This is a genomic window from Bacillus sp. AF23, from assembly GCF_020861455.1.
Taxonomy (GTDB): Bacteria; Bacillota; Bacilli; order Bacillales; family Bacillaceae; genus Bacillus; species Bacillus halotolerans.
Map to the genome: position 1 here is coordinate 1 of NZ_JAJHVY010000031.1, position 57,671 is coordinate 57,671.

Annotated in this window: 55 protein-coding genes and 1 other RNA gene; 13 read left to right on the forward strand and 43 right to left on the reverse strand. The window is 44.5% G+C overall.

Annotation, left to right across the window (positions count from 1 at the left end; translation table 11 throughout):
• Positions 1 to 79: 79 nt before the first annotated feature.
• The 4 genes from LNN34_RS17120 to helD all read right to left on the reverse strand — a co-directional run bounded on the left by LNN34_RS17120 (position 80) and on the right by helD (position 8,405).
• Complete coding sequence (locus LNN34_RS17120) at positions 80 to 2,092, reverse strand: Na+/H+ antiporter (RefSeq protein WP_044160335.1); 2,013 nt, start codon at positions 2,090 to 2,092, stop codon at positions 80 to 82.
• A gap of 252 nt (positions 2,093 to 2,344) precedes the next feature.
• The gene (gene cysI / locus LNN34_RS17125; protein WP_229043927.1) at positions 2,345 to 4,066 is read right to left on the reverse strand and encodes an assimilatory sulfite reductase (NADPH) hemoprotein subunit; all 1,722 of its coding nucleotides are present in this window, start codon (positions 4,064 to 4,066) and stop codon (positions 2,345 to 2,347) included.
• 25 nt (positions 4,067 to 4,091) lie between these two features.
• Positions 4,092 to 5,906, reverse strand: a complete 1,815-nt coding sequence (locus tag LNN34_RS17130; RefSeq protein WP_229043929.1) for an assimilatory sulfite reductase (NADPH) flavoprotein subunit — start codon at positions 5,904 to 5,906, stop codon at positions 4,092 to 4,094.
• A 174-nt stretch (positions 5,907 to 6,080) separates the two neighbouring features.
• Positions 6,081 to 8,405 (reverse strand): RNA polymerase recycling motor HelD, encoded by a 2,325-nt coding sequence (gene helD, locus LNN34_RS17135; RefSeq protein ID WP_229043931.1) that lies wholly within the window; start codon positions 8,403 to 8,405, stop codon positions 6,081 to 6,083.
• A 587-nt stretch (positions 8,406 to 8,992) separates the two neighbouring features.
• Between helD and LNN34_RS17140 the strand changes: the two genes are divergently transcribed.
• Entirely contained in the window at positions 8,993 to 9,427 is a 435-nt protein-coding gene (locus LNN34_RS17140) for a hypothetical protein (RefSeq protein WP_059353548.1), read from the forward strand.
• A gap of 100 nt (positions 9,428 to 9,527) precedes the next feature.
• On the opposite strand, the gene LNN34_RS17145 is transcribed toward LNN34_RS17140, so the two are convergent.
• From LNN34_RS17145 to csoR, 7 genes are all read right to left on the reverse strand, one after another.
• A complete protein-coding gene (locus tag LNN34_RS17145) occupies positions 9,528 to 10,139 on the reverse strand; it encodes a trimeric intracellular cation channel family protein (protein WP_044159108.1) in 612 nt (203 codons plus the stop codon).
• 208 nt (positions 10,140 to 10,347) lie between these two features.
• Entirely contained in the window at positions 10,348 to 10,764 is a 417-nt protein-coding gene (locus tag LNN34_RS17150; RefSeq protein WP_024122840.1) for a disulfide oxidoreductase, read from the reverse strand.
• Positions 10,765 to 10,768: 4 nt separating this feature from the next.
• The gene (locus LNN34_RS17155) at positions 10,769 to 11,437 is read right to left on the reverse strand and encodes a DsbA family protein (protein WP_059292554.1); all 669 of its coding nucleotides are present in this window, start codon (positions 11,435 to 11,437) and stop codon (positions 10,769 to 10,771) included.
• Positions 11,438 to 11,554: 117 nt separating this feature from the next.
• Positions 11,555 to 13,666 carry a heavy metal translocating P-type ATPase gene (locus tag LNN34_RS17160; RefSeq protein WP_229043933.1) on the reverse strand — a complete coding sequence of 704 codons (2,112 nt, stop codon included), beginning with the start codon at positions 13,664 to 13,666 and terminating at the stop codon, positions 11,555 to 11,557.
• A gap of 168 nt (positions 13,667 to 13,834) precedes the next feature.
• On the reverse strand, positions 13,835 to 16,246 hold the full coding sequence (gene copA / locus LNN34_RS17165; protein ID WP_229043935.1) for a copper-exporting P-type ATPase CopA: 2,412 nt from the start codon (positions 16,244 to 16,246) through the stop codon (positions 13,835 to 13,837).
• A gap of 83 nt (positions 16,247 to 16,329) precedes the next feature.
• A complete protein-coding gene (gene copZ, locus LNN34_RS17170) occupies positions 16,330 to 16,539 on the reverse strand; it encodes a copper chaperone CopZ (protein WP_229043937.1) in 210 nt (69 codons plus the stop codon).
• A 75-nt stretch (positions 16,540 to 16,614) separates the two neighbouring features.
• Positions 16,615 to 16,917 (reverse strand): copper-sensing transcriptional repressor CsoR, encoded by a 303-nt coding sequence (gene csoR, locus LNN34_RS17175; protein WP_229043939.1) that lies wholly within the window; start codon positions 16,915 to 16,917, stop codon positions 16,615 to 16,617.
• Positions 16,918 to 17,074: 157 nt separating this feature from the next.
• On the opposite strand from csoR, the gene LNN34_RS17180 reads away from it, so the two are divergent.
• Positions 17,075 to 18,121 (forward strand): oxidoreductase, encoded by a 1,047-nt coding sequence (locus LNN34_RS17180; RefSeq protein WP_229043941.1) that lies wholly within the window; start codon positions 17,075 to 17,077, stop codon positions 18,119 to 18,121.
• A gap of 34 nt (positions 18,122 to 18,155) precedes the next feature.
• Here LNN34_RS17180 and azoRB read toward each other — a convergent pair whose 3' ends face one another.
• The 8 genes from azoRB to LNN34_RS17220 form a co-directional block, all read right to left on the reverse strand.
• Complete coding sequence (azoRB, locus tag LNN34_RS17185) at positions 18,156 to 18,782, reverse strand: FMN-dependent NADH-azoreductase AzoRB (RefSeq protein WP_044160338.1); 627 nt, start codon at positions 18,780 to 18,782, stop codon at positions 18,156 to 18,158.
• Positions 18,783 to 18,943: 161 nt separating this feature from the next.
• Positions 18,944 to 20,842 (reverse strand): FUSC family protein, encoded by a 1,899-nt coding sequence (locus LNN34_RS17190; RefSeq protein WP_229043943.1) that lies wholly within the window; start codon positions 20,840 to 20,842, stop codon positions 18,944 to 18,946.
• A 135-nt stretch (positions 20,843 to 20,977) separates the two neighbouring features.
• Positions 20,978 to 21,634, reverse strand: coding sequence for a GntR family transcriptional regulator (locus LNN34_RS22020; protein WP_059334899.1), 657 nt, complete (start codon positions 21,632 to 21,634; stop codon positions 20,978 to 20,980).
• Between the two features lie 6 nt (positions 21,635 to 21,640).
• Positions 21,641 to 22,588: an EamA family transporter gene (locus LNN34_RS17200; protein WP_229043946.1), complete on the reverse strand. Its 948-nt coding sequence runs from the start codon at positions 22,586 to 22,588 to the stop codon at positions 21,641 to 21,643.
• A gap of 93 nt (positions 22,589 to 22,681) precedes the next feature.
• A complete protein-coding gene (locus tag LNN34_RS17205) occupies positions 22,682 to 23,071 on the reverse strand; it encodes a YvaD family protein (protein WP_044159117.1) in 390 nt (129 codons plus the stop codon).
• 1 nt (position 23,072) lies between these two features.
• A complete protein-coding gene (locus tag LNN34_RS17210) occupies positions 23,073 to 23,426 on the reverse strand; it encodes a DMT family transporter (protein WP_024122852.1) in 354 nt (117 codons plus the stop codon).
• 15 nt (positions 23,427 to 23,441) lie between these two features.
• Positions 23,442 to 23,996 carry a TetR/AcrR family transcriptional regulator gene (locus LNN34_RS17215; RefSeq protein WP_193659722.1) on the reverse strand — a complete coding sequence of 185 codons (555 nt, stop codon included), beginning with the start codon at positions 23,994 to 23,996 and terminating at the stop codon, positions 23,442 to 23,444.
• 112 nt (positions 23,997 to 24,108) lie between these two features.
• Positions 24,109 to 24,903 carry an SDR family NAD(P)-dependent oxidoreductase gene (locus LNN34_RS17220; RefSeq protein WP_229043948.1) on the reverse strand — a complete coding sequence of 265 codons (795 nt, stop codon included), beginning with the start codon at positions 24,901 to 24,903 and terminating at the stop codon, positions 24,109 to 24,111.
• A 473-nt stretch (positions 24,904 to 25,376) separates the two neighbouring features.
• Here LNN34_RS17220 and LNN34_RS17225 point away from each other — a divergent pair, with 473 nt between their 5' ends.
• A complete protein-coding gene (locus LNN34_RS17225; RefSeq protein ID WP_044159121.1) occupies positions 25,377 to 25,577 on the forward strand; it encodes a hypothetical protein in 201 nt (66 codons plus the stop codon).
• A gap of 1,030 nt (positions 25,578 to 26,607) precedes the next feature.
• Here the strand turns inward: LNN34_RS17225 and ssrA are convergent.
• From ssrA to secG, 5 genes are all read right to left on the reverse strand, one after another.
• Positions 26,608 to 26,970, reverse strand: a transfer-messenger RNA (tmRNA) gene (gene ssrA, locus LNN34_RS17230).
• A gap of 174 nt (positions 26,971 to 27,144) precedes the next feature.
• Positions 27,145 to 27,615: an SsrA-binding protein gene (smpB, locus tag LNN34_RS17235; RefSeq protein ID WP_010331890.1), complete on the reverse strand. Its 471-nt coding sequence runs from the start codon at positions 27,613 to 27,615 to the stop codon at positions 27,145 to 27,147.
• A 143-nt stretch (positions 27,616 to 27,758) separates the two neighbouring features.
• Positions 27,759 to 30,095, reverse strand: coding sequence for a ribonuclease R (gene rnr, locus LNN34_RS17240; RefSeq protein ID WP_229043949.1), 2,337 nt, complete (start codon positions 30,093 to 30,095; stop codon positions 27,759 to 27,761).
• 18 nt (positions 30,096 to 30,113) lie between these two features.
• Positions 30,114 to 30,854: an alpha/beta hydrolase gene (locus tag LNN34_RS17245; protein ID WP_229043950.1), complete on the reverse strand. Its 741-nt coding sequence runs from the start codon at positions 30,852 to 30,854 to the stop codon at positions 30,114 to 30,116.
• Between the two features lie 131 nt (positions 30,855 to 30,985).
• Complete coding sequence (secG, locus tag LNN34_RS17250) at positions 30,986 to 31,216, reverse strand: preprotein translocase subunit SecG (protein WP_003220028.1); 231 nt, start codon at positions 31,214 to 31,216, stop codon at positions 30,986 to 30,988.
• Positions 31,217 to 31,368: 152 nt separating this feature from the next.
• On the opposite strand from secG, the gene LNN34_RS17255 reads away from it, so the two are divergent.
• Positions 31,369 to 32,133 carry an alpha/beta fold hydrolase gene (locus LNN34_RS17255; RefSeq protein WP_229043952.1) on the forward strand — a complete coding sequence of 255 codons (765 nt, stop codon included), beginning with the start codon at positions 31,369 to 31,371 and terminating at the stop codon, positions 32,131 to 32,133.
• Between the two features lie 43 nt (positions 32,134 to 32,176).
• On the opposite strand, the gene LNN34_RS17260 is transcribed toward LNN34_RS17255, so the two are convergent.
• A complete protein-coding gene (locus LNN34_RS17260) occupies positions 32,177 to 32,410 on the reverse strand; it encodes a helix-turn-helix domain-containing protein (protein ID WP_024122859.1) in 234 nt (77 codons plus the stop codon).
• A 151-nt stretch (positions 32,411 to 32,561) separates the two neighbouring features.
• Here LNN34_RS17260 and rghR point away from each other — a divergent pair, with 151 nt between their 5' ends.
• The 4 genes from rghR to LNN34_RS17280 all read left to right on the forward strand — a co-directional run bounded on the left by rghR (position 32,562) and on the right by LNN34_RS17280 (position 35,661).
• Positions 32,562 to 32,969, forward strand: a complete 408-nt coding sequence (rghR, locus tag LNN34_RS17265; RefSeq protein WP_044159126.1) for a transcriptional repressor RghR — start codon at positions 32,562 to 32,564, stop codon at positions 32,967 to 32,969.
• A gap of 28 nt (positions 32,970 to 32,997) precedes the next feature.
• Positions 32,998 to 33,417, forward strand: a complete 420-nt coding sequence (locus LNN34_RS17270; protein WP_024122861.1) for a helix-turn-helix domain-containing protein — start codon at positions 32,998 to 33,000, stop codon at positions 33,415 to 33,417.
• A gap of 91 nt (positions 33,418 to 33,508) precedes the next feature.
• Positions 33,509 to 33,835, forward strand: coding sequence for a catDE operon transcriptional regulator CatR (gene catR, locus LNN34_RS17275; RefSeq protein ID WP_010331897.1), 327 nt, complete (start codon positions 33,509 to 33,511; stop codon positions 33,833 to 33,835).
• Between the two features lie 125 nt (positions 33,836 to 33,960).
• Positions 33,961 to 35,661, forward strand: a complete 1,701-nt coding sequence (locus LNN34_RS17280) for a methyl-accepting chemotaxis protein (RefSeq protein WP_229043954.1) — start codon at positions 33,961 to 33,963, stop codon at positions 35,659 to 35,661.
• Positions 35,662 to 35,706: 45 nt separating this feature from the next.
• On the opposite strand, the gene LNN34_RS17285 is transcribed toward LNN34_RS17280, so the two are convergent.
• From LNN34_RS17285 to opuBA, 4 genes are read right to left on the reverse strand one after another with little or no spacing between them, the layout of a single operon-like run.
• Entirely contained in the window at positions 35,707 to 36,387 is a 681-nt protein-coding gene (locus LNN34_RS17285) for an ABC transporter permease (RefSeq protein ID WP_059292539.1), read from the reverse strand.
• Between the two features lie 15 nt (positions 36,388 to 36,402).
• Positions 36,403 to 37,323 (reverse strand): choline ABC transporter substrate-binding lipoprotein OpuBC, encoded by a 921-nt coding sequence (opuBC, locus tag LNN34_RS17290; RefSeq protein ID WP_044159129.1) that lies wholly within the window; start codon positions 37,321 to 37,323, stop codon positions 36,403 to 36,405.
• 11 nt (positions 37,324 to 37,334) lie between these two features.
• Positions 37,335 to 37,988, reverse strand: a complete 654-nt coding sequence (locus tag LNN34_RS17295; RefSeq protein WP_044159130.1) for an ABC transporter permease — start codon at positions 37,986 to 37,988, stop codon at positions 37,335 to 37,337.
• A 14-nt stretch (positions 37,989 to 38,002) separates the two neighbouring features.
• Complete coding sequence (gene opuBA / locus LNN34_RS17300) at positions 38,003 to 39,148, reverse strand: choline ABC transporter ATP-binding protein OpuBA (RefSeq protein WP_059292538.1); 1,146 nt, start codon at positions 39,146 to 39,148, stop codon at positions 38,003 to 38,005.
• Positions 39,149 to 39,432: 284 nt separating this feature from the next.
• On the opposite strand from opuBA, the gene LNN34_RS17305 reads away from it, so the two are divergent.
• Complete coding sequence (locus LNN34_RS17305; protein WP_229043956.1) at positions 39,433 to 39,966, forward strand: GbsR/MarR family transcriptional regulator; 534 nt, start codon at positions 39,433 to 39,435, stop codon at positions 39,964 to 39,966.
• Between the two features lie 33 nt (positions 39,967 to 39,999).
• On the opposite strand, the gene opuCD is transcribed toward LNN34_RS17305, so the two are convergent.
• The 4 genes from opuCD to opuCA form a co-directional block, all read right to left on the reverse strand.
• Entirely contained in the window at positions 40,000 to 40,671 is a 672-nt protein-coding gene (gene opuCD / locus LNN34_RS17310; RefSeq protein ID WP_044159134.1) for a glycine betaine/carnitine/choline/choline sulfate ABC transporter permease OpuCD, read from the reverse strand.
• Positions 40,672 to 40,688: 17 nt separating this feature from the next.
• Entirely contained in the window at positions 40,689 to 41,555 is an 867-nt protein-coding gene (gene opuCC / locus LNN34_RS17315) for an osmoprotectant ABC transporter substrate-binding lipoprotein OpuCC (RefSeq protein ID WP_083244514.1), read from the reverse strand.
• A gap of 64 nt (positions 41,556 to 41,619) precedes the next feature.
• Positions 41,620 to 42,273: a glycine betaine/carnitine/choline/choline sulfate ABC transporter permease OpuCB gene (gene opuCB / locus LNN34_RS17320; protein WP_229043958.1), complete on the reverse strand. Its 654-nt coding sequence runs from the start codon at positions 42,271 to 42,273 to the stop codon at positions 41,620 to 41,622.
• 21 nt (positions 42,274 to 42,294) lie between these two features.
• Entirely contained in the window at positions 42,295 to 43,434 is a 1,140-nt protein-coding gene (gene opuCA, locus LNN34_RS17325; RefSeq protein WP_024122876.1) for an osmoprotectant ABC transporter ATP-binding protein OpuCA, read from the reverse strand.
• A gap of 263 nt (positions 43,435 to 43,697) precedes the next feature.
• Between opuCA and opcR the strand changes: the two genes are divergently transcribed.
• The 3 genes from opcR to LNN34_RS17340 all read left to right on the forward strand — a co-directional run bounded on the left by opcR (position 43,698) and on the right by LNN34_RS17340 (position 45,914).
• Positions 43,698 to 44,255, forward strand: a complete 558-nt coding sequence (opcR, locus tag LNN34_RS17330) for an opuC operon transcriptional regulator OpcR (RefSeq protein WP_044159138.1) — start codon at positions 43,698 to 43,700, stop codon at positions 44,253 to 44,255.
• Between the two features lie 181 nt (positions 44,256 to 44,436).
• On the forward strand, positions 44,437 to 45,051 hold the full coding sequence (locus LNN34_RS17335) for a PH domain-containing protein (RefSeq protein WP_024122878.1): 615 nt from the start codon (positions 44,437 to 44,439) through the stop codon (positions 45,049 to 45,051).
• A gap of 161 nt (positions 45,052 to 45,212) precedes the next feature.
• The gene (locus LNN34_RS17340; protein ID WP_024122879.1) at positions 45,213 to 45,914 is read left to right on the forward strand and encodes a zinc ribbon domain-containing protein; all 702 of its coding nucleotides are present in this window, start codon (positions 45,213 to 45,215) and stop codon (positions 45,912 to 45,914) included.
• A 39-nt stretch (positions 45,915 to 45,953) separates the two neighbouring features.
• Here LNN34_RS17340 and LNN34_RS17345 read toward each other — a convergent pair whose 3' ends face one another.
• Positions 45,954 to 47,771: a zinc ribbon domain-containing protein gene (locus LNN34_RS17345; protein ID WP_229043960.1), complete on the reverse strand. Its 1,818-nt coding sequence runs from the start codon at positions 47,769 to 47,771 to the stop codon at positions 45,954 to 45,956.
• Between the two features lie 126 nt (positions 47,772 to 47,897).
• Between LNN34_RS17345 and LNN34_RS17350 the strand changes: the two genes are divergently transcribed.
• Positions 47,898 to 48,365, forward strand: coding sequence for a GNAT family N-acetyltransferase (locus tag LNN34_RS17350; protein ID WP_081638366.1), 468 nt, complete (start codon positions 47,898 to 47,900; stop codon positions 48,363 to 48,365).
• Positions 48,366 to 48,410: 45 nt separating this feature from the next.
• Here the strand turns inward: LNN34_RS17350 and LNN34_RS17355 are convergent, their stop codons facing one another.
• From LNN34_RS17355 to LNN34_RS17395, 9 genes are read right to left on the reverse strand one after another with little or no spacing between them, the layout of a single operon-like run.
• Entirely contained in the window at positions 48,411 to 49,643 is a 1,233-nt protein-coding gene (locus LNN34_RS17355) for an MFS transporter (protein ID WP_103671312.1), read from the reverse strand.
• Positions 49,621 to 50,538, reverse strand: a complete 918-nt coding sequence (locus LNN34_RS17360; protein WP_095713004.1) for a TIM barrel protein — start codon at positions 50,536 to 50,538, stop codon at positions 49,621 to 49,623. Before LNN34_RS17360 ends, LNN34_RS17355 begins: the two co-directional genes overlap by 23 nt.
• Positions 50,539 to 50,541: 3 nt before the next feature.
• Positions 50,542 to 51,219: a PIG-L deacetylase family protein gene (locus LNN34_RS17365; RefSeq protein ID WP_024122884.1), complete on the reverse strand. Its 678-nt coding sequence runs from the start codon at positions 51,217 to 51,219 to the stop codon at positions 50,542 to 50,544.
• Positions 51,182 to 51,940, reverse strand: a complete 759-nt coding sequence (locus LNN34_RS17370) for a WbqC family protein (RefSeq protein ID WP_101859935.1) — start codon at positions 51,938 to 51,940, stop codon at positions 51,182 to 51,184. Before LNN34_RS17370 ends, LNN34_RS17365 begins: the two co-directional genes overlap by 38 nt.
• Complete coding sequence (locus LNN34_RS17375) at positions 51,913 to 52,794, reverse strand: GNAT family N-acetyltransferase (protein WP_229043962.1); 882 nt, start codon at positions 52,792 to 52,794, stop codon at positions 51,913 to 51,915. Before LNN34_RS17375 ends, LNN34_RS17370 begins: the two co-directional genes overlap by 28 nt.
• 16 nt (positions 52,795 to 52,810) lie before the next feature.
• Positions 52,811 to 54,055, reverse strand: a complete 1,245-nt coding sequence (locus tag LNN34_RS17380; protein ID WP_229043964.1) for an aminotransferase class V-fold PLP-dependent enzyme — start codon at positions 54,053 to 54,055, stop codon at positions 52,811 to 52,813.
• A complete protein-coding gene (locus tag LNN34_RS17385) occupies positions 54,021 to 54,950 on the reverse strand; it encodes an NAD-dependent epimerase/dehydratase family protein (RefSeq protein ID WP_229043966.1) in 930 nt (309 codons plus the stop codon). Before LNN34_RS17385 ends, LNN34_RS17380 begins: the two co-directional genes overlap by 35 nt.
• On the reverse strand, positions 54,947 to 56,113 hold the full coding sequence (locus LNN34_RS17390; protein WP_125825419.1) for a DegT/DnrJ/EryC1/StrS family aminotransferase: 1,167 nt from the start codon (positions 56,111 to 56,113) through the stop codon (positions 54,947 to 54,949). The genes LNN34_RS17385 and LNN34_RS17390 overlap by 4 nt, the downstream gene beginning before the upstream one ends.
• 12 nt (positions 56,114 to 56,125) lie before the next feature.
• The gene (locus LNN34_RS17395) at positions 56,126 to 57,460 is read right to left on the reverse strand and encodes a nucleotide sugar dehydrogenase (protein WP_229043968.1); all 1,335 of its coding nucleotides are present in this window, start codon (positions 57,458 to 57,460) and stop codon (positions 56,126 to 56,128) included.
• Positions 57,461 to 57,671 lie beyond the last annotated feature (211 nt).

Sequence of the window (57,671 nt, forward strand, 5' to 3'; positions counted from 1 at the left end):
ATTGGCTGTATAAAAGGTGTTTTGATCCCTGTCTCAAAAACGGGGGTCAGTCCCCCGATGCCAGCTTTTTTTCTTGGAATTATTCGCCGCCTTCTAGCATTGCGGCTTCCACATCATTAATATATTGGCGAAGCTCATGAGAGATGTCCCGGGAAATTTCCCGCTCCTCAAAGAGCGTCTGAATCTCATTTCTGATCGCCTGCACAGCCTTCAGCTTCACTTCCAGCTTCTGATTTTCAAAATGGGCGTTCGATTTATGTTCGTGATGGCTGTGCTCCAATCTGAAAATTAATTGTTTATAAAACGAGATGACAGATAAAAATACTTCCTTATGTTCTTCCGGTATATGCTTTTCCAAATGTCCTATCGCAGCTTTAGCCGTTTTAACCCTAGTTGCTCTCATTAATCCCTCTTCGTTTAAAATCGACATCTCCGGCTTTTTATGTTCTCCGAAGAAAATCCAATACATCAGACGTTTCAGCCTTGATTTTGATAAACCGACTTTAAACGGGTTGGCATACAAAATTTCCAATTCATTAAACCGTTCTTGCAGAGCGTTTGCCGTTTCTTCCGGGATGTCTCCCCGCTCCAGCAGTTTCATCAGTTCTTCCTGCTCGGCTTTAATCCCTTGAGCACGGACTTTCCGTTCATACTTTTTTATGCGGGTTGACGTTGTATATTGCTGAAAACGAAGGTTTTTCATTTTCTCATTGTATTCGGCAATGACCGCAAGAGACGCCGTTTTATTTGTATCATTCATGTCTTCTTTAATCGTTTTGAGAGCCGTTTTAATCAGTTTGCGTCTCGCCGTCAGCAGCTTCTTATTTTTTTCTTCGTCATCTTCTTCTTTTTCTGTCAGAAGCGGAAGCACGAAGGTGGCAATAACAAGCGTGCATAAAATGACGCCTGCGGCTAAAAAGAGAATCAGATTTCTTTCCGGAAACGGTGTGCCATCCTCCAGGAAATATGGGATGGAGAATGAACCTGCAAGCGTAACCGCTCCCCGCACACCTGAAATGGAAATTAACAATGTAGAACGAAGTCCCGGCTTATAAATGGTTTGATCTTTATTAAAGAACCACTTGCCGTTCCAGAAGAACAGCACCCACAGAAATCTAAGAAGCATTAACGTAAATGTAATGACCAGAATATAGCCGATCACTTTCATGTTGCTGATCGCTGTATCGTTAAAAATCACCGAAATGACATCCGGAATCTGTGTGCCAAGGATGACAAAGACAAGACCGTTCAAAATAAATAAAATAATGTTCCACGTACTCGATGAGACAATTTGCAGCTTCACCATCGTCGATTCGAGACGGTCCTGTTCAACCGCATGCGTAATACCGCCCGCCACAACGGCTAAAATGCCGGAAACACCGATTTCCTCCGCTGCCAAATAAATCACAAAAGGCGTCAGAATTTGAATCAGCATGTGCATCGTGACATCCTGCATGCCAAGGCGGCGCAGGAATAGACGAAAGCGGATAATCAAGAACGAAATGACAACCCCGCACAAAAGGCCGCCAACAGAAATAAACACAAAGCTGACAGCTGCTTGCGCCAGTGAAAATGCCCCGGTAACCGCTGCGGCAATCGCAAATTTAAAGGCGACCAGACCTGATGCATCATTCATCAGCCCTTCCCCTTCAAGCAGGCGCAGAATTCCTTTCGGCATCTTCACCCTTCCTGATAATGCGCTGACAGCGACAACATCAGTCGGTGAAAGAATGGCTGCCAGCCCAAAGGCCGCTGCCAGCGGAATATCAGGAATCATCCAGTGGATCGTGTATCCTCCTACAATCACAGTCGCAAATACAAGGCCAAGTGCAAGCAATAAAATTGGAGCTCTTAAATTCCAAAGCTCCGCCCGAGGCGTCCTCTTTCCATCATTAAATAGAAGAGGCGCAATAAACAAGACGAAAAACAATTCCGTGTTTAATTCAAAATGAAGCCCCTGTGGAAATGAGGCGGCAATAATCCCAAGCGCCACCTGAATCAGAGGCACTGGAATAAGCGGGATAAACCGATTGACAATGTTAGAAATCGCAATAATAGCCAGTAAAACAAGGACGACTAAAAATATGTCCAAATGCATAACCTCCTTAATCTGCTGCATATCTGCATGATGAGTTGATAAATATTTGTCCGAAGAGGCTGAGGCTTGCAAAAGATAAAGGATGGCCTTACATCCAATACTGGATTCCGCAGGAGTCTCCTCCACACTAGTCTTCTTTTATAGTACCCTTTTTAGGGTATTTTTTCTCATGATATGCTCATGGTGAACTTTTTTGCCGCAAAGCAAAATCAAAAAGAGACAGGGGCAATCCCCCTGTCTCTCATCTCAATTATGAAAATTCATCCCGTCAGTTGTCGCTTTAATGATACCGGCGCGAATGACGAAATCACCGAAGTGCTCACCTTCCTCGCGTTCTTTCGCATAGCGGGAAAGCAGGACGCGCAGCTCGCTCAAAATGTCTTCTTCTCCGATATTTTCGCGGTACATTTTGCTTAAGCGGCTGCCGTCAAACGCAGCGCCTAGATACATATTATATTTGCCAGGCGCCTTTCCGATAAATCCGATCTCTCCGAGCGCATGGCGGGCGCAGCCGTTCGGGCAGCCTGTCATGCGAATGGTAATTTCCTCATCACGAAGACCGTTTTCGTCAATAATCTCATCCACTTTATCTAAAAGAGACGGCAAATAACGTTCTGCTTCAGCCATCGCCAATCCGCAGGTCGGAAGAGCAACACACGCCATAGAGCTGCGGCGGAGCGCTGTATAATGCTTTCCGTCAGTTAACCCGTATTGATCGATTAATGCGTTGATTTCATCCTTTTTCTCGCTTGGAACATTGCCGATAATCAAGTTCTGATTGGCTGTCAGACGGAAATCGCCTGTATGAACTTTAGCAATTTCACGCAAGCCTGTCATCAGCTTATAATCCTCGTAATCCGTCACACGGCCGCCTTCGACAAACAGCGTAAAATGCCATTTATCTTCAATGCCTTCCACCCATCCGTAGCGGTCGCCGTTATGATCAAAATGGTACGGCTTCGCTTCTTCCAGGCTCCAGCCGAGACGGTTTTCCAATTCCTCTTTCACTGTTTCCAAACCGAGGCGGTCAACTGTGTATTTGAAACGGGCATTTTTACGGACGGAACGGTTTCCGTAGTCACGCTGAATCGTAATTGTTTTTTCAGCAACGTCATACATTTGTTCAGGGCGGCAGAATCCAATTACCTTGGCTAACTGCGGATATGTCGCTTTGTCGCCGTGCGTCATTCCCATACCGCCGCCGATTGCCACGTTAAAACCGATGAGCTTGCCATCTTCCACAATCGCAATGAATCCGAGATCCTGTGAAAAGACGTCAATGTCATTTGACGGAGGAACCGCAATACCGATTTTGAATTTCCGCGGCAGGTAAAGCGGCCCGTACATCGGCTCGACTTCTCCTGCGTCAGGCGTGCCGGCCACTCTTTCCTCATCAAGCCAAATTTCATGATACGCTCTTGTTCGGGGCAGGAGATCATCACTTAATTTTTTGGACCATTCGTATACTTCAGAATGGATTTCAGACTGGTAAGGATTCGATGCGCACATCACATTCCGGTTTACGTCCCCGCAAGCCGCGATTGTATCCAGAAGAGCCGAATGGATCGTCTGAATGGTTTTTTTCATGTTCCATTTTAAAATCCCGTGCATTTGGAACGTTTCACGCGTCGTCAGCTTTAGGGTGCCATTACCGTATTTCTGCGAAAGATCATCCATCACGAGCCATTGCTCAGGCGTTGATACGCCGCCCGGCATACGGACACGCAGCATGAACTGATAAGCCGGTTCAAGCTTTTGCTTTTGGCGTTCATTGCGGAGGTCCCGGTCATCCTGCAAATAACTGCCGTGGTGTTTCATCAGGCGGTTATCATCATCCGGAATTCCCGCACTGATCCGATCCAGCATCACTTCTTTCAGTGTGCCGCGCAAATAATCGCTTTCTTCTTTAATGCGCTCGACGTCACTTGGAGGAGAGCCGTCCGGTGCTTTTAAGATTTTGGTCACCATGTTGAAAAACTCCTTTCAGGTCAAATCAGTATACATCACGCTGATAACGTTTTTGCTGCTGCATATCGGCAAGATAAACTTCCGCTTCTTCACGGGTCATATTGCCTTCTTTTTCTATAATTTCTAAGAGTGTGTTATGGACATCGTGTGCCATGTGCTTTTCATCTCCGCAAATGTAAACAGCCGCTCCTTCTTGAAGCCATTCAAACAGTTCTGCGCTCTGTTCAAGCATGCGGTGCTGCACATACACTTTTTCTTCCGTATCGCGTGAGAACGCTACGTCCATTTTTGTCAGCACGCCGTCTTTCAGCCAATTCTGCCACTCTGTCTGATATAGGAAATCTGTGACAAAATGCTGATCACCGAAGAACATCCATGCTTTTCCTTCAGCTCCCGTCTCCTCGCGCTCCTGCATAAAGGAACGGAACGGCGCAACGCCTGTCCCAGGGCCGACCATGATAATCGGTGTTTCAGGATCCTTCGGAAGCTTGAAGTTCTGATTATGCTGGACATAAACCGGCAGTGTGTCTCCCGGCTGCAGACGCTCCGCGCATAAAATCGAGCAGACGCCTTTTCGTTCGCGGCCATGCGCGTCGTACCGAACTGCACCAATCGTTAAATGCACTTCATCCGGGTTTGCGGATAAGCTGCTCGCAATTGAATAGAGGCGGGCCGGCATTTTTCGAAGAATGGATACAAACTCCTGCGCCGTTACACTAAACGGCCCATAATCCCGGATCAGATCAAGCAAATCGCGCCCTTCAATATACGCTTTCACTTTACCCTCATTTCCCGGTGCTAAAAGCTCTCTAAGCTCCTCGCTTCCCGTCAAATGAGCAGCCTGTTCAAGAAGCGGCTTTGTGAGAACAGTAATTTCATAATGAGAAATCAGCGCTTCTTTCAGCGGGCGGACATCGCCTTGCTTATTCAGCGTCACAATTTCTTCGGGGTCCCAATTCATTTCCTGAAGCAGCAAATCGACAAGTACCGGATCATTTTCCGGATAGACGCCGAGGCTGTCACCAGGTTCATACGTAAGGCCTGATCCTTCAAGAGACAACTCTACATGGCGTGTTTCTTTATTTGATCCGCGGCCGTTTAAATTTAAATTTTCTAACACTTCCGCCCGGAAAGGATTTGTTCTTGAATACGCAGATTCACCAGTTTGAGGCGCTGCGGCCGGCGCAGGCGCGGCGCTTCCGCCCTCAGCTTCACTTAAGCCCTCAAATACGCTTTCCAGCCATTCAGCAGCCGGCTCATCATAATCCAAATCACAGTCAACGCGCGGAGAAATTCGTTTCCCGCCAAGCTCTTCCAAGCGCTGATCAAATTCTTTTCCTGTCTGACAGAAGAATTCGTATGAACTGTCACCAAGCGCCAAAACAGAAAAGCGAAGATCATCAAGCTTAGGCGCCCGTCTTCCGTGCAAAAATTCGTGAAACGACAACGCGTTATCAGGCGGCTCACCTTCGCCATGCGTACTGACGACAATCAGAAGATTGTTAATTTTCTTGAGCTGGTTCGGCTTAAAGTCGCTCATGGATGAAACGGTGACTTGAAGGCCTCGCTCCTCAAGCTGCTTGCCGGCGTTCTCTGCAAGCCCTTGTGCGTTTCCCGTCTGTGAACCGTAAAGGACGGTGACTTCTTTTGAAATGGCCGGTGCCGTTACACCCGCAGACACAGCAGCCGGCGCCCCCGATGTTTCCAGGACGGAAACAGATTGCGCTGATAAATAGCCGCTCAGCCAGATTTTCTGAGATTCTGTCAAGGTTGGCAGAAGGCGGTTAAGGAGCTCTGCCTGCTCCTGATTAAACGGACTGTTCATTACCTGAAGTTGCAACGTATCCACCTCACAAAATTGTATAAACTGATCGAAATAGTATCTAATTGAACTTTACCGGAAGACACACCGCAAGTAAAATATATTTACATGATGATAACGATTAAGATTATTAATGATAAAACCCCTTTGTCTCATTTAAATGAAGTAAAAAGAGAAGGCCTCCCTTCTCTTTCAATCAGCATTCTTATATAAATGAGGGGGCACAGCACTCACAAACGGACTTGGTTCACCGATAGAAGAAACGGTCAGCCCGTGCATGGCCCGGGTGCAGGCAGTGTACAGCAGCCTGCGGTCGTGCTCTGTTCTATATTGTTCTTCTGAGGCATCATAGACAAGTACTGCGTCAAACTCAATTCCCTTCGCTAAATAAACCGGAATAACACAGACTCCCTTTTGAAACGTTTGGTTTTCTTTATGAATCAGCCGGATATCGGTATATTCGCTCATTTGAGCGTGTGCCTGTCTTGACTGCTGCGCCGTTTTGCAAATAACAGCAATGGTTTCATGCCCTTTCTTTCTAAGTCGCCCAATTTCTCGCGTAAGCTTTTGACAAAGATCCTCGCGGCCCTCGCTTTTTAACACGCAGGGCATTTCCCCATCTCTGTTAAAAGGCTCAATGTCCGCCCCATCCTGCAGCAGCGCTTTCGTCAATTCCACAATTTGTCTCGTTGATCTGTACGTTCTTTTTAAATGGACACATTCAGCCTGCTCTTTTTCAAAGCCGGCATCCATACGTGCTGCACCGTTTATCGCATGGGCGTAAATAGACTGATTGATATCACCGAGCACCGTTATGCTGGCAGACGGAAAAATACTCCTTATATACGCCATCTGGAATGGAGAATAATCTTGAGCTTCATCGATAAATAGATGTTTGATCTGCGTGTTTTTCTTTCTGCCTTCTAGCAAATCCTGCAAATATAGAAATGGAGACGCGTCCTCGTAAAGCAATTTATTTTCTCCAAATGCCGACCTTGTCAGCTCCCCTATTGCTGCCGTCGCCTCTGTTTGAGCTTTGCTTCCCCAGTCAGAAAACAATTGCAGATACAGCTGTTTGACATCAAGAAACGCCAGCTGCCTGACCGCCTGTTTAATTGGTTTGAAGGCCTTCTTTACAATCATGGCGGCAAGCAGCTGCTGTTCTCTCTGATGATCGTTAAATGTACTCTCACTAAACCGTTTTCTTGCCTGCAGCTTTTTGTACACTTCCAAATATTCCTCTTTGTCGAGAAGCTCGGCTTCCTGAACGACCCAATCCTTTCGCCGTTCCTTTTTCTCCAGCTTGTTAAGCTCACTCAGCAGCCAATTTGCCGTTTGTTCCATCCGGTTCGGAATGGACAGGCTTCGATCAAGCCAGTAAAAATACGCTTGGACTTGTTCCTTTGTGATCAGTTTTTGTCCGCGGAAAACGATATTTTTAAAGATCATACCTTCAGAAGACAGCCTGCTGGCGTATTCATCAATAAATTGCTGAAAAGATAAGCCTGCCTTCCACGTGATTCCGGCAAGCCTTGATTGAAAACTGCCATCTTTTGTTTTGGTCAGGCAATATTCCAGCTGATCAAAGGGGTTTTCACATTGAAACTTGCGGCCAAGCCGATGCTCGATATATTCCTGAAACGTCGCCTGTTCCATATTTTCTTCGCCTAATTCAGGCAAAACAGAGGAGACATAGCTGTTAAACAAAAAGTTTGGGGAAAATAAAACGATTTGTCCGGCATCAATTACACCGCGGTTCCTGTATAACAAATAAGCGACACGCTGGAGCGCTGCTGACGTTTTTCCGCTGCCTGCCGCACCCTGCACAATCAGAAATTTGCTTTTTTCATTTCGGATAATCTGATTTTGTTCTTTTTGAATCGTGGACACGATGTTTTTCATTTGTGTATCAGAGTGATGGCTTAATACCTCTTGCAGCATTTCATCGCCGATCGTCATATCAGTATTAAACATCGCTTTGAGAGCGCCGTTTTTAATGATAAACTGGCGCTTCAGCACCATTTCCCCTTCTATCGTTTCGCCGGGAACCTCGTATTCAGCTTTTCCTGGGGAATAATTATAGTAAAGGCTTGATATCGGTGCTCTCCAATCATAAATCAGAAAGTGTTCCTCCTGCTCATCCATACAGGATGCTAAACCGATATAGATCTGCTCCGCCTGTTTCTCGCCGTTTTCAATAAAATCAATCCGGCCGAAATAAGGCGATGCTTTTAATTGATGAATTCGTTTGAGCTGCTGATCCATATGCCGATGATTCCGTTCCCGATCAGACAGCAGCTCTGCCTGCTGCTTCATGCTTGCCATCGTTTCAACCGCTTCATGGACGTCATCAAAGTTAACCGTGACATCCTCCCAGAAGTTTTTTCGTAATCCGATAATATCATGCTTTAATCCGCCCGCGGACGTTTCGAGAAGCCGCTCTTTATTCTCGAGCTCCTGCAGTACATCATCTATTCTTGACTGCTCTTCTTTCCATTCCTTATCATGCTGATTCATGAACGGCACCTCCAGAAAATAGTTGACAAACGAAGAAGAAATAATGTAAAATAGAATTGGATATATATTTAATATATGATAAAAACAGGCAAATACAATTTATAATAGCACATTCACCCAACATCGTTCAAGGTTTGGGTTATTTATATGCATAAAAAAACCGATTTCAACTCGAAATCGGTTTTTTATTTTAAGATTTCACATTCTTCACTGTTGTACGTGCTTTTTTTAGGTTGCGAAGCTTCTCTTTCTTTAGTCTCGATTCCTTATTCCATTCAATCTTCGATATAATATATCTTTTTCATTTTAAAAACATACAGAGCTTTGCCGTGTTTGTCAGTTCATGTCACGTGAAGAGTGACTAAACTGGCTGTATTATCATCCATATAGCAACTAAAATCAATAGCCTTTCATCCTTGCTATCATACCTATAGACGCAGTAAAATAGTCATTTTTCATCCAATTTCGACATATTTCAATAAAATAAAGTTTCTAATTTGGGAGATTAGGACGATGTTACATTATTTCTCGCGATTTATGATAAGAACATGAAGAAAGAACCAGAATAATCTAGGAGGAAATACTCAGTGAAGAAAAAGCTATATATGATGTTGCTGGCTTTCGTTGTAGCCGTAACTAGTTTTACGGCTATTGACCTAGTAAACAACAAAGCGGAAGCTAAAGATTGGGTTAAAAGAGGTCAAATATGGAGTACTCATTACCATTCGGGCTCATTTAAAAACTATACTTACTCGCCAACTTTTCATATTTATTATCCAGGGCAAGGAACTTGGGCCAACATTACGGCAAACGGATCAGGCAGCGGGAAAATTACAGCAACTCTGCAACAAAAGACAAATAAAGGCTGGAAAAATGTGAAAACTTTTTATGCAAAGAAAAAAGGCTCTACAAATTTAAGTTACAAACAAGCTTCTAAAAGCTACAAAACAAATTACAGATTCAAATTCACTAACACAGGAACTAAAAAGACCATCAGCTATACATTTTGGGCTACTTATTAATTTCAAACAACTTTGCTCTGCTCGGTCAGCATTTGAAAGGACTTTGATCCAGCTGGCTGCAATAAAAAAACCTCTCCGACATGGATGAGGTTTCTTTTATTTACTGGCTATCTAAGCGAAAATAACGGTTTGGCAGCTTCCAATTAAACATATAAGAACAAACGCGGCATACGACAAGCACAAAAAACAGCGCGTATAAACCGATCGAGTTTCCGGTCCAGCCCAAGCCGACGATTAAACCGCCGAGCGCCGCCCATACCGCATAGATTTCCGCTTTCAGCACGAGCGGCTTGCGCCCGGCAAGCAGGTCGCGAATGATTCCTCCGCCGCTTCCCGTCAGCACCGCAGCCACGATAACGGCACTAAGCGGATGCCCCATTTTGACGGCGTACAGGGCGCCTTGAATAGCGAAAGCTGCAAGACCGATCGCATCCGATAAATTTCCCCATTTGTTCCAATGCTTCAGCAGCAGCTTCGGAAACAGGAAAACGATCGTGATGGATATCAGAGCGATTTGAAAGTACGCACCCTGCTCCCACAAAGCTGACACAGGAACACCGATCAGCAAATTGCGGATCGCTCCTCCTCCAAAAGCTGTGACAATCCCTAATATATAAACACCTAAAATATCATATTCTTCTTCCATCGCAACAATTGCGCCGCTGACCGCAAACGCAATGATGCCGATCACACTGAGCAGCTCCCAAGCCATTCTGATGACTCCCTTTATATTTGTTAAATTTTCTGACGACCTCTAGATTTTATAACCGCTTCAGCTTAAAATCAATAACATTTTTATGATAAAAAAAAGATAAATGTAGAGGGAAAACAGTAAACGCCGATCCGCATGAGTCTGCCGCTGGTAGTGCCTATCATGTGTACCGTAAAAAAAGCGCCCTGCATTCGCGGGCGCTTTTTTCTTATTCAGATTTTTCGCCTTTTAGAAGGCACATAAAAATGATGATCAGAATAAAAGCAATCAAGGCCAGAAACGGAATGGTCACAAAACCAAACCAGTTAATATATTGACCCGAGCAAGGCACACCGCTTACACATGGCTTGATGCCGCTAAAGCCCGGCACTTTTTGCTCCAGATAATGCATAATCGAAATAAATGCGCCGATAATCGCCATCGGCAGCACATATTTTTTCACGCGTGTGTCACCCTGAAAGGTTGCGATTCCTAAAATCAGAACGAGCGGATACATGAGAATACGCTGGTACCAGCACAGTTCACACGGGATGAACTTTCTGATTTCACTGAAATACAGGCTGCCCAGCATGGCGATAAGAGCAACAACCCAGGAAGCATATAAAAAAACAATTCTATTTTTCATTCGCTTACTTCCCTTTCAGCTCTTTTTCTATCGTTTCTTTAATTTCTTCATAATCCGAAAAATTACTGATCACTTTATCATTAACGTAAATCGTAGGCGTTGCTTTTATGTTCATTTTATGATTAAGGTCAGAATCCTTTTCCACTGCAGAAGCAAATGTTTCTTTATCAAGATTATCCTTCAGCGTATCAGGGTTTACCTTTGTCGTGCTTTTTGCGATATCACCGAGAACCGCTGGCGTTACCCATTCCTGTTCTGTGTCCGGCTGCTTGTCAAACAGCTTTTCATGAAATGCCCAGAAAGAATCAGGATCTTCTTTCCATACTTCCTCTGAGGCAAGAGCCGCTAACGTTGAGCCTTTTCCATGGAACATGACGTTCACGAAAGAAAATTTCACATCGCCCTTGTCAATAAAGTCTTTTTGGATTTTGGGGAAGATGTCGCTGTTAAACACCTTGCAAGACGGACATTTATAATCTCCGAATTCCACTACCGTTACCGGTGCATCATCTTTGCCAAGCACAGGCTGGCCTTTGATAGACGGCTGTCCTGACACTGCTTCGTTGCCTTGCTCCGTTTTGTTATTAATGATGACAATTGCTGCTAATAAGACAACAACGACAACCGTAAGGATGACCGCGAATTTCGCAGAAGACTGCTGTTTCTTTTTCACTCTGACACCTCATCGTTTTAAAATTAAAAAAGAAGCGGATCTCAATGACCCACTTCTTTATTTTAACAAGACAACCGTCTATAAGAAAAGCCCGAAATAGTGAATTCTCTCCGACAATTATCTCATTTTGAGGCGCATCACGCGCATAGCGTTTGCAACAGCAAGAAGCGTAACACCGACATCTGAGAAAACCGCCTCCCACATGGTCGCGAATCCAAACGCTCCGAGTAAGAGGAAAATGGCCTTAACACCTAAAGCAAAGCCGATGTTTTGCCACACGATTCGCCGAGTCCGTTTTGCAATCCGAATCGCTTCCGCTATTTTTGACGGCTGATCTGTCATCAGCACAACATCCGCGGCTTCTACAGCTGCATCTGATCCGAGTCCGCCCATCGCCGCTCCAATATCCGCGCGTGCAAGCACCGGAGTGTCATTAATTCCGTCTCCGACAAAAATGAGTTTTTCATTCGGGAGCAGCTTCGATTCCAATGCTTCTACCCGCTCCACTTTATCCTCCGGCAGCAGCTCCGCATAAACCTCGTCGAGGCCGAGCTGTTTTCCGACTGTTTCCCCTGTCTGTTTTGAATCGCCCGTCAGCATGACTGTCTGTTTGATACCGAGCGATTTCAAATCTGCGATCGCTTGTTTTGCGTCTTCCTTTACTTCATCTGCTATGATGATCGCCCCGGCATAGCTTTGATCAATAGCCACGTGAACAATTGTACCGGCGTTTTCATCCGGGACGTTCTCAATCTGCTCTCTTTCCATCAGCTTCTTGTTCCCCGCAAGGATTTCTTTTCCGTTCACCTTTGCGAAAATACCGTGCCCGGATATTTCCTCATATGACTCGATTGTGTCCGGGGAAAGCGGCTTTCCATAGGCTTTCCGCACAGATTCTGCAATCGGGTGCTGAGAGTGAAGCTCAGCGTATGCCGCGGCTTCGAGTAACGTCTCCTTCGAAAAACCTTCCGCAGGTTTGATCTCTGTCACTTCAAAGCTGCCTTTTGTCAGTGTGCCTGTTTTATCAAACACAGCGTATTTGACTTGATGTAAGGCTTCTAAGTAATTGCTTCCTTTCACAAGCACCCCGGCCTTCGAAGCTGCGCCGATTCCGCCGAAGAAACCGAGCGGAATGGAGACAACAAGGGCGCACGGGCATGAAATGACTAAGAAAATAAGCGCGCGGTACACCCAATCAGAAAGTAAAGCGCCAGGAATAAACAGCGGCGGGACAAATGCCAGCAGGGCGGCGATAATGACGACAGCCGGTGTATAATACTTGGCAAACTTCGTGATAAAGTTTTCAGTCCGCGCTTTGCGGCTGCTCGCATTTTGAACCAAATCTAATATTTTGGATACCGCGGAATCCTGATAGCCTTTTGTTACTTCGATATGCAGAACGCCGTTTTGATTGATAAAGCCGGACATGACTTCTTGTCCTTCTGCCGCTTTTCTTGGGACAGATTCTCCTGTCAGCGCTGATGTATCAACCATCGCCGATCCCTGCACAACCTTTCCGTCCAGCGGTATGCTTTCTCCCGGGTTGACGACAATGATGTCTCCTGTCTGCACGTCCTCCGGAGAAACGGCCTTGATGCCGTCTCCTATTTTTATATTGGCGTAATCCGGCCTGATATCCATTAATGCACTGATCGATTTTCTAGAACGGCTGACTGCAGCTCCTTGAAACAGCTCGCCGATTTGATAAAACAGCATGACAGCAACGCCTTCCGGGTATTGCTGAATCAAAAAAGCGCCGATTGTAGCAAGAGCCATTAAAAAATGTTCATCAAACACTTGTCCGCGGCTGATATTTTTGACCGCTCGAACGACAATGTCTCCTCCGATTATCAAGTAGGCGGCGAAAAATAATAAAAATTCAAGCATTGGGCCGGCATGAATCAAATATGCCGCCGCTCCGAGAAGGACCGCTGCTGCCATTCTGATCAGCATATTGATCATTCTTTTTCGATAACCGTCATCTGCTGATTTCTTTTTATGTTTCGGACGAACTGTTACATGAGGATCAATTGATTTTACTTTTTTCTCGACCTTATTGGTGACCCATTGTTCTTCTTTGCCATCGGCTGAGACAGTCAGTGTGCTTGCTGCAAAGTTAACCGCGCATCCGTCAACACCTTTGATGCCTTTGACGCCATTTTCGATTTTTTGTGCGCAGTTGCTGCAATCCAAACCGTCCAGAACATATTCCCGCGTCACTTGTTTCATTTGTCTCACCTTACCTTCCGATTTAGGGTTCCCTCATCAAAGCATATGAATGAGTGTGAGTATCAAAATTACATATATGAGCACATACTCATATAATAGTTACATCTATTATATGGTGTTTTCCAAGAAAGTGTCAATGAAAAATAAAAACCGGCAAATCACCGGTTTTTATTTTACTTTTTGCAGACGCAGCGCATTCAGAACAACAGATACAGAGCTAAAAGCCATTGCCGCCCCCGCTATCCATGGCGCTAAAAATCCAAGGGCCGCGACTGGTATGCCGAGACTGTTATAGCCAAGCGCCCAGAATAAGTTTTGTTTAATGTTTTTCATCGTAAGTCTGCTCATACGGATGGCGTCCGCAATACTGTTCAGATCGCCGCGAATGAGCGTTATGTCCGCTGTTTCCATCGCGATGTCGGTGCCTGTTCCAATTGCCATCCCGATATCCGCTGTGGCAAGCGCGGGTGCATCGTTGATTCCATCACCGACCATTGCCGTCTGGCGTCCTTCTTTTTGCAGGCGGGAGATTTCCGCTGCCTTTTGCTCAGGAAGGACCTCAGCAATGACGCTGTCAATTCCAGCTTCCTTTGCTATCGCTTCTGCCGTTCTGCGATTGTCCCCGGTCATCATGATGACATCCAGACCCATCTCTTTCAGACGGGTGACTGCCTCCCGCGACGTGTCTTTTATCGTGTCGGCAACCGCTACAAGCCCCGCTGCTGCTCCATCAATGGACACGAGCATCACCGTTTTTCCTTCTCCTTCAAGCTCCTCCATCCGAGGAAGAAAAGCCTCATGCTCAATCCGTTCGCTCTCCATTAACCGTCTTGTGCCGACGAGTATCGTTTTGCCTCCGGCTTCGGCTGAAATACCAGCGCCTACTTTCGCTACAAAATGGGTGAGTTTCGGTATCTCCAGCCCTTTATCTTTCACACCGGCAACGATCGCTTCGCCGAGCGGGTGTTCCGAGCCCGTCTCAGCTGCTGCTGCGAACCGGAGCAGCTCTGTTTCTTCAAAGCCATCGGCCGGAATGGCATCAGTCAGCTTCGGCTTTCCGTTTGTCACTGTTCCGGTTTTATCGAGAACAATGGTATCAAGGCGATGTGTTTTTTCTAAATGCTCTCCGCCTTTAAAAAGAATGCCGAATTCAGCCGCCCGTCCGGATCCTGCCATAATGCTTGTCGGGGTGGCAAGGCCCAGTGCACATGGACAGGCGATGACGAGAACCGCAATAAACTTGCTGATCGCTTCAGCAAAATCACCTGGAGACGCCCAAAGATACCAAATAAGGAACGTGAGGACGGCGATCCCCAATACAATTGGCACAAAAATACCGGAGATCTGGTCGGCGAGACGCTGGATCGGCGCTTTTGATCCTTGTGCTTCCTCCACAATTTTGATGATATGAGAAAGCGCTGTTTCTTTCCCGACGTTAACAGCCTTGATTTTCAGGAAACCGTTTGCGTTCACAGTCGCTCCTGTCACGCTGTCACCGGGAGATTTGTCAACGGGAAGACTTTCTCCTGTAATCATGGATTCATCTACAGCCGAGCGGCCTTCCAGCACCTCTCCATCGACAGGAATTCGTTCGCCTGGTTTGACATGAACAACATCACCAACAGCCACTTCATCTATCGGGATGATTTGCTCCTGTCCGTCTCTTACGACCGCAGCTGTTTTGGCTTGCAGCTTCATGAGCTTTTTAATGGCATCTGATGAGCGCCCTTTCGCCTTCGTTTCAAACAGCTTTCCTAACAAAATGAGCGTCAGCAAAATCGCGCTTGTTTCATAGTAAAGGCCGTCAGTATGCCCATGGGAACCGAGGCTTCGAATCGTAAGATAAAGACTGTAAGCATAAGCAGCCGTTGTTCCGAGTGCAACCAATACATCCATATTGGCGCTTTTATTTCTGAGCGCCTTATATGCTCCGACGTAAAACGGCCAGCCGATCAAAAACTGCACCGGGGTCGCAAGAGCAAATTGCATCCACGGATTGAGGAATAAATCCGGCACCCAAATGAATGAAGTAAATGTAAAATGGCTCACCATCGCCCACAGCAAAGGAAATGAAAGAATAGCTGAAAAGATCAGTCTCGCTGTTTGCTGCCGTTCTTCTTTCTTTTTAAAAGCAGCGGCTTCGCTATCCTCATCGCCTTTCAGCTTAAGTTGATATCCGAGCTTATCAACGGCTTCTTTAAAATCGCTGACAGCCGCTTCTTTTGGGTTGTATTCAACTGTTACAGTTTCTAACGCAAAGTTCACCGGAGCATTTGTAACGCCTTCTAATTTGCTAAGCCTCTTTTCAATCCGATTGGCGCATGCCGCACAGGTCATGCCCTCGATATCAAACTCAGCTTTTTCCGTTACGACGTGATAACCCAGTTTTTCTATTTTTTCTTGGATTGCTTCTGTTCCTGTTTCAGCAGGGTCATAGGTGACATTTGACGTTTCCGTCGCCAGATTCACATTGGCATCCGTGACACCAGGCATCCGCTTCAGGCCTTTTTCAATTCTTGCGGCACACGCCGCACAAGTCATACCAGATACTTGCATCGCAATTTCCTTTTGCTCACTCAATACACTCACTCCTTTATATACACCCGGGGGGTATATAAAAATGAAAGAAATATCGCGCCTTGATGAAGGCGCGATACCGTGAATCAGTTGGCTACATCATAGCCTTGGTCTTCTATCGCATCCGTAATGTCTTTGACTGACACTTTGCCGGCATCAAACGTGACATCAACTTTCCCCGCTTCAAGATTGATATGAACAGCACTAACTCCGTCAAGCTCTCCCACACTCGTTTCAACTGCTTTGACGCAGTGCTGACAAGACATGCCTTCAACTTGCAATGTTTTTTGTTCCATATGAATTCCTCCTGTTTATTCGATCCGTTTTCATCCTACCATACCCCCGTAGGGTATTACAATAATAAAACATCATTATTTCGCTAATTTTTTAAATACGTCTAATAGCTCAGAAATGGCTTGGTCCCCGTCTCCGCTTTTGATAGCGTCTGCTACGCAATGATGGGCGTGATCTTCAAGCAAGTGGAGAGCCACTTTTTGCATTGCCGCCTGAACAGCTGAAATCTGCACTAGAATGTCAACACAATATCGATCGTTTTCCACCATATTTTGAATACCTCTGACCTGGCCTTCTATCCGTTTCAATCGGTTTGTAAGTTGATCCTTTTCTTTCGAGCTTTTATGGTTTAATGCTTTATGTTCATTATGCTTCTCCATGCGCACACCTCTGTTTCATATATTAATTCTCATTATACTGATTGTCCAAACCGTTGTCTAAGCTTGCGGCGGCAAAAAAATCCACTATGCAGGTTTTACCATTTGAAGATAAGGGTATATACCTTTATCAAAGCACTTTTAAAAGGGGAGAAGAAAAGTGAATACGATACAGGTAGGGATATTAGGGTACGGACTGTCAGGCTCGGTCTTTCACGCGCCGCTGCTTGCCGTTCTGGACGAGTATCATATCAGCAAGGTGATGACATCGCGAACGGAAGAGGTGAAGCGTGATTTCCCTGATGCCGAAGTAGTGCATGAGCTTGAGGAGATGACAAATGATCCGGCAATTGAGCTTGTCATCGTCACCACTCCGAGCGGCCTCCACTACGAGCACGCATTGGCATGCATTCAGGCGGGCAAACATGTCGTTATTGAAAAACCGATGACAGCCACTGCTGAAGAAGGGGAGAAATTAAAAAAAGCGGCCGACGAACAAGGCGTCTTGTTAAGCGTATACCATAACAGGCGATGGGATAATGACTTTTTAACAATTAAGAAACTCATTGATGACGGGTCTCTAGAAGATATCAATACATATCAGGTCTCCTATGACCGATACAAACCTGAGATTCAAGCAAGATGGCGGGAAAAAGAAGGGGCTTCCACCGGTACGCTGTATGATCTCGGCTCTCATATCATAGACCAGGCCCTGCATTTATTCGGCATGCCTAAAGCTGTAACCGCAAAAGTCATGGCTCAAAGAGAACATGCTGAAACCGTTGATTATTTTCATCTGACAATGGATTACGGCAAGCTTCAAGCCATTCTATACGCCGGATCAATCGTCCCGGCAAACGGGCCGCGTTATCAAATTCACGGACAGCAATCAAGCTTTATCAAATACGGGATCGACGGACAGGAGGATGCCCTCAGAGCCGGGAAAAAACCGGAGGATGACAGCTGGGGTGCGGATGATCACGAGTCTTACGGTCAGCTGACAACTGTTCATGGCGAGAACAAAAAAACAGAAACCATTCCATCAGTTAACGGCTCTTACCTTACCTATTACCGCAAAATAGCGGACAGCATACGCGAAGGCGCGCCGCTGCCTGTCACAGCTGAAGAGGGAATTGATGTCATCCGGATCATTGAAGCGGCTGTGAAAAGCAGTGAAGAGAAACGGACCATTTCGTTAGAACAATAAATAAAGCCTCCCTTTATACGGGGAGGCTTTTTCATTAGAATGTTTTTCCTGCTTCTTTTGCACGGGCAATCGCATCTTCTTTGATTTGCTGTGCTTTGTCAGGCTCTGCATTATGACCCTCTACGAAAATGCCATCGAAGGATGGAACGCCGAAGAAGTTCATCATGATGCCAATGTAACGGTGGCCCATTTCCATTTCAGCCGCAGGGCCTTCTGAATAATAGCCGCCTCGCGCTTGAATGTGAATCGCTTTTTTATCAGTTAACAAGCCGATAGGACCTTGTTCAGTATATTTAAAAGATTTTCCTGCTACTGCAACTGAGTCAAGGTACGCTTTCATCACCGGCGGGAATGAGAAGTTCCATAATGGTGTGACGAACACATATTTATCAGCAGATGCAAATTGATCGCTAAGCTCTCCTAAACGGCCCACTTTCGCTTTTTCGTTCTCAGAAAGTGCATCGCCGGACTGGAGTTTGCCCCAGCCGCTGAATACATCAGCATCAATGTGAGGAATGTTTTCTTTGTACAAGTCGATATGTACAACTTCATCCTTTGGATTTGCTTCTTTGTATGATTCGATGAACGCTTTACCGGTTGCCATGCTGTAAGAAGTCGCTTCATCATGCGGGTGAGCAGTGATATACAATACTTTTGCCATTTTTACCAGCCCTTTCAATTTTAAAATTACACATCCGTTATTATCATTCAGACGCGTCATGATTATTCTTTATCTCTTAAACCTTATTATAGGTGCAATAAAAATTGCTTTCAAGTAAAATATCTCGAATTAAAGACTTTTTTCAAATCCGTACGAACAGCTTACTTTTCATAAGCTGTTCGCAAACCTGTATACAATGTGTAGAGCTCCCCGTTGATTCGCGGATAATACGGAAAACGCGGAACTTCTATAACAGCGGGCGGCAGTTTCATCAATACTGATTGCTCGGCCTGTTCAAAAAACGCTCTCAATTGGTTTATTTCTTCTTCAGAGACCGGAGAGGGCGGTCGGTGATGGGCTTGAGCCGAGAGCAAATAATAACCTAAGTGCTGTACTCCAGAGATCGCCGGCCACAGCGTATCCGCTTTTGATTTTGGAAAATCTCCAAGTGCTTTATCATATGCATCCCGAAGCCTGACTAAGCCCACTCTAAGCTGATGTCCGTCTATTTGCTGTCCGGCTAACAGTTTCTCCATAAACTCCCCTTCCAGCCTGATCACTTCCCTCATGTATTCAGGCAGGCGTTTTGCCAAAAAACGTCTCCACAAAAGCATCGTTCCCAATAGGCCAATTATGCTGCCGACAGCCACATCGGTCAGCCTCGCCGCTATAAAATAACCAGCCCCCAAGCCGCCATGCATGCTTTCTGTGATGACAAGCGCGTTTGCGGTCAGAAAAGGAACGGCCAAAGCATAATTGCGGACAATCAGCATTTCAAGAAGGAATTGAAGCATTGTGATGCATAAAGCGATATACACGCCGGATGGCTTAAAGAACAGGATCGCCCCTGCCAGCATCACGCCTATTACGGTTCCTGCCGAACGCTGAATGGCTCTTTGCAGCGTAAAGACAACAGTCGTGCCCAGCATCACCGCCGCTGCCGAGAGCGGAATCCAGTAAGAACGGTGAAAACCGAAGGCATTGGCAAACAAAGCCGCCGCAAACAGCACAATCCCATACTTTAATGCCCGATTCAAAACAGGTGACCCCCAGTCAAAGGCATTTCTCAGAAAGTAATAGGAGGATGGCAGCCGGCTTGGCTCCGCGTCCGATGGATCATCATTCCGCCCTGAAGCGATACTCAACACCTCGTTGATTTCTTCATACAGCTTCCGGGCTGGCTCCGCTTCATCCTCCTGAATAGGAAACGCATCGGAAACACGAGATTGCCCCAGCATGTCGGCAGTTTGGCGAAGTGCCTTTGCGATCTGCGCCTTATCTGCGTTTGGTGTTTCGGCAGAAAAATGAATGATCGAGATGAAGAGATCATCCGCTTTTTCCAGCAAGCGGATAAAACGTTCATCATGAGGCGATTTTCTCCATCTATTCCCTTTGCCGAGCACCGTTTGACGGGCTGTTCTCAGCATCAGCACGGTCTGATGCTGCGCGTTATGAAAATCAGGAGTTCCGACATCGGAAAGGCAGGATGCAAGCTGGCGGTATGTTCTTTTCAGCACTGTATTTTCCGGTCCATGCCTGTTATTGATCCAGCCAATCAAGGCGATTCCTGTGGCGAAAAGCCCGCCGGCAAATGTCAGTCCCGCTCTGAACGGAGCTTCTGAAGGATCTGCCGGCAAACCCGAGCTCACCAAAAAGGCAAGGACAAAAAACATCGGTGCCGGCCCTTGTATCCCAAGCGCGCCAAAAATAAACATTGCAGCTGCCCCGATAAGCCCCAGAACAGCCGCCATGCTCCAGAAAGTCCCTGCCAAAAGCGTCCCTAATCCAAACGATGCGGCGATCCCCATTGAAACTAACAGCAGCTTCAGAATACGTTTCGTATACGATTCCCCGCCTGCATATAAAAAAACAAAACCGCCGATGCTAGCGGTCAAACCGAAATCCGTGTGTCCCGACAATGCGCCGACAAACACAGGAAATCCTGAAGCGATGCCTGACCCGATTGCCTTTTTCCATGGGAAAGGGGTTGCATGAATGCGAAAGGCATCCTTGACAACACTTGGCACTGTTCTTCGATTTTGATCAGAAGACTTGTTCATATTACATAACCCTCTTTAACGACATAATGTTGGTCTCTTCCCGTTTATTCGCCATAGTATGCCCAGAAACAGACTCATCTTCTCATTGGATATGCTCTCATCAAAAAAGACAGAGACATATCTTCTCTGCCTTCATTACACAAGTTTTTTCGCAATGTCATGCATGGGTTTGATCCAGTTGCTGTATGTCAGCTCAGCCGCCTTTTTCCGGTCTTTCTCCTTATATGCCTGAATGATTTGGTTATGTTCTTCAATTGAATTCTGCGGAGACTTGAAAAAAAGGTACTCAAGCCGAAGAATATGCATGTGAAGAACTGAGGTAAAATTGCGGATATATTCATTATCAGCCGCCTCAATGATCACATCATGAAACGCTTTATCAATGCCAAGCACTTCATAGATTTCGTTTCGGTCAATTGCCGCTTTCATTTCGTGATTGATGGCTGTCAGCTGCTCTATATGAGACGATTGAATGTTTTCAATTGCCAATTCGGCAGCGGCGGACTGGAGAGACGCCATCGGCGGATAGACTTTGAAGACATCATTTTTTTCAATCTGTGAAATTCTTGTTTCTTTCCCCGGAGACATTTCAACAAACCCCTGCATCTCTAATAATTGCAAAGCCTCTCTGACCGGTGTTCTGCTGACGCCTAGCGCTTTAGCCAACGCATCGTCATTCAATTTTTCTCCGGGCACAAGCACTCCTTCCACGATCCACTTTTGAATTTGCTCAAAAGCAAGCTTTTTGGCAGTCTGCCGTTTCGGCTTCGGGGCATTTGACGGTATCGGCACAAAGCATCACCTCTGAATATGGGTTTGGTTTTTTAATGCTGCCGTTTTGCCGGCACTTTTCTTCTGTGAAAGGACAAAAATCATGACTAAAATGCATGCCGCTCCTGTTGCTTGAAACAACCCAAAGGACACGCCAAGCCAAAGAATTGAAGACGCGACTGCGGCAACCGGCTCAGTGCATCCCAGCATGCTCGCTTCTTGCGGGAATAAATATTTCAAACTTTCTAGGTACATGCAGAATCCCAATAACGTTCCGAAAATAACAATAAAAGCGACCGATACAATTCCAGAAACCGTCCAGCCTTCTGCCTGTACAGCCCAAGGCGGATGAATAAAACTCATGCCGACGCCCCCGATCAGCATCCCCCAGCCAATGACGAGAGCCGACCCCCATGTTTTCAAAAGAGAACTGGAATACAGCGTATAGAAGGCAAGCGCGCCAGCAGAAAGAAGCCCCCATACAACAGATAAAGGAGAAACTGTTAAATTGCTGATGTTTCCATTTGTCAGCAGCAAAAAAGTGCCTGCTAAAGCCAATAATAGCCCCAAAAAATCGGAAAACTGAAATGAATTCTTACGGGTCAGAAGCAAATACAGCACAATCAGAACAGGCGCTAAGTATTGAAGCAGCGTGGCCACCGCTGCGTTTCCGGTTCCGATTGAAGCTAAAAACGTATACTGAACACCCAGCATGCCGGCAATCCCGAAAACAATAAGCTGGACAGCCGCTTTTTTATCTTTCCATATGCCCCAAACTGCCCTCCTGTTCTTACCGGCGGACACAATAATCAGCACCAACAGGCCTGATAACAGTAATCGCACCGTTACAAGCCACTCCACCGATACATCACTCGTTTCAAATAAATGCTGGGCAACCGTTCCCGATAATCCCCAAAAAGCAGCTCCGACAATCACCATTAAAAAGCCGTACAACCGTTGTTTCTGAGTCGCCAACGTATATCCTCCTGACATGTAATATGCAATATATTACATATTATATCGTTTTATTTTTCGGAAAACAAAGTGTTTTCAAAAAATAAAACAGTGCTACTCGCACTGCTTAGATAAAAGTCTGTGAATAAAAAATAAAGGATAAATCAAAAGGTATCCATTAAACAGCCACCATGCAAGATCAAAATCCCCGCTAAATGTCCAGAATGATAAAGCCTGAAGGCCTGAACAGAAGGTCAGCACAAGAGAAATCAGCGCCATCTGCCTCCATATTGCTCTTTTGACGCGCTGCAAATACAAGCTGTACAAACCAGTAATGGAGATTAAAATATCCAATGGAAAAAAGGACCAATTCCAGGCGATCATAAACGGGTCTTGATAATGTTTAAAGGCCCAGCTTTCCGGCATTAATGAAAAGCCGGCAGACAGCCAGTACAATATAAAACCGATATCCGTCACGAGAAAGAACAGTTTCATCACTCTCATGTTACTGCTCACTTTTATGTACCGTTTGAGGCTCCGCCCCTTGATCGATCAGGTTTAAAGATACTACACCGGCAATAATCAGCCCGATTGAAATCAGTTTCATGACACTTATATTCTCTTGAAAATACAAAAACCCGACAACTGTGATCAGGACAATGCCCATCCCCGACCAGACAGCGTAAGCAACAGATACATCGATAGATTTGAGCGTAAGCGTCAGAAAGAAAAGACTCCCGCCATAAAAAAACATCAATAGCACACTCGGCAGAAGCTTTGTGAAACCCGCTGAAAGCTTCATACTGACCGTACCGGCAACTTCAAATAAAATGGCCAAACATAAAAACATCCACTGCACGCGCCACCAGCCTCCTCATTTTTCTGTTATCCCGTTACATAATACATCTACGATTGATTCAAGAACCTCTCCTGTCGTGTACTGATGTTTGAGCGGATAATCAGGATCATATACTTGGTTGATGCTTCCTATATACATTTGAACCAATAAATTAATGTTAATGTTTCTGATCTTCTTTTGCTCCCTGCACTCGTTTAACAATCCAATAACAACTGACCATTCTTCCTTCATAAACGTGTCTAATTTGAGCCACGCATCGTAATGGGATTTCTTCAGCTCTTGTAATAACCCCATGTTCAGCAGCTCCATTTCCTTTGGAAGACCTATCAGCATTTGCTTCACCTTTTCAAGCGCATCTAGGGTCTCATCTTCATAGATGCTCTTTTCCATTTGCTTCATCTCCGCGATAAACTGCGCCACGACGGCCTCCGCAAGCTGATCTTTCGACGGGTAATGCGCATAAAGCGTCCGCTTGCTTGTTCCAAGCGCTCCCGCCAGATCGTTCATTGTAAATGAAAAACCTTTCTGTCTGATCAGGCGAATGGTTTCCGCCAATATTCTTTTTTCCAAATCCATCACCTCGCTTTCAGTACTACAAAAACTTTTTCGGTACCAAAATTATACGACAGCAGGTTCTGGAAATCAATACAATAAAAAACCTCTTCCCAGAGGGAGAGGTTTTCTAAAAGACGCTGCGGACCAAGCCGCCGTCCGCCCGAAGTGCCGCGCCATTAATCGCGGAAGACAGCGGGCTGCTTAGGAATGTAACAAAGTGAGCGATTTCTTCCGGCCGGATCAGCCTTTGGATAATTGAAGTCGGACGGTTTTCCTTCATAAAACGGGCCTCAGCTTCTTGAACAGTCAGGTTTTCACCAGGATAAAGAGAGTTCAGCATTGTTTCCACTCCCTCTGTTAAGGTTGAACCCGGCATGATTGTATTTACCGTTACATTTGTGCCGGTTGCCAGCTCCGCCAAGCTGCGGGAAATGGAAAGCTGCATCGTTTTCGTCGCGCTGTAATGGGCCATTTCCTGAGAAGGCATGATTGCCGCTTCACTGGCAATAAAAATCACCCTGCCTTCTTTCTTCTCTATCATTTTGTGTAAATACTTGCGTGTGAGCCTCACACCGCTCATAATATTCACTTCAAAAAATCGGAACCACTCATCATCGGGGATATCAAAATACTCTGCCGGTTCAAAAATCCCTAAATTATTGACCAAAATATCAACCTGCGGATATGCCTGAAACAGATCATTGCAGCCTTCTTCGGTTCCAAGATCAAATGCGGCCGGATAAAACACAGCCTCTGCATGCTGTGTTTTCAAATCGTCTATCGTCTGATTCACTTTTTCTTCCCGGCGTCCGTTAATGATAACCGCCGCGCCTTCTTTCGCTAACGAAGCGGCAATCGCTTTGCCGATCCCCGACGTTGAGCCGGTCACCAGTGCGGTTTTGCCATGTAAATTCAATTTCATTCGTTCATCCCTCCGTTTTTGTTTCCTCTTATTTATTAACAGAAATGCGATTGGTAAAACATCTGCTGTAAAACCAGTATGAAACAGCTGGGATTCAGATGGAAGTACGCACTTTTTGGTGCCTGTTATACGAAAAAAAATGAAGCAGAACCTGTAAAAGGTACTGCTGGATAAGGGAAACGACATTCCTTTATACCATTAGACATATGACAAATTACTAATTTTCAAGTGAATATTGGAATTCACCTTTCCATTTGCGATAATAAAACTAATATGTGATGGGTAAATAGGCGAATAAGGATAGGGCATTTAACCAACAGCATTCAGCCTTACTTTATTAACCGACGTGCAAGCCATTTCACCCTCAAGCGATTTTCAAACCGAAGAAAATGGGTACTTTGGATAAGCGGTATAAGTAGACTCTCTGCAAGTCTGCTTTATTTTTTTCTCATAAATAAACGAGGTGAAAATCAATGAATGGTATAGAATTTTTAGAATCTGTGTCGCAATTTGGACAAATCATTTTATTATTCTCCGGCTACGCCCTGTATTGGAGATTAGGTAAAACAAAAAGAGAACGAAGACTTACAAGATATGAAACTTTTCTTAGGTTCTTTGTAATGTTCGGCATATTGGCATGGGCGTTTTCGTTTCTTGCTTTGCATTTGTGGTAACAATCTTCTGTCGATATTTGACTTATTATGATTAAAACCCTTCTTTTGAAAAATGTATGTTGCTTTTACCATTTCAAAAAAGGGGGAGTTCATACATGTTGAAAAGATTGTTTTTTCCGGCGTCGGTTTTCTTTCTTGCTATTGCGACAATAGCACCAGCAGTTCAGCAACCCAATTGAATCCGGAGGATGGTTAAGATGGCTTAACTGAAGAACAAGTTAAAAAATCTCTAGCAGAAGTTGAGTACATCTTTACTAAGATTTTAGTTTTTGACAAAGAGACGGGGTATACAGTCAAAGAGAATGGGCTTGAAAAGTCTCCTTAGACTGCAGGTCAAAAAGATGGCATGATCGCTTTCCGCTTATATATGAATAAAGAATATAATTATACGAATGTCAAAATCAGTAGTATTCAAGGATATTTGGAAGATGCACTTAACTTAAGTAAAGGTGCTTTGAATCAAGTTCATGCAACACTGTGTATTTACTAAAATCCAGTGAGTACGCAGTGCCCGACAAGCTTACATAACCTCCTTTGTTCTTTTTCATGTGTACAGCTCCCCTAACACTATGTCCCAAACCTCCCATACCATCTCAATTGCATCTCCCGAATAATTGGGATTAGGAATAAAATTCACATGCAGATTCAGAGAGAGCCGATAGAGTAACTGTCTCTTTTAAAAGACATAAAAATGGCGCTGAAAACACAGCGCCAGTAAAATCAGATTATAGGATTTTTGGTTCTTTTTACGATAGCATAGCGACTAGCACAATTGATAGACGCTACGAAAAATACCTTAGAAAATCAGGGGTGATCCACGACTTCAGACATTCACATGCGTCATACTTAATCAATAAAAAATGCAATTCATTGGTCATCGCATTGAACAAGTATAGTCACCTTTATCCGTCTACACAAATGACGTTATTGGCTTCATGGAAAATGAAAAATTTTAAAAGTGTTACCAAAAAGTAACCGCAGTGCCCTCGAAAGCTTTAGAAGCCTTGATAGCACTGCGGTTACAAAGTATGTATGGAGACGGTGGGAGTCGAACCCACGTCCAGAAACATCGATTACTTAAGCGTCTACGAGCGTAGCCTGCATATTTGTGTTTTCACTCATCTTCTTGCCTGCGGGCGGGCCTTCCGAGAGCTAGTCTGTTTGTCTCTTCTTACGTTCTCAGACGGGAACGCAAGCGTAGCCTACTTGGATGTGCTCTTCACAGACACATAGGCAATGTCAGGAAGAGCTCGCTGCGCTTATTAGGCAGCTAATGCTACGTTTTGGTTAAAACTGTTAGTTTTGCCAGTTATATTTATGTGCGTGTTTACGAGATCGCCTCTCGGCTCGCAGCTCAAGCTCGATCCATCCCTGTCGAATCCGTAACGTCCCCTTGTTATAAGGGAAATACGGGAGAAATATCAAGCTCTCACTCAAACTGGCTACATTCCTATTATAACATGATCACGGCTCATTTCAATTGACAAATCCTTCAAGAAAAGACCGTGTCATCTCATCGTGAAATCAGTATAGCACAGGCTGGATTTCAGTATCAAGCGTTATGCTTTTAGAACCCTTTTTGACTGTCTCTGAACGCTCTTTCAATTTCACGCTTCGCATCCTTGCGCTTCAGATCTTCACGTTTGTCATAGTTTTTCTTCCCTTTACCCAGACCGAGAAGAACTTTGGCAAAGCCGTTTTTCAAATACAGCTTGAGCGGAACGAGAGAATACCCTTTTTCCTTCGTTAAGCCGATCAGCTTGTTAATTTCCTTGCGGTGCATTAACAGCTTTCTCGTCCGGAGCGGATCGTGGTTATAGCGGTTTCCCTGCTCATACGGGCTGACGTGCATATTGTGGAGAAATACTTCTCCCCGTTCGATTTTGGCGAAGGAATCTTTAAGATTCACGCGGCCGGCGCGAATCGCTTTGATTTCTGTTCCTTGCAATACAATGCCTGTTTCATATGTTTCTTCTATAAAATAATCGTGATTGGCTTTTTTATTTTGTGATAATACTTTTCCTGACCCTTTCGGCATGCCAGAACCTCCTCTCACTAAGGAAAAACTGTCGACCTTTGCGATACGCTCTATTTTACCAAATGTCACGCATGGCTACAATGAAAAGCTGTTTCCGAAAGAAAGCAAATAGAGCACTGCGGCCCTATTTGCTGGTTGAGCTGCTATTTCTTCTTTTTCCGTTTCTGCTTCGGTGCGTTTTGAAAGCCGCGTTTTTTCTTTTTCTTCTTCGGCTTTGTGAACCACTCCCCTTTTTCCTCGGAAGGAGCAGGAGATACAGGCGTATTTGTGCTTAACACGCGTTTTCTGGCAGGTTTTCCGCGTTTTCGGCTGCGGCTGTCCATTTCTCTCGGACGGCGCGGGGTGCCTTTCATACCGACGATTTCGAAGTCAATATTGCGCTCGTCTTTATTGACGTCAACGACTTTGACTGTAATTTCATCTCCGATACGGAACACATTCCCCGTCCGCTCGCCGATCATCGCAAAATGCTGCTCGTCAAAGCGATAATAGTCATCTGTCATAAAGCTGACGTGGACGAGTCCTTCAATTGTATTCGGCAGCTCGACAAACATCCCGAAGTTTGTCACAGAGCTGATCATGCCGTCGAATTCTTCACCGATTTTATCAAGCATATATTCCGCTTTTTTCAGATCATCTGTTTCACGCTCTGCGTCAACTGCACGGCGTTCCATTGATGAAGTATGTTCAGCTATATCCGGAAGCCGTTCAGCCCACTTCTCCTGTGTCGCTTCATCGACCTTGCCGTTGATTAAGTACGTTCTGATCAATCTGTGGACGATTAAATCCGGATAACGGCGGATCGGCGATGTGAAATGGGTATAGAATTCCGTTGACAGGCCGAAGTGCCCCAAGCTTTGCGGGTCGTATTTCGCCTGCTTCATGGAACGTAGCATGACAGTAGAAATCACTGTTTCCTCTGGTTTGTCACGAACAGCGTCAAGAATGCTTTGCAGCGCGCGCGGATGAATATTTCCCGCCGTTCCTTTTACAACATATCCAAATGTTGTCACAAACTCTAAAAACTTTTGCAGTTTTTCAGCATTAGGCTCTTCGTGTATCCGGTAAATAAACGGAACGTTCATCCAATGGAAATGCTCTGCAACGGTTTCGTTCGCAACAAGCATAAATTCTTCAATCAGTTTTTCGGCGACAGATCGTTCTCTGATCACAACGTCTTTGACCGCGCCTTCTTCATCGACAAGCACCTTTGCTTCTTTAAAGTCAAAATCCACGGCGCCGCGGTTCATCCGCTTTTCGCGAAGAATTTCTGCCAGCCGCTCCATGTCTTTGAACATCGGCACGAGCGGTTCGTACTTTTGCTTTAATTCTTCATCATCATCAACAAGAATCTGATTCACATCGGAATATGTCATTCTTTCCGTTGTTTTGATGACGCTTTGGAAGATTTCGTGCTCTGTGACTTCTCCCCGACTGTTGATGGTCATTTCACAAGAAAGTGTCAGGCGGTCAACCTTCGGATTTAATGAACAAATACCGTTTGACAGTCTGTGCGGAATCATCGGAATCACACGGTCAACCAAATACACACTCGTTCCTCTTTCCATCGCTTCTTTGTCGATCGGCGAGTTTTCAGTCACGTAATGGCTGACGTCGGCAATGTGAACGCCAAGCTTATAGCTGCCGTCATCCAGTTTTGTCACTGTAACCGCATCATCCAAGTCCTTCGCGTCCGCTCCGTCAATGGTGACAATGACCTGGTCACGGAGATCACGGCGGTCTTTCAGGTCTTTTTCATCAATCGTATCAGGCGTGCTTGTCGCCTGTTCCATTACATCGGCAGGGAATTCACCCGGCAGTCCGTGCTTATGGATGACTGATAAAATATCAATGCCCGGATCATTTTTATGGCCGAGAATGGATTCAATCTCACCCTCTGCATTCATTCGGCCTTCAGGATAGCTGGTCAGCTTAACAACCACCTTATGCCCTTCAGCCGCGCCATTTTTCCCGCTATTAGGAATGAAGATATCGCTTGTGATTTTTTTGTCATCCGGAATGACAAAACCAAAGTTTTTTGTTTCTGTATAGGTTCCGACTACCCGCTGAATCGCTCTTTCTAAAATACGAATGACGGTACCCTCTTGTCTGGAGCCGCTTGACTGCGAATTCAGGCGTACCATGACGATATCGCCGTTCATAGCAGTATTCAGCTCATTAGGCGGAATAAACACATCGCTTAACGACGTATCCTCAGGCAGCAAAAAGGCAAATCCCTTCGGATGCGCAGAAAGCTTTCCTTTAATTAAATTCATTTTTTCCGGAATGCCATAGCGGTCGCTTCTCGTCCGCACGATAAGCCCTTTTTCCTCCAGCGCAACCAGCGCTTTGACGAGCTCTTTAAATTCCTCGGCATCCGTAATCTGTAACATCTCCTCAAGTTCCTGAACAGTCAAAGGCTTGTACGCCTCTTCCTTCATAAACGAGAGAAGCTTATCCATAAATGCTTCTTTTTCCATAATCCGACCTCCTGTTGGTTACCAATCCAGCTTCTCTAAAAATTCATACACATCTTGATGTACGATGTCCCGTTCCTTGTCCAGCGTGATAACATGGCCTGATTCCTCATACCATTTCAGCTGTTTATCGTCAGTTTCCACTTCATTGTAAATAATATTGGCACTTTCGGTATTAATCATGTGATCATGACGGGCTTGCACAACAAATGTCGGAGAATAGATCATATCGACATTCTTTCGCACATCGGCAATCAAGTCTTGCAGCGCCTTAAGGGTATTCATCGGCGTTTTTTCAAATTCCTTCATTTCCTCTTCTATTTGCTCCGGGCTTTTCCCCTCGAATTTTTTGTAATTGCGCGCGTAGGAAAGGACGCCCTGATACATGACCTCTTCGCTTTTAATATGCATTGGCGCGCACATTGGAACAATTCCCTTTATGGGTACAGTGTAACCCAATTTCAGCGAAAAAACCCCGCCAAGCGACAGTCCGCAGGCAGCAATGTTCTCATAGCCTTCAGATTTTAAATATTCATAGCCATCCATGACGTTTTTCCACCAGTCTTCAGGCCCCGTATGTACCAATTCTTCAGGCGGAACGCCGTGTCCTTCATATTGAGGCGCGTGGCACGTATAGCCCCGTTCATTCAAATAACGTCCCAGCATTCTCACATCTGCTGTATTCCCTGTAAAGCCGTGCAGCAAAAGCACCGCTTTGTCTCCGCCTTTAAATGTAAATGGTTTTGGTGTCACAACTTTCATGCTCATTTCTCCCTTTCTTTCTGCACGATCATTTTAGTTTTCCACAGTTTGATCAGAAAAAAACGCTCTGAATATCAGCCAGAAACGTGAAAAAGGCCTGACTTTACATCAGACCTTATACAAACATTGCCCTATAGGATATAAGCAAGCGCAATCGTCAACACGAAAAACAAGACTGCCAGCACAACCGTAATGCGGTGCAGAATCAAATCAAGACCTCTTGCTTTTTGTTTCCCGAAGAGCTGCTCCGCTCCGCCTGAAATCGCACCAGATAATCCGGCGCTTTTACTGGATTGAAGCAAAACGACAATAATAAGTGCAATACTGACGATAACCAATAAGGTAATCAAAACCGCGTGCATCCCTTACACCTCCAGACTCACTGGCCTACATTACTTCTATTTTACATGAAAAGGTTTGCCATGTCACGCCGTATCAGACGCCAAAAGACCGGATAAGACATTTTGTTTTGGTTAGCCTATTCGTATGAATTGAGCGAAAAGGGAGAACAACAATGCCGATCATCAGCACAGCCAATAAGAAACATCTATATTATGAGGAATATGGACAGGGAATCCCTATCATTTTTATTCACCCGCCGGGCATGGGCCGCAAGGTTTTTTATTATCAGCGCCTTCTGGCGGATCATTTCAGGGTGATATTTCCCGATTTAAGCGGACATGGCGACAGCGATCATGCAGACCAGCAAATCTCGATTTCCTATTACGCAAACGAGATCGTGCAATTTATGGATCGTTTGCACGTTGATCAGGCTGCAGTATTCGGGTATTCCGCCGGCAGCTTAATTGCACAGCACATCGGCTTCACCCGGCCGGACAAAGTATCTCATTTGGTGTTGGCCGGCGCTTACCCCGCTGTTCATACCATGGCCGGTCAGCAGCTTCACAAAATGGGAATGTATCTTCTTGAAAAAAGTCCCGGCTTGCTGATGAAAATTATCGCCAGCAGCCATACGAAAAACAGACAGCTCCGAAATCTATTAACGAGTCATATGAAAAAAGCTGACCTCGGCCATTGGTATCAATATTATCGGGATTCGCTCCGCTACAGCTGCCTTGAACAATTGCCCCGTTTTAACATGCCGATGCTGTTTATGTATGGCGGCCTGCGCGACTGGACCTTTACACATGCAGGCTATTACCGGAAAGCATGCAGCCACGCTGAATTTTTCAGGCTGGAATACCAAGGCCATCAGCTGCCGACAAAACAATGGAAAACATGCAATGAACTTGTGACGGGTTTTGTTTTGACACATTGATGATAAGGCTTAGAAAACGCTTGGTTCCCCAGGCGTTCTTATATCATTGACTTTTGTCAACAAAGTCATAGTAAAAAAGATCCTCAAACTTCAAGTCAAAATAGTGAAGCATTTTTCCGATCACAAGCTGCCCCGGCCGTCTTTCTCCATTCAGCACACGGCTCAGTGTGGCGGGTGAGACTCCGATTTCCAGCGCAAGCTGATTGAGGGAATAATCGTTATTGACCATATACTGCAATACATAATCACGTCTAATCTGTATCTTTTCTACTGGCACTTTCCTCACCTTCCGTTCATGAAAAAACTTTTTCTATACATTTACATTACGGCGTATGTTAACTTTTGTCAATACATTTCCAGCCCACCTATTCCCTTTAGTCAATAAACATACTAAAATATGAGTAACAGTGAGGGACGGGGTGAGACATATGGAAAGCTTCGGCGAACAATTACGGGCATTGCGTGAGGAGAGAAAGCTGACAGTCAACCAGCTGGCGACTTATTCCGGTGTAAGCGCGGCCGGCATCTCCAGAATTGAAAACGGCAAACGCGGCGTTCCTAAACCTGCCACCATCAAAAAACTGGCGGAGGCCTTAAAAATTCCTTATGAAGGGCTTATGTATAAAGCGGGATATATCGAAGAGGTTCATGAAGCCAGAGCGACTTATGAAACGAAGTGCCAGCTGCTTGAAAAGGCGGAGGCTTATGACCTGAAAAATCTTGCCCTTCTTGAGAGTGAAAAATGGCAGTATCTCAACAAAGAGGATTTGCTCATGCTGGATCATTATTTCTCTTTTATTTCAGACGAAGCCAAAAAACGATCTGCTGATCAATAACTCTTTCCAGAAATGCGAGGCGATCATCATGTCAACATTCGGACAGGAATTAAGGGCGCTGCGCCGCGCCCGCAAACTGACAGTGAATCAGCTTGCGGTGTACTCGGGCATCAGCTCAGCGACCATTTCAAAAATAGAAAACGGCAAGCGCGGCACCCCAAAGCCCGCGACCATAAAAAAGCTCGCAGCGGTGCTGAAAATACCGCACGAAAACCTGATGGCAGCCGCAGGGCACATTACCGCTTTTCCTGAAGAAATTCGAGAGGCTTCTGAAAGCTATCAGTCTATTTATGCGATTTATCAGACGGCTGTCACTCGCGGAACGGAGAACCTGTCTCTTTTTAACAGCGAAAAATGGCGGCATCTCTCCAAGCAGGATATTGAAAATCTCAGCAAATACTTCGATTTTTTAGCTTCCGAAGCGAAAAAACGCTCCTCTTCCACGTAATCCTCTGCGTCTCTTTCCGCATTTTATCAATCACGCATGCATACGTTCCCTCGTTATTTGCGTTATAATAATGACAGACGAGGTGAAAAGTATGAACCAATCAGAAATGTGTCCTAGATTTGAAAAAGCAGTCGACATCTTGAGCAAACGCTGGGTTGCTTTAATCGTTTTTCAGCTGTTGAACGGTCAGCAGCGATTTAGCGAAATAGAAGCAGCACTTCCAAATCTAAGCGGCAGAGTTCTGTCAGAAAGGCTGAAAGAACTTGAGCTTGAAGGAGTGGTTAAGCGGGACGTCATCCCCGAAACTCCGGTTCGCATCGAATATTCATTAACCGACAAAGGAATGGCGTTAGCGCCCATTCTGGGTGAAATCTCCAAATGGGCTACTGAATGGATTGACCCTTCCTTTCATATGTAATTGCTAAAACGGTTCTATCTCCACGGAGAGAAGAGCCGTTTTTTATTTTTTATTTCCAGGTGAAAAAACAATTTCTCAGCCGATATATAGTACATCACATCACTTTTTTAAAGGAGAACACTTATATGCGACTGACGATTTCCCGCAAATTCAGCCTGGTATTTTTGACACTGATTCTCATCAATCTGCTTATAGGCGGAATAGGCGCTTTCAATATGCAGCACATCATCAAAAAGACAGATGAAATCAATACAAAATGGATAGACGGCATTAAAGAAATTACATCTATTAATTATTTGACAGAGCACCTTTCCTCTAAGGAAAAGGATTTCCTGATTTATACAGACAAAGATAAAATGGATACCCTAGACCAAGATATGAACCAGATCCTTAAGGATATCAATAAAAAGCTTGATAACTATGAAAAGACAATCTCTAATGACAAAGAACGCAGCATTTTCGAACAGCTCAAGACTGAAGTCAACTCATATACGACTATTCATAACCAGATTTTAGAGAGCGGACGCACGAATGATATAGATAAAGCAAGGGGGTTATTGGTACAGACTGAAGCAAGCTTTGAGGATATGAAAAAATCAATCACTGAACTTGTTGACTTTAATAAAGAAGGCAGCAACACGGCGGTGAAAGAAACCAAGGATGTTTATCATAAAGGTCTGATTTACACGGCTTTGCTTCTGGCAGCCTCCATCGCCATCAGCATATGTATTTGGCTTTATATCAATCGCAGCATTGTAAAACCGATTATTCGAATGAAGTCATCTGCGAATGAGATCGCCGAAGGCAATCTTTCAAATGACATAGAGGCGCTGGCCTCAAAAGACGAGCTCGGCGATTTGAACGAAGCGCTTCAGAAAATGGTAGGGAATTTAAGAGATATCGTCGGATATTCAAAAGAAATCTCCACCCGCGTGCTTTCTTCATCACAGGTGCTGACCACTGCAACGAATGAAACAAGAACCGGCAGCAGGCATATTACCGAAACGATGAACGAAATGGCTGAAGGCTCCGAGCAGCAGGCGCAAGACGCTGTGACGATTGCCGAATCAATGAATGAATTTACAGAAAGCATTGATAAAGCCTACAATCACGGCATGACGATCAGCGATACGTCTCAAAACGTTCTCGAACTCGCCGTAAACGGAAACGAAAATATGGATACGTCAGTGCAGCAAATGAAAACAATCCATCATATCGTTCAGGAGGCCGTTCATAAAGTGAGATCGCTGGAACAGCATTCTCAGGACATCAACAAGCTTGTTCAGGTCATTAACGGCATTGCCGAGCAAACGAACTTATTGTCACTTAATGCCGCAATTGAGGCAGCCCGCGCAGGAGAAAGCGGCAAAGGCTTCGCCGTTGTGGCCGAAGAGGTCCGAAAGCTCGCAGACGGCGTATCTGACTCCGTTCAGGATATCACTAAAATAGTAGGCGGCACACAGCAGGAAATCAACACTGTCATTCAATACCTGGAAAGCAGCTTTACCGAAGTAGAAAAAGGTACTGAAAACCTGACTGACACCGGACAGGCCATGCAGAATATTAAGCAATCGGTCACCTATGTAGCGGACAGCATTAAGGAAGTAACGGACGGATTAAAGCAGTTAACAAACCAATCGATCACAATTAACCAATCGATTGAAAACATCGCCTCCGTTTCTGAAGAATCCGCCGCCGGCATTGAAGAAACATTTTCCATTACCGAGCAATCCGCCCATTCAATGGATCAAGTGCTTCAAAATGCTGAGGAGCTTGAGCGTTTGGCGAAAGAACTTAATCAGAAAATGGATCAGTTTACAATTTAAATAAGAAAAAAGAGGCTGTAATCATCCAAGCCTCTTTTTTTGTTCTTATGCAGCTGTTTGAATACGTCTCACCCTGGTTCTTTTTTTCTTGACCGGATGTAACACCCGCTCCAGCCAAGCCATGAGCAAATCAGCCGCAACCGCCATCACCGCAGTCGGAATCGCGCCAGCTAGAATAATCGCCGTTCCGTTTGTGGCGTTTGACCCGCGGACGATCATATCCCCAAGGCCGCCGGCGCCGACAAATGTGCCGATTGCTGTAATGCCGATAGCGATGACGAGAGCCGTTCGAAGGCCTGCCATAATGACAGAAAGCGCGAGCGGGAGCTCAACCATCCGAAGAACTTGGAATTTCGTCATCCCCATCGCTTTTCCTGATTCTAAGTATGCGTGTTCAATGCTGACAATGCCTGTGTACGTGTTTCGGATAATCGGCAGCAGGGAATACAGAAATAATGATAAAATCACTGTGTTTGCACCCAGCCCCATGACAAGCATCAGGACTGCCAGCATGGCGAGCGCCGGAATCGTCTGAATGACATTTGTTACGGCGAATACCCATCCTGACAAGCGGCGGAAATGCGCAATGAGGATGCCGACCGGAACCCCGACGACAGCAGCAAACAAGACGCCGTAAGCCGACATAAGAAAATGGCGGCCAAATTCTTCCATGACATAGCTGCCGTTCTGTGCATAATACCTCATTAACTGTTCAAGCACATTCATTGGTCAATCCCCCTTTCACGATTCGAAGTAGTGATGCTTTTGCAAATATTCCTTAGCAACGACAGACGGTTCCTTTAGGTTACCGTCAACTTCATAGTTAAGCTCCTGCATCGTGGCTGTATCGATTTTTCCGATCATTTTCTGAATGATGCCTTCCAGTTCAGGATGTTCTTTAAGCACCTGTTCCGGAACAACCGGAGAACAGTCGTACGGCGGGAAAAATTGTTTATCATCCTTTAGCATTTTGAGATCATAGGACTTGATTCTTCCGTCCGTGGAGTAAGCGAGGACAATGTCCATTTTTCCGCTTTTCACCGCGTCATACACAAGCCCGATCTGCATCGGATACGTGCCGCCGAATGTCATGCCATAGGTTTTTGTAAAATCCTGATAGCCGTTCCCTTTCAGCTTCATCCAATAATTGTCGACGCCCAGCTTTAATTGCGGCGCCCATTTTTTGACGTCTGATACGTTTTCTAAATGATATTGGTCCGCAAGCTTCTTGCTGACGGTAAAGGCATACGTATTATCAAACCCGTAGGAGTCATACCATTTTAAATCATATCTTTTTTTAAACTCCCGCTGTGTCAGCGCCAGCGCTTTGTCCGGATCTTTTTCAGGTTCCATTCTCAGCGTTCCTGTCAGCGCATCGCCGGTATATCTTGTGGCCGCAATATCGATTTCTCCGTTCATCAAGGCCTGCTGCTGCACCGCGTTGGAGCCGAGATTTTTAATGGTTGTTGTTTTTAGATCCGTATGGTGTTCGATCAGCTGTCCAAGCATGCTTGCGATGATTTCTGATTCACTCATGCTTTGCGCGCCGATTTTGATGGTCTGGTCTGAAGCGGCACTGAGCCCGGGAAGCGAACAGCCGCTTAGCATCAGCATTACTGCGAGCGTAAAACCGCTCAGCCATTTAAGATGTTTTCTTTTCATGAGCAGCCTCCTTATGAAACTTCCTTCATTCCCTGCAGTCCGGCAGGCGTGATTTTTCGTTCCGTCAACGCCAGCACATAATCAATGACAATCGCCAATATCGTGACGGGAACCGCTCCTCCGAGGATATATTCCGGCTGATATAAATTCAGGCCGATGAAAATGTAATCACCCAATCCGCCGCCTCCGATAAAGGATGCAAGCGTCGCCCAGCCGATTAAATAAATCGTGGATGTTCTGATCCCCGCCATGATGACGGGCGCGGCAAGCGGCAGTTCCACGAGGCGGATTTGTTCAGCGGCCGTCATCCCGATGCCTTTTCCTGATTCAAGCAGATTTTTATTAACGCCGCGAATCCCGGTATACGTGTTGCGCAGGATCGGCAAAACGGAATAGAAAAACAAGGCCACAATAGCCGGAACTTTTCCGACTCCCAAGAGCGGGATAAAGAAAGCGAGGATTGCCAGACTAGGCAGCGTCTGAATGATATTCACAATGCCGATAATGGTGCCGGCTCCTTTTTTCATTCTGGTAAGCACAATCCCAAGAGGCACAGCGGCAGCCACGCCTAAAATGACGGCGATGAGAGAAATGGTGATATGCTCATATGTTTTGTAAAGCAGCTCGCCTCCGTTGGTTTGCAAAAATTCAATGATATGATCCATGTCTCACAACCTCCCTATGACAATACTGCGAGCTGTTTTTCTTCTCCCCAGATGGACTCATACACAATGTCAACCAGGCTCGCTCTCGTCACAATTCCTATTAAACGGCGGTCTTCATCTACAACCGGCACGTACTTTACACCCCGTTTTAAAATTTTGTGTACTGTATCCCGCAGCAGTGTTGCGCCCAAGACGGTGTAGATGTCTTGATGCAGGACCTCGCCTACGAGCTCGGCTTTCTTCCGGCATTGATCAATGATTTCCACATCTACATAGCCTAGAAGAACGTGGCTGTCATCTACCACCAGCAGCGAGTCGACACGCTCCTGCCTCATCAGCTGGATCGCTTCAGAGAGCGTTTTATCCGCCGTAATGGTCACCGGGTGTGTACTCATCATTTGATCAACCCGCTCAACATCAGGACTTGATGACTGAATCAGGCGCTCCTTGCCGATAAATTCCTCAACAAATGCATTTGCCGGATTTCTCAGAATATCATCAGGCGTTCCGATCTGCACAATCTCTCCGCCTTTTAAAATGACGATCCGGTCTGCTAGCTTAATCGCTTCATCCATATCATGGGTAACAAATACGATGGTTTTATGTAAGGTTTTTTGCAGTTTTTTAAATTCTTCCTGAAGGGAATCCCTCGTAATCGGGTCAAGCGCCCCAAACGGTTCATCCATTAAGATAAGCGGCGGTTCCGCGGCAAGTGCCCGTAATACACCTATTCGCTGCTGCTGTCCCCCGCTTAATTCATGAGGATAACGGTCTAAATATTCAGGTCCCATATCGACCAATTTTAAAAGCTCACGCGCACGTTCTTTCCGCTGCTGCTCCGGCCATTTCAGCAGCTTAGGCACAAGTGAAATGTTCTGCTGAATGGTCATATGGGGGAACAGTCCGATCTGCTGAATGACATAGCCGATCTTACGCCTGAGTTCTACCGGGTCCTGTTCCATCATGTTCTCGCCGTCAATAAAAATCTGACCGGCTGACGGCTCAATTAATCGGTTAATCATTTTCATCGTTGTCGTTTTTCCGCAGCCGCTTGGACCGATAAAACAAATAAATTCACCTTTTTCAATTTCCAGATTCACGCTGTTCACAGCTTTTTTGCCGCCCTTATATGTTTTCGAGACATTTTTTAATGTCAGCAAACATCGCACCTCCAAAATTAAATTCATTCAATTTGTTCAGTTCATATTTAATTTTTCAGATAATTGAATGCTTCCCATTATAGAATAAAGTTTATAAAATAAAAAGTTTACAATTTGTTCATATTATTTATAAACTATGTGTAAACCCTGATTTACCCGTATTGACCGGTAATGATCTCCTTATTGCTCCAATTTCCTGCCAAATTCTATGATTACAGCATTTCCGCCTCATCAAAAATGTGGTATATTGACATCGGAATTGTTAGCTGAAAGGATTGAAACTGTTGGATAAAGATCCGTTAACGATAATTGAACAGACTGAAGACCACCTTATAGAAAGAATCGCGGAAAACATGCATGCATTTGGAATGCCCTCTACCGTTGGACGTGTGCTGGGCATTATTTATATGAATCGCAAGCCGATGACGCTGACGGAATTATCAGAAGCGACCGGCATGAGCAAAACGCGAATGAGCCAGGTCGTGCGGGACATGCTCGATGCCAACATCGCCGAGAAGGTGTTCGAAAAGGGCGTGCGAAAAGACTTATACGATGTTGAGGAGGATTACTACCAAACCTTTATCACTCTGTTTACAGCCACTTGGAGCAAAGTCGTCAGCAAAAATAAAATGATGCATAAAAAACTCAACCGGGAGCTGCTCAGTATCTTGGATGAAGAGCTTTCTCCTGAAGCGGAAGAAAAGGTGAATGAGCTGTTGAAGGAATTAAAGGAATGGCTCGACTATTACAATTGGCTCGGCCGTCTGATTGAGTTTTTTGAGAGTGAAGAGATTTTTAAATATGTGCCGAAACCGTAAAAAACGCCCTGTCATGAACAAGGCGTTTTTTTATTAAGCTGCACTGGCCAGTTTTTTCTTTTTCTTTTTAATCGGGCTTAACGCGCGTTCAAGCCAGCCCATGACCAAATCAGCTATCACCGCCATAAGGGCTGTCGGGATCGCGCCAGCTAATATAATCGCGGTCCCGTTTGTTGCGTTTGACCCCCTGACGATGATGTCTCCGAGACCGCCGGCACCGACAAATGTCCCGATGGCAGTAATGCCGATGGCAATGACGAGCGCGGTGCGGAGGCCGGCCATAATAACAGAAAGCGCCAGCGGAAGCTCGACCATCCGCAGCACTTGAAACTTTGTCATACCCATCGCTTTTCCGGATTCAAGATAGGCATGTTCAATGCTGACAATGCCTGTGTACGTATTTCTGATGATCGGCAGCAGTGAATAAAGAAATAACGATAGAATGACCGTATTCGCGCCGAGCCCCATCACTAGCATCAGCACGGCCAGCATGGCGAGCGCCGGCACCGTCTGGATCACGTTCGTGACGGCGAAAACCCAGCCGCTTAATGTTCTGTACCTGGCAATCAGGATGCCAAGCGGAATGCCGACGATGGCCGCAAACAAAACGCCGTACACCGACATCAGAAAATGGCGGGAAAACTCTTGCAGCACATAACTGCCGTTTTGCGAATAGTAAGAGCCAAGCTGCTGTAATACTTCCATTTGGTCTGCCTCTTTTCTTAGTCAAAATAATGATGTTTCTCTAAAAATTCCTTTGCCACAACAGACGGCTCCTTCAGTTTGCCGTCCACTTCGTAGTTGAGCTCCTGCATGGTTTCCGTGTCAATCTTCCCGATCAGTTTATCAATAATGCCTTCAAGCTCCGGATGTTCCTTAAGCACCTTTTCCGGAATCACCGGCGAACAGTCATACGGCGGGAAAAACTGTTTATCGTCTTCTAGGATTTTGAGATCATACGCCTTAATCCGGCCGTCTGTGGAATAAGCAAGAACGGCGTCCATTTTCTCGTTTTTGACTGCGTCATAAACAAGTCCGATCTGCATCGGATAGGTTGTTCCGAACTCGAATCCATACGTGCTGACAAAACCTTTATATCCGTCGCCCTTCCGTTTCAGCCAGGCATTGTCGACCCCCAGCTTATATTCAGTAGCGTTTTTCTTCAGATCAGACACGGTGTTTACATGCTCCTTTTCCGCAAACTTTTTTGTTACGGTAAAGGCATATGTGTTATCAAACCCGTAAGAATCAAACCATTTATATTTAAAACGTTTGTCAAACTCTTTCTGCACGATATTCAGCGCTTTTTCCGGATCCTTCTCCGCCTCCATTCCGAGGGTGCTCGTTAAATCCGTGCCAGAATAGCGTGTGGCGGATATGTCAATGTCACCGCCGAGCATCGCCTGGTGCTGAACATAGTTTGATCCGAGATTTTTGACTAAAGCCGTATTTAAATCCGTATCGTGTTCAATGAGCTGCGCAATCATATTCGCTAAAATTTCTGATTCTGTTATGCTTTGCGCCCCGACCTTGATCGTATCTTGTGAGGCGCCGCCAAGTCCCGGCAGAGAACAGCCGCTCAGCAGCATGACAAAGGCGAAAGCGAGCGCGCCGATCCATCTGATTTTTTTCGTTTTCAATACAGCCAACTCCTTAAGAAACTTCCTTCATCCCTTGCAATCCCTTCGGTGTCACTTTTCGTTCCGTCACGGCTAGCAAATAATCAATGATAATGGCTAAGATTGTAACCGGCACAGCACCGCCAATGATGTATTCAGGCTGATACAGGTTCAGCCCGATAAAAATGTAATCACCGAGTCCGCCGCCGCCAATAAATGAGGCAAGGGTCGCCCAGCCGATTAAATAGATCGTGGATGTGCGGATGCCTGCCATAATAATCGGAATCGCCAGCGGAATCTCGACGAGCCGGATCTGCTCCCAGCCGGTCATTCCAATCCCTTTTCCTGACTCAAGCAGATTTTTGTTTACACCTTTAATGCCTGTATACGTATTGCGCAGAATCGGAAGCACCGAATAGAAAAATAAAGCGACGATCGCAGGCACTTTTCCCACACCGAGAAGCGGGATAAAAAATGCCAGAATCGCCAGACTCGGCAAGGTTTGCACAATGTTGACGATACTTATAACCGCGCCTGCGCCTTTTTTCATTCTGGTCAGCAGAACGCCGAGCGGCACCGCAACGATAATGCCCAATACAACAGCAATGAGAGAAATGTATAAATGTTCACCTGTTTTATACAGCAGCTCTCCGCCGTTCGTCTGTAAAAAAGTCATCATTTGATTCATGTGTAAGAGCTCCTCCCCTGATCAGATCGTCATTAGCTGGTTTTCCTCGCCCCAGATGGAATCGTATACGATGTCCACAAGGCTTGCTCTTGTCACAATCCCTGCTAAATGGTGCTCTTCATCAACAACGGGAACATACTTAATTCCTTGCTTCAAGATTTTCCGGACGGTATCGCGGAGAAGGGCTCCTTTTTGCACGGTATACATATCCGAGCGGTACACATCACCAACAACGCTCGCTTTTTTGCGGTTTTGATCAATGATTTCAACATCTACGTATCCCTTCAGCACATTTTGCTCATCTACAACAAGCAGCGAGTCGACGCGTTTTTCTCTCATCAGCTGAATGGCCTGAGAAAGCGTTTTGTCCGCTGTGACCGTGACAGGCATTCTGTTCATCATCTGCTCAACCCGCTCAATTTCAGGCCTTGTCTGGATCAGGCGCTCTTTCCCGATAAATTCTTCAACAAATTCATTTGCCGGATTTCTGAGAATCTCATCAGGTGTGCCGACCTGAACGATTTCACCCGCTTTTAAAATCACAATCCGGTCAGCTAGCTTAATGGCTTCGTCCATGTCGTGGGTCACAAACACGATGGTTTTGTTTAACGTTCTCTGCAGTTTTTTAAATTCTTCCTGAAGGGAATCCCGCGTGATCGGGTCAAGCGCTCCGAACGGTTCATCCATTAAAATGAGAGGGGGTTCCGCAGCCAGTGCGCGCAGCACGCCGATTCTTTGCTGCTGTCCGCCGCTGAGCTCGTGGGGATAACGGTCTAAATATTCAGGGCCCATATCAACAAGCTTTAACAGCTCTCTCGCCCGTTCTTTCCGTTTTTCTTCAGGCCATTTCAGCAGTTTCGGGACGAGTGAAATGTTCTGCTGAATGGTCATGTGGGGAAACAAACCGATCTGCTGAATCACATAGCCGATTTTTCTCCGCAGTTCAACCGGGTCCTGTTCCATTATGTTATCTCCGTCGATATAGATCTTTCCTGACGACGGTTCAATCAGTCGATTAATCATCTTCATCGTCGTCGTTTTTCCGCAGCCGCTCGGGCCGATAAAACAGATAAATTCGCCCTTGGCAATATCTAAATCAATGCTGTTCACAGCTTTTTTGCCGCCTTTATATACTTTTGACACTTGTTCTAATTTCAGCAATCCGTGCACCTCCGCAGGTTTCCGTTAATTTTTCTGAAAAGTATAATCTTTATTATAATTTGAACTTTGTAAAATAAAAAGTTTACAATGTGTTGAAATTATATGTTATTTACAGATTATTTATTGTTATGACTCAGGCAGAGAGGGTGTTCTTACAATTACGCCGGATACCTCTCGCTTCCTCCGCATACAGCTGTTTTCAACAACTGGCAGAAATATGATATATTGACACCATCAATTGCCATTTGAAGGGATGATCAGCTGTGGAAAAAACTGCTCTCGACATCATTGAACATGCTGAAGAGCATCTCATCGAGAAGATTGCCGAAAACATGCATACGTTTGGAATGCCTTCTACTGTCGGGCGTGTGCTCGGGATTATTTATATGAATCGAAAACCGATGACGTTAAGCGAGCTGTCAGAAGCAACAGGCATGAGCAAAACGCGGATGAGCCAGGTCGTCCGTGAAATGATTGATGCCAACATTGCCGAAAAGGTGTTTGAAAAAGGCGTAAGAAAAGATCTTTACGACGTAGAGCAGGATTATTATCAAACCTTCATATCTTTATTTGCGGCGAACTGGACAAAGGTCGTGAGCAAAAACAAAGTGCTGTACAAAAAATTAAACCGGGAGCTGACGGATCTTTTACAAAGGGACGAGCTTCCCCGAGAAGCCGAAGAGAAAGTCAATCAGCTGCTGAATGAATTAAGAGAATGGCTTCATTACTATGATTGGCTGAGCCGCTTAATTGAGTTTTTTGAGAGTGAAGAAGTATTTGAATACGTGCCGAAAACAGCTGAAAGCAGCTCCCTGAAGTAAGGGAACTGCTTTTCTACATGATGAGATTAATATTGGAAACATCATACATAAGAACATCGTATACTTCCTCCATGTGACATTGGCCTTACCCAGAGGCTGATTCTTCGCAAACGTTTATAGCCGTTCGGAAACACCGCATGCTACAATGAAGTGACTATGTAAATAGGAAGGATGTATCTATATGTTCAAGAAAATTGCAGCAGATGCACTCGGATTATCAGATATCGGAAAAATTATCGAACCTCAGGATTATGACAAAACAGATGCTGATGACTATGTCATGCATGAAGACAACGAAAAAATTTATTTCCTGATTAAAACAAAAGCCGATGAATATTGCTTCACGAATCTGGCGCTGATCCATGTTGACGGCGAACGTGCCACTTCCTCCAAACGAACGCTGAAACGCTACCCTTATTCCCAATATAAAATCTCTGATGTTTTTCTGGAAACCGCCGGGAAAGTCGATTTGGATGTTGAAATCAAGTTCAAGCTGGGCTCTGAACAATTTGACATCGATGTGCATAAAGAGCAAATTGAAAAGCTGAAAGATTTGTATAAAGCCCTTCTCCGTATCTCTGAAACGATCTATGAAAATGACATTTTGATCAATCAGGCTGAACAAAGTCTGGAACGAGCAGTCACCATCCTTCAGCATACCCGCCCTGAGCACGTCAATATTGAAACACAATACAAAGAGCTGACTGAATTCGGGTTTACATGGGTCACTTCCGTCCGCTCGCAGTACCATATTAAAGATTTCGGTGACGTATTTGAAAAATATATGAATAACTAGAAACAAGACACGGGTTCGCATCTGGCAGCTCGTGTCTTGTTTCTGATACATAATCTTGGAGAAAATTTTTTGGCTGGATATTGGTTACTTTTCTACTTTTTTCTTTTATAATGACATTATTAGTCTATTTTCCCTATATTACATGTAAAAGGAGTCATCATATGTTTTGTCCTCAATGCGGCCATCAAGCAGATGGCGGAAAGTTTTGTGAGAAATGCGGATCGCCTCTTCCACGCCAAGCCGGCGAAAATCAAGGAGCACAGGCGGGAGCTGAAGCTGCAAAACAAGCAGCAAAGCAGTTCGGTTCATTTGTTCTGGCTGTTCTGAAACGCCCTTATCAGGAGTGCAAAACAACAGGCGGCGAACAGCTGATCAGCGGAATCATTACAATGGTGCTTTTCAGTTTACTAACTCCGCTGATGTTTTATATTCTTTTTTCAGAAGGTCCCGGCAGTGCGAGCTTTACAGAAATCTTTTTAAAGCCAACCATTTACTTTGCCCTTTTTATTTTCGGGTTGCATGCATTGATCTTTTTTTCCTTAAAAATCGCGGGAAACCAAGTCTCATTTAAAGATTCATTCTCCAGATTTGGTGCGTTTCTTATTCCATTTACAGCTATTTTGATTCTTGCACTTCTATTGTTTTTATTACATACAGATCTTTGTTTCACCGTGTTAGCGATTGGTTTAATCGGCGCATTCTTCGCTATTCCCCCTGCGATGCTGAGCAGTTACCAGCATTCGTATAAAGGAAAAGCTGATATCATTTACTCAACCATTGTGATTTATCTGATCACGTGCGTTGCGTTTCGGTTCATCATCGAACATTATATCAAAGAGATTTTCCGTTATATCTTTTTTTAAAAAACACCCCCATCGCCTGCTGGTGATGGGGGTTTGTTTTTATTGAATAGATGTTAAATAAATTCTTCCGTCTTTCACTACGCCGGTGTAGGTCCAGTTGTATGTTCTGCGCTTTGTACTGCCGCCTGATTTTGTAATATCAAATTCTTCATATGTTTTAATTGTGATATTCGAGCCGCTTTGATTAAAGCTTTTTACCTCTACATCAATAAATACTTCAGTCGTCCCCTCGCTGTACAGCTTCTTAACCAATTTCTGCTGATCATTATATAATGAACTTCCTTTTTCCAGATTGCCTTCCATGACCGCAAATTCATTTAAATTCACTGCGGTTGATTGATTTGTCAGATAACTAACCATAAATGATGTCACTTGTTCATCCGTGACATCGCCGGCCGATGGGCTTACGCTTGCTTTCTTGCCTTTTGCGTCTGCCCAGGCTGACGTGTACGTCTCTGCATGATCATTTTTTATTTTCTTTATATTTGTGCCGGCAGAATCAAAAGTTGATTCTGCATCTTCGAACATCCACTTTTTCTGTTTTTTATCATATGAAAGCAGATATTCATAGCTCGGGCTCTCATCCGACATTTCAGGTTTCGTATAGTCATTATAATTAGCCGACTGGTGAAGTTCTTTTCCTTTTACTGACGCCTGCCATGTACCGTCATTTTTCTGGGATAGAGCAAATGTATCCAAATCAAAGTCTGTTTCCAGATATTTATCTTTTAAGTAAGAATCCGTGTTTTTCTTCGAATCCACGTTATCTTTTACTTCGGCTTTCCAACTGGCACTTGCCTCTGTCATCTGAGCTGTATTTCCATCAGAAAGCGCTTTGGAATATTGCTTTGTCGTTTTGACAATCGTATTCATGATTGTTTCTTGTGTGTCTTGGTCAGGAATTAATGTTAACTCCATTTCTTTGCTATCAATCGGCACACCCGCTGTTTTTGTTTTTCCCCACGGAAACTCCGCTTCGACCTCAGCTGTCATTGATCCGTCTGTCAGAAGCGGTCCGTATGTGACAGATTTGAACGGATCCTTATGGATGGATTTGCCGTTAATCAGCAAATCTCCCTTTCCATCCTTAATAGCGTCAGCTAAGCTGAATGTTACATTATCCGCTTCCAATGAGAGATCAACACGAAAGCTATTGTCACCAACCGCCTGAATGTCTTCCTTTTTCACAAGATCGACTACATCGTTTTTCAGTTTGGCTGAGACTGTATATTCGCCGGGAATGTACGGTCCGAGGGTTTGTGCTTGATCTGCTTTCTTTACAGATCCGGCTTCCTCTTTATTCACATAGAGATCCGTATGTTTATAATTGCTGGTTACTTCAAAATAAACAGGTGCTATCTTTAAATCATAATGGTCAAATACTAGCAAAGTTTTCCCGTCTTTCTCCGCGTAAACAATATCCTTTTGGACTGTTTCAGCACGCAGCGATGAAAAAAGCTCATCTTTTTTGTCAGGATGATCCTTTAAATATGTAAGAAACGGCTTTACGTTTTGTTTAGTAAGCTTGAGCCTGTCATTTGCCGGTGTTAGCAGCGAAGCGATTTGGTCTTTATCCTCATCATTTACAGCCTGCTCAAATTTGTCGACTAACCTGTCCTTAGAAGTAAGGTACGCTCCGGTTTTATATGCAGTGAATAATATGACGCACGCTGCGGCAATGCTGCTCCATAACATGATGGTTTTCTTAGGGATTGGTTTCCGCGGAGCCTGCCTCGTTTCAGCAGTGCTTGCTGTTTCTTTATTTGCCTGTCTGCTGCTCCCTCCAATCGGGGTGCCGCATTCTTTACAAAACTTGGCCCCTTCATTATTTTTTTGACCGCATTCCTTACAAAACATGTGACTTTCCTCCTGTTTTTTATCCACTATTTTGTACACATTTCCTATGTTACATATTTTATAATAGAATGGTATAAAATTGGAGAAAATCATGAAAATATCTCTATAATCATATGAAAAGGTGGAATGTACGTGCAAAAGCTCAGGATTCAAATAAGAGAAAAAGCAAATGACGAATTATACGATCTATTGCTGCTCGCCGATCCGTCGAAAGACATTGTAGATGAATATCTTGAAAGAGGAGAATGTTACACAGCTTGGGCCGGTGATGAACTTGCCGGTGTTTATGTATTGCTAAAAACAAGGCCGCAAACAGTTGAAATTGTAAATATTGCCGTAAAAGAGTCTCTTCAAAAGAAGGGTTTTGGCAAACAGCTTGTCCATGACGCCATCGAAAAGGCAAAGGAGCTGGGTGCGGACACGATTGAAATCGGCACGGGAAATTCCAGCATTCATCAGCTTTCTCTCTATCAAAAATGTGGTTTCCGCCTGCAGGCCATCGATCATGATTTCTTTACCCGACATTATGATGAGGACATTTTCGAAAACGGCATACAATGCCGTGATATGGTGAGACTTTATTTGGATCTTTAATGAAAGAGCTGCCGTATGATAATCGGCAGCTCTTTCATATAGAAATTAAAAAAACTGATTCGCTTTTTTCCCGGCATCCCGTTGCATTCCCTGCCTCACTGACAGTATGAAAAAAGTCAGCACGAGGGTCAGACCGACAGCCAGAAAAATATAATCAGCGTCCATAAACACAAGAAGCACTGTATAAACAGCTGCTGAAAGAGGTTCTCCCATCTTTACAATAGAAAAAATAAGCGCGAAAATTCTTCCGAAGTATTCAGTCGGAACAGTCTTTTGAAAAAACAGAACTGTTTGCACATCAATATACGAGATAATAACACCTAGTATCAAAAAAATGACACATTCAAGCCCGCTAAGCTGAAAAAACAAAAACATTATGAGCAATCCGACAGCTGTTAAAGTTCTGGGATAGAGCCGTTCAAGCCGCTTAGTATTCCACTTAAAAAATACAGCAAGATTACCTAAGAGCATTCCGCCCTGAAACATTGCATACATGACGGCGAACCACACAGAATAGTTTTCATGAAAACGTTCCACTGCAAGAATCGGCCCCATAACCGAAATAAACCCGGCAATGACAAGATTCACGATAAAAAAATAACCGACAGAAGTCATCCAAGATGAGTTGCCTTTCAGCATTCTGTATCCTGTCTTAAGGGCTTCTGCCCCTTTGCTTTTTAGGCCGGCAGGTTCTGAAATGTGGATAACTGCAATCAATGCAGCGGATACAAAAAAGGCGGTTCCATTAATGAAAAACAGCAGCCCGAACGGAATGGCCGCAAGTAAAACGCCGCTGATCAGCTTTCCGACGATCAGACCAATAAGTTCGCTTGTATTCATTAAAGATGTCGCTTGATCTAGATGTTTCTGAGGGACAAGTATCGGGATAAGCGCGACTTTCGCCGGGGAAAAGAGCATCGATTGCAGCGATAAACAAAATGCGCATACACCGATGATCCATACAGTTAAAAAACCATTTGCGCTAAGGACTGCCAAGAGAATCATAATGACTGCCCTTCCTGTATTACACATATACAATATGGTTTTTTTTCGTAAAGAATCAATTAAGGGGCCTGTAAACATTCCGAAGGTCAGGGGAACGAGCTCGATAAAAGAAATCACCCCGACCAATATTTTACTTCCGGTCAAATCGAGTACAAGAAGCGGAAGCGCGATGAGCCAGACGCCATCCGCCGCGGAAGAAAATACTTGTGCAGACCAAAGTTTTGCATAATTTGGTGTTCGATATGCCGAATCACGGCCGTTTTTGATCTTCATCAGAAGCACCGCCGAACCATTCTAATGTTCTCCATGATTCTTTTCTTTGTGTATAATCCTCTTCCATCACTTCAAATACGATACCTGTGCCATCACCGCGGTGTATCTCTTTTAACATCTCTGCTGCTTGTCTGAGCAATGTTTCATCTATCGTTCCTTCTGCGGGATGACGCCCTTCAAAACAGCGGACACCTCCATGCGGGAAGGCTAGCTGGCAAAACGAACTGAAATGATAATGTTTAATGCTGTCCTTTAAGGAAAGAAATTGAAAAAAGTCAGGGTATCTCAGCTTTTCATTCCTGAACATAAGTGATGATGATAAATGTGTCTGATAGGTAATGGCCCAATGACACAGATCCCATGTAATCCCGATATGTTTTAAACCGAGCTGAATCAGTTCCTCAAAATCCTCAGGATAAATGAATATCGGGTCAAAGTCTTCGCCCAGATTCCCGATAATCGGCAGATTTTCGACTCCAATCCATATATCTGTTCCTTTTAGCTCTTCATCAAACTCTGCAAAAAATTCAATGACTTTTCTGCGGTTTCCTTCTAAATCATAGCCTTGAAATTCTTCAACGGACATAAATTGATTGGCATGAACAATTATCCCCTTGGCGCCATATACATCCGCAAGCTCTGCAAAATGAAGCAGACGGTCCTTTATATGCGCTTCATGAACATAATCCGCATTGTCGGTGGGAAAATGAAGTGTCAATAATGACGGCTCAAGCTGTTTTGTGTAATCAAGTGTCCGCTTGAAGGTTTTCACATAATCTGTTGCTTCAAACGATTTTCCGTCAAAAATATTGGCTTCAAGGCCGTATCCTGCTTCGACCCACTTTTTATCAATTTGCTTCGGGTCTAACCCGAAAAACGGTATTTGCGCAATCATCCGTCACCACGTCCCTCTCACAAGCATAAAAGCTTCTGCTGCAGAAAAACCGGATTTAGCTCCCCAAACATATGCATTATTTTCAATCGCTTGCAAGGACCGCGGATGCGGGAAATCCCTCAGCTCCGAATCGTAGCACGCCATAGCCTTCAGCTTCAGTTCAAGCTCTTCTTCTATATTAATGAAGAAATTCGCGTGGAATTGATCCTTATTCAAATAGTTCCACTCTGTCGAGGATAATGTTTCGTATGCCAGGACCTGTTTTACGGAATGACCTGGAAGCGGGCGGGTTGCCGTCATCACCGCTCTGAATACTACGGTATGGTCAATATTAATATCACCGCCGTATTGTGTATATACAATATCCGGCTGAAAGCGTTCAATTTGTTTTTCTGCTTCTTTTACGACATCCAGCAAATCCAGTGAATCAAGCCTGTTATCAGGAAGATTTAATCTGACAAAATCGCTTATGCCGAGCGTGCTAAGCGCTTGTTCCGTTTCACTATAGGAATGCTGCATGAGCGAATCACAAGGTTTTTCATAGTCTTCTTTTCTGGACGATTTTCCCTCAGCCATAATGACAGCCGACACACTGTCTCCTTGACGGACATGTTTCGCCAGAGCTCCGCCGACGCCGATAATTTCATCGTCCGGGTGCGCCGCAAATACCATTACTTTCATTATATTGTCCCCCTTTGATTAACGTTTCGGAAATATCCGCCCCGCAATTCATAAGCATATCAAGCATAGAGAGATGAGGAATGTGCTCTCCGAATAACTGCGGATAATGTATTGTCCTGATTTGCTGGTATTCGATTGTAATTCCGCTTCTATCAAAATCACTTTCTATTAAATAGTCTGATCCTTGGCTGCCTGAATAATAATGATCAGCCCCTAGTTCCTTACAAAGTGCGAGCACAAAATCACTCTTTTTTTCATTCCGGCATTCGAGCTCCGAAACATAGCAAATTGGCGTTGAAATACGAAGTTCACGCAGAAAAAAATCAATGATGTACATATTCAAATCGTGAAGGTACTCCCATTCCTGCTGATAGACATCTTTAAAAAACATTTGATATTCCTCGAAATAGGGAGCCTTTGCATAATTCATTTTTATCGCCATCCAGTGTTTCTTTCGCCAGTCTTGTTCTTGATCAATTTTCATATCACGTAGCTCAATATCCTTATAATTTTTCATCTGCAGAGGAACAGTCAGCCACGTAGGGCCTTGAGACGTTTTTATCCTGTTCCGATTGAGAAATCCTTTTTTCTCAAACTGGGCTGTATCGTGAATCGCAAATACATCTGATTTATGGATTTTTTCAAAAAAACCATACCAAGGGAGATAACTGGACTGATGGCCGCTTACCACTTTTACTCCGTTTCTGTGAAATGTCGACATCGTTTCTCTTCAGCTCCCCAATATCGTTTCGGTCTGGCAATTTCTTTACTGTGAGAATATCCAAAATCAACCCATTGAAGCTTCTTGTCGATGGCGAATGATAAAGCGTTCCGCATTAACAGATAAGAAGCCTGCGTTTCTTTACCGGCAGGGCTGTTTACATTCTGCCAATAATAGAAATGAGAATGGTCATATAGAAAAATACTGCTGCTGATCATTTCATTCTCAAGAAATGCCCCTACCCAAAAGACTTGTCTGCCAAGGCTTTCATGCAGCCTCTGAAAAAAATCCTGGCTTAGCATATATGCTGCGCCGATAGCTGCTATATGCGCCTTATACAAATCGTAAAACTCATGAATCGACTCCTGTCCGATTAAGCGGACGGATACATTTTTCTTTTCCGCATATCTGACTGCAGTCCGTGCTTTTCCCGAACAGTTTGTCCATAGCTCTTCAAATGTAACGGGAAGCGATAAAATATGTGTTGTTTTCTCTTCCCATTGTTCTCCCGTTTCTTCGATAAAAGGAGTTTGGTCATGCGGAAGCAGGAGCCGCGATAGTTTCTGTCCAAATAATGCTTTGATTTCACTTTGCAGCCATTCGAATGAAATTGGACGGTCTGAAATGACGCCGCCGTATCCTATCATATTACCGCTGAGCGAGCCATTCTGCTCAAACACCGGAACATATATCACTTGTCCGCCGTCCGATGTCAGCCTGACGGGGTGAAACGAGGTATTGGGGAGCTCTTCCATGAGCTTCCCCCAATCATAGCTTTGAAACAACCCAGCCTGAAATATGTCAGCAGCCCGATCCCATGCTTGAGGAGTTACGGAAAATGCTGTTTTTTCCACGATATATCACCAACATTCATTTCTTATTCTTTTGCTTTGCATACGTTAAAACAGTTTCAGCAATATACTTCACCTGCTCTGTGCCAAGAGGCGGTTTGAATGGCAGCGAAAGAACTCTTTTCCAAAGAGAATTTTCATCCTCAAGTTGTGAATAAGGCTGATATAGCGGAATCAGGTGAAGAGGAAGGTAGTTCCAGCATGTTTGAATGCCTTTTGCCGCTAAATAAACGGAGCAATCGTACCTTTCGCCTTCATGAGGAAATACGATTGTCAAATAGTTCAGGCTCTCTCCCGCCTGAGGCTGAATCATCTTGATCCCGTATAACTCTTCGGCCTCCGCAAAAATGTATCTTGCCGTCTCCAAATTTCTTGATGAGTCTTTCACCAACCGCTCCATCTTGGACAGCTGGTATTCGATAATGGCTTGTCTCACCGGATGCATTCGCAATAAAGGGACAGTAGCAGGTTTTTTCGGAAGGACTTCAAGTTTGCTCGTTTTTAAAGAAGTACGAACACCTGCTTTTCTGAATAAGAAAGATAGAGCCTTAGAACTCATCAAGGCCTGCATTCGCTGCTGTCTCATATAAGCATCATAATCAGCATTGACTTGCTTTCGCTGTTCCATCGGCAGCCTGCTGATTTTGTCCAGCACATCTTTCCGAGCGATTAATGCTCCGCCCCCTATACTGCCGAGAGGCTTCGACATTCCAAAGCTCAAGATACCGAAATCCCCCAAACCGCCTGCAAATGTTCCGGCTTGTTTTGTAAACATAGCCTGAGCAGCATCGTCGATGACATGAATACGCTTCGCTTTCGCCCACTCAATAAGATTCATGTTTTCCTTCCGACCGTAGACGTGTGTCAAAATGACAGCGCATGTCCTCTCGGTCACTTTGTTTTTCACATCTTCAAAAGACAGGGATAAATCATCATCCAGATTAGCGAAAACTGGAGAAGCCCCGGATTGAAGCACAGCATCAATTACATTCGGACAGCTGAAAGAAGAAAAAATAACTTCTTTTCCAGGCTCCGCTCCGGAAAGTTTCAGTGCAAGCACCAACGCCGCACTTCCGCTCGAAGTTAATTCGATACCCTTTCCATAGCGTTTTTCCAGTTTTTCTGCCAACCTGGTTTTTTTAGCTGAGATGAAATGAGTGAATGCCGGGAAAAGACTTCTGCCTGAAAGCTGCCTCGCATAAATGGGAAACTTGATCTGTTTGGGATTCTCAGGATAATGAAAGTTTTTGTTTTTGTCTTTCAACTTTAATCATCCTCAGGCCTTCATCAAGGTGAACTTTAGGAGCATATCCAAGCATTCGCTTTGCCTTCTCGATGGAAGGAGCACGTTTGAAAATTTCAATGTCTTTACCTCGGACACCATCCTCACCCAGCTTTTTAAAGGTGTAATTCTCTTTCTTCCTGCCTGTCATTACGTTGATTTTCTCTGCCAGCCCTTTTATGCTGATGGGCAAATTGTTTCCTATGTTGAAATCTTCAAAGTCACTGCCTTTGTGCATAAGTGCCAGATATGTTCCGTTAACGATATCACTAATGTAGCTGAAGCATCTGATTTGGCCGCCGTCTCCATAAAGAGGAAGCTCTGCACCAGATTCAGCCAAACTGAAGAACTTGTTAATGACAAAGTCCTCCCGCTGCTTCGGGCCGTATACATTAAAGTACCGAACAACTCTAACATTCAGCGAGTTTGATGCCTGCTCCCTCAAATATTCCTCTGACTTCAATTTTGCTTTTCCATAAGCAGATTTAGGGAGCTTCTTACTCGATTCCGTATACGGATAATCGGGTGAGTCCCCGAAAACCTCTGAGCTGGAGGAAAAAAGAAGGGTTTTGATGCCTAGCTCCTTGCATACCTCCGTTACGTTTTTCGTTCCCTCAAAATTTACCTTGATGACGTCCTCTTCATTGCTGCGGCAGCTGTCTACTCCGACCATTGCCGCTAAATGAACAATAGCATCTGCTCCTTTTAATGATTCCTTAAGCGAGTGCCGATCTAAAATATTCGTTTGTCGGAACTCCGCCTGAAAATCCGGCTTTTTTTGATCAGCGATGATCGCATGATAGCCTTTATTCTGTAATAACTTGGCTAATTCACTTCCTATAAAGCCTGCTCCGCCTAAGATAGCAATGTGTTTCATTGTCCGACCTCCTGGTTTAAAGATAAAACATCTTTCATTGATTGAACGATATATTGGCAATCTTCCTTCGATAGCTGGCTATAAAGAGGCAGTGATACAATTTCAGGAAAGATGCGTTCAGTTACCGGCAGCTTTGCGGGAAAATGCTCACTATAGTAGGGATGCATATGCACAGGGATAAAGTGGACACTCAAGCCAATATGTTTCGCTTTCATATTTTCAATAAACTGGTCTCGCTCCATTTCCCCGCGTTTTTTCACCCGCAGAATAAACAAATGCCAAGAGTGGGTGATATGGCTGGGGATATCTGTCAAAGGAAGTTCTGCTCTTTCTGATTGATTTGTAAGCTCAGACGCATAATAGTTTGCGATTCTTGTCCGTTTTTCTTGGATCTCAGCAGCACGTTTCAATTGAATGAGCCCGAGCGCAGCCTGGATATCTGTCATGTTGTACTTAAAGCCGGGAAGTAAAACATCATATCGCCAGCTGCCCTTTTCACCGTATCGATTCCAAGCATTTTTTGTAATGCCATGCCACCCATACAGTCTCGCTCTCTCAGCTGCCTCTTCATCCTTAAGAATAAGAGCTCCTCCTTCTCCCGTCGTAATATTTTTGGTTGCATAAAAGCTGAAGCATACTGCATCTCCGTGTGTGCCGATCATCTTCCCTTTATATCTTGTCCCAAGCGCGTGAGCGGCATCTTCAATCAAGTACAGTCCATTTTCCTTGCATATGCTGCTAAGCTCATCCAAATTTGCAGGATAACCTGCAAAATGGACCGCAATGACTGCTTTTGTGCGCGGAGAAAGTTTTTGTCTCACATCTGCCGGATCTATACATAAATCATCCTCGCAAATGTCCGCAAAAACCGGGGTTGCTCCGACATGCAAAATGACGTTTACACTTGAACAAAACGTGAAGCTTGGAACAATGACTTCATCGCCTTCTCCTACACCGAGTGCAAGCAATGCCATGTGTAAGGCAGCTGTTCCTGAATTACAGCTGATTACGTGTTCCGCGCCTAGATATTCGCCCAGCTTTTTTTCAAATTCAATCACTTTCGGACCTTTTGAAATCCATCCTGACTTGATTGTTTCGGCTACAGTTTCCAGTTCTTCGTTTGTGATATCAGGTCTGTGAAAAGAGATAAATCGTTTACTAATGGTAGTTCCCTCCTATAGTGTGACAAGCTTTGCATTGTCAGCCATTTTTTCTCTGCAAATATTTCTGGTATCGAAAATAATAGGGGCTGTATCCTGAAATATGCTGTAATTTATATCATCATGATCAGTATGAATAATGACGACATCATATTGATTGATCTGGTCCTTGGTGAAAGGGACGGAGCGCTTGATGCTGCCGTCTTCCAGGCGGATTTCACTGATAAAAGGATCATAGTAATCTATCGTGCATCCCTTTTTCATCAGATCATCGATAATTGCAAATGCAGAAGACTCACGAGAATCATTGGTATTTTTTTTATAAGCAGCACCTATTAATAAAATGCTGCACGGTTCTTTATCAACCAGCTTCATGGCATAGTCAGACACTGAAAACGGCATTTCAGAATTAATTTCATCTGCTAAATCAATCAGCTTTGTCTGCAATCCCTTTTGATTGGCTATCCATTTAAAATAAAAAGGATCAATCGGTATACAATGGCCGCCTACGCCAGGGCCGGGGCTGAATTTTTGAAATCCGAACGGCTTTGTGTCTGCCGCATTGATCACTTCCCAAATATCAATATCGAGTTCTCGGCAATTAAGTGCCATTTCATTGATGAGAGCTATATTTACATAACGGTAGGTATTCTCTAGGAGTTTAGCTGTTTCTGCTACTTCAGGTGAGGTTACTGGATGAATGCTTGCAACGATGGTGTTGTAAAACGCTGAGGCAAGTTTTGTGCAATTCCGGGTCATTCCGCCGACCACTTTAGGGATATCGGCAACTTCATATTGGCTGTTCCCAGGATCAATTCGTTCAGGAGAATAAGCCATAAAAAAATCTGAGCCTATGTTTACCTGACGCCCTGTTGCCATTCTATCGGCGATTTTTTGTTTGGTTGTACCCGGATAGGTTGTACTTTCTAAAATTAAGAGCTGATTTGTTCTTCCGTAAGCCAACATGCTGTCAACTGCACTGTCTATGTAGCTCAGATCGGGAATTTTATCTTTTTTGTTCAAAGGTGTCGGAACACATATCACAATAATGTCGCAGTGTTCAATGAGAGACATATTCTCACTCACTTGAAAACGCTCTGTGTGCAGTGCCCCTTTTAATTGGTTATCGTCTATATCCCGAATATGGCTGCGCCCGTCTTTCAGCAAAGAAACTTTTTCACTGTTTCTATCGAAGCCGATGACGCTGTATCCTTTATTGACACATTCCAATGCAAGAGGAAACCCCACATACCCCATCCCTAATACACCTACAACAGCCTGTTTTGTTTCAATCAATTCTAAAAGCCGCTTATGACCGAGGTTTCGAGCTTCTTGTGTGACAGGATTCATTTTTGGACCCCCTATAAGATAGAAAAGGATATATTTTTACAAAATTAAACAATTATCGATCGATACTGCAATTATAACAAAAGTAAAAAACCGGTAAATGAGTTTTGTATCCTTTTATTTTGTAGGACATTATGTTGAAATCTACTAATAATTGGTATTTTATGTACCTATGATAAGGTATTTATTAGGAGAATGGTGAGAAGATCTCCCT

Excerpts from the sequence above, each read along its gene's own strand:
- cysI (WP_229043927.1), bottom strand. The coding sequence starts at position 4,066 with ATGGTGACCAAAATCTTAAAAGCACCGGACGGCTCTCCTCCAAGTGAC.
- helD (WP_229043931.1), bottom strand. The coding sequence starts at position 8,405 with ATGAATCAGCATGATAAGGAATGGAAAGAAGAGCAGTCAAGAATAGAT.
- LNN34_RS17145 (WP_044159108.1), bottom strand. The coding sequence starts at position 10,139 with ATGGCTTGGGAGCTGCTCAGTGTGATCGGCATCATTGCGTTTGCGGTC.
- LNN34_RS17150 (WP_024122840.1), bottom strand. The coding sequence starts at position 10,764 with ATGAAAAATAGAATTGTTTTTTTATATGCTTCCTGGGTTGTTGCTCTT.
- LNN34_RS17160 (WP_229043933.1), bottom strand. The coding sequence starts at position 13,666 with ATGAAACAAGTGACGCGGGAATATGTTCTGGACGGTTTGGATTGCAGC.
- copZ (WP_229043937.1), bottom strand. The coding sequence starts at position 16,539 with ATGGAACAAAAAACATTGCAAGTTGAAGGCATGTCTTGTCAGCACTGC.
- csoR (WP_229043939.1), bottom strand. The coding sequence starts at position 16,917 with ATGGAGAAGCATAATGAACATAAAGCATTAAACCATAAAAGCTCGAAA.
- azoRB (WP_044160338.1), bottom strand. The coding sequence starts at position 18,782 with ATGGCAAAAGTATTGTATATCACTGCTCACCCGCATGATGAAGCGACT.
- LNN34_RS17190 (WP_229043943.1), bottom strand. The coding sequence starts at position 20,842 with ATGAACAAGTCTTCTGATCAAAATCGAAGAACAGTGCCAAGTGTTGTC.
- LNN34_RS17205 (WP_044159117.1), bottom strand. The coding sequence starts at position 23,071 with ATGAGAGTGATGAAACTGTTCTTTCTCGTGACGGATATCGGTTTTATA.
- LNN34_RS17220 (WP_229043948.1), bottom strand. The coding sequence starts at position 24,903 with ATGAAATTGAATTTACATGGCAAAACCGCACTGGTGACCGGCTCAACG.
- LNN34_RS17225 (WP_044159121.1), top strand. The coding sequence starts at position 25,377 with ATGAATGGTATAGAATTTTTAGAATCTGTGTCGCAATTTGGACAAATC.
- smpB (WP_010331890.1), bottom strand. The coding sequence starts at position 27,615 with ATGCCGAAAGGGTCAGGAAAAGTATTATCACAAAATAAAAAAGCCAAT.
- rnr (WP_229043949.1), bottom strand. The coding sequence starts at position 30,095 with ATGGAAAAAGAAGCATTTATGGATAAGCTTCTCTCGTTTATGAAGGAA.
- LNN34_RS17245 (WP_229043950.1), bottom strand. The coding sequence starts at position 30,854 with ATGAAAGTTGTGACACCAAAACCATTTACATTTAAAGGCGGAGACAAA.
- secG (WP_003220028.1), bottom strand. The coding sequence starts at position 31,216 with ATGCACGCGGTTTTGATTACCTTATTGGTTATCGTCAGTATTGCACTT.
- LNN34_RS17255 (WP_229043952.1), top strand. The coding sequence starts at position 31,369 with ATGCCGATCATCAGCACAGCCAATAAGAAACATCTATATTATGAGGAA.
- rghR (WP_044159126.1), top strand. The coding sequence starts at position 32,562 with ATGGAAAGCTTCGGCGAACAATTACGGGCATTGCGTGAGGAGAGAAAG.
- LNN34_RS17270 (WP_024122861.1), top strand. The coding sequence starts at position 32,998 with ATGTCAACATTCGGACAGGAATTAAGGGCGCTGCGCCGCGCCCGCAAA.
- catR (WP_010331897.1), top strand. The coding sequence starts at position 33,509 with ATGAACCAATCAGAAATGTGTCCTAGATTTGAAAAAGCAGTCGACATC.
- LNN34_RS17280 (WP_229043954.1), top strand. The coding sequence starts at position 33,961 with ATGCGACTGACGATTTCCCGCAAATTCAGCCTGGTATTTTTGACACTG.
- LNN34_RS17285 (WP_059292539.1), bottom strand. The coding sequence starts at position 36,387 with ATGAATGTGCTTGAACAGTTAATGAGGTATTATGCACAGAACGGCAGC.
- opuBC (WP_044159129.1), bottom strand. The coding sequence starts at position 37,323 with ATGAAAAGAAAACATCTTAAATGGCTGAGCGGTTTTACGCTCGCAGTA.
- LNN34_RS17295 (WP_044159130.1), bottom strand. The coding sequence starts at position 37,988 with ATGGATCATATCATTGAATTTTTGCAAACCAACGGAGGCGAGCTGCTT.
- opuCD (WP_044159134.1), bottom strand. The coding sequence starts at position 40,671 with ATGGAAGTATTACAGCAGCTTGGCTCTTACTATTCGCAAAACGGCAGT.
- opuCC (WP_083244514.1), bottom strand. The coding sequence starts at position 41,555 with ATGCTGCTGAGCGGCTGTTCTCTGCCGGGACTTGGCGGCGCCTCACAA.
- opuCB (WP_229043958.1), bottom strand. The coding sequence starts at position 42,273 with ATGAATCAAATGATGACTTTTTTACAGACGAACGGCGGAGAGCTGCTG.
- LNN34_RS17335 (WP_024122878.1), top strand. The coding sequence starts at position 44,437 with ATGTTCAAGAAAATTGCAGCAGATGCACTCGGATTATCAGATATCGGA.
- LNN34_RS17340 (WP_024122879.1), top strand. The coding sequence starts at position 45,213 with ATGTTTTGTCCTCAATGCGGCCATCAAGCAGATGGCGGAAAGTTTTGT.
- LNN34_RS17345 (WP_229043960.1), bottom strand. The coding sequence starts at position 47,771 with ATGTTTTGTAAGGAATGCGGTCAAAAAAATAATGAAGGGGCCAAGTTT.
- LNN34_RS17350 (WP_081638366.1), top strand. The coding sequence starts at position 47,898 with ATGTACGTGCAAAAGCTCAGGATTCAAATAAGAGAAAAAGCAAATGAC.
- LNN34_RS17355 (WP_103671312.1), bottom strand. The coding sequence starts at position 49,643 with ATGAAGATCAAAAACGGCCGTGATTCGGCATATCGAACACCAAATTAT.
- LNN34_RS17360 (WP_095713004.1), bottom strand. The coding sequence starts at position 50,538 with ATGATTGCGCAAATACCGTTTTTCGGGTTAGACCCGAAGCAAATTGAT.
- LNN34_RS17365 (WP_024122884.1), bottom strand. The coding sequence starts at position 51,219 with ATGAAAGTAATGGTATTTGCGGCGCACCCGGACGATGAAATTATCGGC.
- LNN34_RS17370 (WP_101859935.1), bottom strand. The coding sequence starts at position 51,940 with ATGTCGACATTTCACAGAAACGGAGTAAAAGTGGTAAGCGGCCATCAG.
- LNN34_RS17385 (WP_229043966.1), bottom strand. The coding sequence starts at position 54,950 with ATGAAACACATTGCTATCTTAGGCGGAGCAGGCTTTATAGGAAGTGAA.
- LNN34_RS17395 (WP_229043968.1), bottom strand. The coding sequence starts at position 57,460 with ATGAATCCTGTCACACAAGAAGCTCGAAACCTCGGTCATAAGCGGCTT.